Below are 54,293 nucleotides of genomic sequence, written 5' to 3' on the forward strand. Positions count from 1 at the left end.
CAGCGTATCTCCGGTGAAGACCCGGTCCGCGGCAAGGATGCACATCGAATCGCGCGTATGCCCCGGCGTGTGCAGGGCGCGCAGGCGCAACTCGCCGACGATCAGCATGTCCCCATCGTCCAGTCGCATCCCGGCATAAGGGGCAGGGCTCAGGCGGTTCATCACCACCGGCGCGCGCAGCAGCCTGCCCAGTTCGCGGCTGGCGGAGAAGTGATCGGCATGCGTGTGCGTGTCGAGCACGTAGCGGATATGGACGCCGAGCTGGCTCGCCAGGCCGACATAGCGATCGATCTGGGACTGTTCCGGGTCGATCAGGATCGCGGCGCGGCTGGCTTCGCAGCCGAGCAGGTATGACTGGCAGCCGCCCGTGGCGATTTGCTCGAAGATCATGCCGTTTCCTTGCGGTGTGACCGGGAAAGTCTGCCTGCCGCCACCGGCCGCCGCAAGCACCGCGATCCGTTTCGGGTACGTCTCTTTGGAGTAACCGCACCGTTCCGGCCCGGCGGCGCGGGATGGATCGAGCCCTGTCCGGGTTGGAACGAATCGGCCCGTCTTGCGCTTTACCCTGCCGGAATCCTACGCCTCGGCAGAGAATTCCAGATATCGCAATTCAAGGACATATCATGAAAATCCGTCTTGCCGCGCTTGCCGCCGTCGTCGCTCCGGCCGCGCTGTTCGCCGCTGCCACGCCTGCCGCCGCGAAAGTGACGGCCGAGGCCAACGTGGCCCGCGCGGAAGGGGACTGGGGCGGCGAACTGGCGATCGGCGTGCCGGTGATCCAGGACGGCGGCTTCAGCATCACGCCCGGCGCGGGCGTGTTCTTCCACCACCGCGACCATCCCGGCTACTTCACGGACGATTCGCAGTGCTTCAACCGCGGCAGCGGCGCGCAGGTTTCCGACGGCAAGTGCGACAATTCCGGCACCAGGTTCTTTGGAAAGGTAGAGGCGATGTACCGCCTGCCGATGTCGCTCGGCCTGGGTGTCGGCGCGCGGCTGATCGGTGACGACCTGCGGGCCTACGGCACGGTCTCCATGCCGATCCTTCCGCGCATCGACGTGAAGGGCAATATCGGCGACCACTATCTGGCGGCCGGCCTGCAGGCGCGGTTCTGAGTTTCTACCAGCCCTCGATCAGATCGACATAGGCCACCACGTCATTGTCGGTGGCGATGAACAGGCCGTCCTGCACCTCTTCGGGTTGCCGGGCGGCCATGTCCATGGCCTCGGTCAGGGTTCCGTAGAACAGCGTGCTGGCCGCGCCGCCGTCCGGGCCGGAATCGAGGTGATACAGGCGCACCGTGGCGTCGAGATAAGTCGTGCGCATCAGTCCTCGCCTTGTTCCGGGGTTCGCCTGGCACCGTCCACGATGCGGCCCAGACGCGTGATTTCCGCCTCGGTCGCCCGGCGTTCGTGCTTGCTGCGGCCATGCTGCGCGCGGGCGGTGTCCGCCTCGGTCCGGGCGGCGTCGCGCGCCTTGGCCTTGCGGGCCATGCGAAGGTTGATGATCTCGGCCATGACGGCCTTTTACCCCTCGACGGGCGCTGTTGTAACCCCGAGATCGGGCAGTCCGACCGAACGCTTGCCCGAAAAGTCCGTGCGCACGACGATGAGCCCGTCCTTTTCCAGATAGTCCAGCAGGCGCTGCACGCGGCGGGGGCTGCTGGTGCCGTAGACGCGGGCCAGGACCATGTCGTCGGGGCAGGGCTCGTCGTTCATGGCGGCGCGCGCGATCATGTAGAACGGCGCCAGCGCATCGTCGGGAACGTGCTTGGCAAGGTTGACCAGATCGAACCAGCGTTCGTCGTCGGGGTCCTCGATGCCGGCGATGGCGGCGGCGAAACCGCGGCGGAACATCGTCGCATCGAGCCCGCGCACCGAGATGCCCTTCATGCGGCAGCGAATGGTGAAGTCCTGGAACAGCGTGGTCGCGGACTGGAACGTGCAATCCGGGTCCTGCGCCATGGTGTTCAGGATTTCGAGCATGGCCGCCCGGTTTTCTTCCGGCTCCGGCTCGGGCCGTTCGGGGCGCGGCGGCGGTGCGGAAGACGGGCCGGCGGATGGCCCGTGCGCGATCGATTCGCTCAGTTCCTCGACGTCGATCGCGGGGCGCGGGGCGGGACGCGGAAAATCGGGGCGTTCCGGCTCGACGTGGAGATTGTCGTGCAGCAGTTCGCGCAGTTCCTCGGTGGTCGCCGTGGGCAACGGGGTGAGGCCGGGGGTGACCGACTTGGCACCGGTCAGGACCGTGCCGATGTTCACCGCCACCGGGCGGCGGCTGATCGCCGGGCCGAGGCCGAGGAACTGGCCGCGCGCCAGGTCGCGGATCTGTTCCGCCTGGCGGCGCTCCATGCCCAGCAGGTCGGCGGCGCGGATCATGTCGATGTCGAGGAAGGTGCGGCCCATCAGGAAGTTCGAGGCTTCGGCCGCCACGTTCTTGGCCAGCTTGGCGAGGCGCTGGGTGGCGATGACCCCGGCAAGGCCGCGCTTGCGGCCCCGGCACATCAGGTTCGTCATCGCCGCGAGGCTGACGCGGCGCGCCTCCTCGGACACTTCGCCGGCGGCGGCGGGGGCGAACATCTGCGCTTCGTCCACCACGACCAGCGCGGGATACCACTGTTCGCGCGGGGCATCGAACATGGCGTTGAGGAACTGCGCGGCGCATTTCATCTGCTGGTCGATCTCAAGCTCGTCGAGCGCAAGGACGACCGAGGCGCGGTGTTCGCGGATGCGCGCGCCCAGCCGGACGATCTCGCCTTCCGCATAGGCGGCGCCGTCGATCACGACATGGCCGAATTCCTCGGCCAGGCTGACGAAGTCTCCCTCGGGGTCGATCACCACCTGTTGCACGATGGAGGCGCTCTCCTCGAGCAGGCGGCGCAGCAGGTGCGACTTGCCGGACCCGGAATTGCCCTGCACCAGCAGGCGGGTCGCCAGAAGTTCCTTGATGTCGATTTCGATCGACTCGCCCTGCGGGGTCTGGCCGATCACGATATTCGCGCTCACGCCGCATGCCTTGCGCAAGCCGGGCGCGAGAGGCAAGGCAATGCTGCGGCTTTATCCATAGCTTGTGCGCATCGGCTTGCGGCGCGTCATGCGAAAATCGCGGATTTCCGCGCCGGTCACGGGGCTGTCACACGCGCGCGGCATAGCGACGCAGATTATGGCTTCACCGGTTTCTCCTGATAGCGACGGTATCGAGCGCCAGCCCCTGCGGCTGGTGGTGCTGGCGGGGCATGGCCTCGGCCCTGGCGGAATCGATCCACTGGCAGAGCGTTTCGGCGAAAGGCACCGCTGCCTCGTGCCGCTGGCGGGGCGGCCGCTCATCGCCCATGTGCTGCAGACGGCGGCGCAGCATCCCCGCGTCGCCAGCCTTGCGGTCTGCGTGGAGCGGGAGGCGTTCGACCCGGTGTGGGACGTGCTGACGCGGCTGCCGGGGCGCGGCAGCGTGGCGCTGGTGGAAGCGCGGCAGGATATCGCGGCAAGCGTGCGCGCGGCGGCGGAGGACTGGGATGGCCCGCTGCTCGTCACCACCGCCGATCACGCCCTGCTCAGCGCGGAATCGATCGACGCCATGGCCGATGCGCTGGAAAGCTGCGATGTCACTTTCGCACTGGCCCGGCGCGAGGCGGTGGAGGCCGCGCATCCCAATGCGCTGCGCAGCTATATAGCCTTGCGCGACGGCGAGTTCGCGGCGTGCGACCTCTATGGCATGGCGGGGACGCGTTTCGTCCATGCGGTTGACGTGTTTCGCGGCAGGGGCGCCTCCGACCGCGAGGGCGCCCGGATCTGGCGGGCACTGGGCCTTGCCGGGCTGCTTATGGTCAAGCTGCGGCTGGAGACGCTTTCGGGCGCGGTGGTGCGGGCTTCGCGCCGCCTGCGGCTGCGCGTGCGCGCCGTGGTCATGGCCGACGGCACCCAGGCGATCGACGTGGACAATGACCGGACATATGCGGTGGTGCGGGACCTGCTGGGCGAACTGCCGCCGGAAACGCCCGGCAAGACCGCCAGGCCGACAGCGCGCGCCGTAGCCTGAAAGGGTGCTCGGGTAGCCTGGATTTCAAGCGTCTGATCGAAATGCGGGATGGCAGTGGCCGATCGGCGGAGGCCGGGTCGTGCCGGACCGTATTTTCAAGGCCCCAAACGACTTTCGGGCCCCCTTGCGGGGGCCCGAAGGCTTTACCAGATCTCTTGCGAGAGTGATGGTGCGGTCAAGAAGACTCGAACTTCCACGGGCTTTCGCCCACAACGACCTCAACGTTGCGCGTCTACCAATTCCGCCATGACCGCTAAATCACCGGGGGGCTTCGAAGCCGCCCCGTGGCAGGAGCGCGCCACTAGCAAAGGGTTCCTGACCCGGCAAGTGGCTTCGGCCAATTATTTTCAAAAAGAGCGAATTTTTTTGCACCGCACGGAATTTATGGCGGATTTGCGTGGCTCGGCCGATTTGATGCGGGTGCATGGCCGGATCGGGCCGCGTCACGGCATGGTGAAGCGGGCCGCGCATGGCGGCGAACAGGTAAGCGAAATCCTGCAAAAAGTGCAGGGCCGGTGCGGCGCTGCAAAGGAGCCCGGGCTCACGCGGGGTGAGCCGGCCCGCCTCAGTCGGGCTTCCAGCCGATCTCTGCGGCCGATGCTGCCTTGGGAATGTCGGTCAGCGCTTCGTTGACGGTGATCGCCTCTCCCGGCGCGAGCTTGCGCTTCGAGGGGACGACTTCCTTTTCGTAGACGATGCGGTCGCGCTTGTCGCGCAGCACGACCAGTAGCGAGGGCACGTAGCGGGCCTCGCTGCCGATATTGCTGATGGTGCCGCTGACCGAGAAGAATTCGGTGCCGTCGGGCAGGGGCTTGCGGTCCTGCCGCTTGCGCGGGAAATCGAGCTGGAGGTCGGGCTGGGCGGGAGAGAAGGTCTGGCGCGGGATCGGCAGCCAGTCCGGCAGGCCGCCCCAGGCGACGGCGCCGGTAAGGCCTAGGGTCACGACCGCGAAGATCGCCGAGCCGAGCGTCGCGATCCGCGTCCAGTTGCGGCGCGGGCGGAACGGCGGCGAGAAATCGAAGTTCGACGCGTTTTCGTCCGCATAATGGACGCTTGTCGTATCGTCGTAGATCGGCGCGGGCTTGCGCGCGGGCTGCGGCGCCTGCGTGGGCGCGGAAAGCGGGCCGGCCTCATCGGTCGGCGTGCTTGCGGGGCGGGTGCCGGGAATGTCGGCAGCGCTCGCTTCGCGGCCGGGGGCGCGGCCGGGCACGCGAATGGCTTCGCGCGGCGGCGGGGCCTGCACCGGGGCGGCCTGCACGGGGGGTGCCTGAATGGGGGCGGCCTGCGCGGGAGCCGGCTGGACCGGCGGCGGCGCGGCAGGCCGTGGCGGCGCTACCGGCGCTTGCTGCGCGGGGGGAGGAGGAGGCGGTGCGGCAACTGTGCCTGCTGCCCCTTGCGCAACCGGGGCTTCTTCCGCTGCGGCTTCGGGGCCTTCCTGGAACCAGCTGTGGCGGCACTTGGCGCAGCGTACCGTGCGCCCGTCCACGCCCAGCGCGCTGTCCGGGACCGCATATCGCGTAGAGCAGGCGGGGCAGGCGATTATCATGATCGCAATCTATAAGCACGAGTGACTCTCATGCGACAAGACATGGACTTGTGGGCACACGCCGGAACGCCCTTTTTTCCACATTCAATGCTCGCTATAGCGTCTCGTCGCCCGTTCGGACCCGAACATGCCAGGCCGTAAACCGATTAGACGAGTATGACCGCGGACGGGGAAATCATCCATTTCGACAATGTCGGGCTGCGTTACGGCACGGATCGGGAGATCCTGTCCGACCTGACCTTCACGTTGTTTCCGGGGCGGTTTTACTTTCTCACCGGGGCCAGCGGCGCGGGCAAGACTTCGCTGCTGCGGCTGCTCTATCTTGCCCAGCGCCCCTCGCGCGGCGCTATCCGCATGTTCGGAACGGACGCCATCACCCTGCCGCGCAGCCGGTTGCCGATGTTGCGCCGCCGGATCGGCGTGGTGTTCCAGGACTTCCGGCTGATCCCGCACTTGTCCGCGTTCGACAACGTGGCCTTGCCGCTGCGGGTTGCGGGGCACCAGGAGAAGGATATCGCCGGCCCGGTCCGCGACATTCTCGAATGGGTCGGCCTGACCGAGCGGATGGATGCGCGTCCCGCCACGCTTTCGGGCGGTGAGCAGCAGCGCGTCGCCATCGCCCGCGCCGTGATCGCGCGTCCGGCGATGCTGGTGGCGGACGAGCCGACCGGCAACGTCGACCCCGAGATGGCGCTCAAGTTGATGCGCCTGTTCGAGATGCTCAACCGGCAGGGCACGACCGTGGTGGTCGCCACGCACGATCTGGACCTGCTGCGCAAGGTGCCCGAGAGCCTTATCATGCGGCTCGATCGCGGGCGTCTGGCCGATCCCACCGGGGCCCTGCGCTACCCGCCGCGGCAACTGACATGAGCGCAGAAGGAATGCCGCGCATGGCATGGCGCCGCCTTGGTGCGCGCGGGGCCGAACTGATCCCGCAGATCCGCATGTCCGGGCCGATGCCCTGGGTCATCGCGATCATGGTGGCGATGACGGCGATCGCGCTTGCCGCCGGGCTCGCGCTCGGCAACGCCATCTCTTCCGCGCGCGCGGAAATCGAGGGCGGCGTGACGGTGCAGGTGCTCGAACCGCGTGACGACGTTCGCGCCCGGGAAGCGGCGGCGGCGGTCGAAGCGATCAAGCGCGTGCCGCATGTCGCCGGGCTTCGCCAGGTTCCGCAGGCCGAACTCGATGCCCTGATCGAACCCTGGCTGGGCAGCGGGATCGCCGCTGCCACCGGCGCGGCGATCCCGGTTCCCGCGCTGATCGACGTGCGCCTCGACGGTGCGGCGAGCCCGGACCGGCTTGCGGCGATCGAGCGGGTTCTCGTCCGCGCCGCGCCTTCCGCCCGGGTGGATGCGCAGTCGACATGGCTGAAGCCGGTATTCGACGCGATGCTGTCGCTGCAGGTGCTCTCGATCTCGCTGGTCGTTCTGCTGGCAGGCGCGCTGGCCGCGGCGGTCCTGCTGGCCGCGCGCTCTGCACTGGGCGCCAATCGCGACACGATCGAGATAGTCCATCTCCTGGGCGGAACCGATACCCAGGTCGCGCAGGTATTCCAGCGTTCGATCGGCTATGACGCGGCGGGCGGCGGAACGGTCGGGCTGGCGCTTGCGCTGGTGGTGATCCTGTCGCTCGGCCGCCGTTTCGCGGGGCTCGGGGCAGGACTGGTGGACAGCGGCGCGCTGGTCTGGACCGACTGGCTGCTGCTGGCGCTGGTCCCGGTGCTCTCCACCCTGCTGGCGATGCTGACCGCGCGACTGACCGTGCTCCATGCACTTCGCAAGATGCTATAGTACGCACAAGACGCTATAGGCATCTCATGTTCCGTCGCACCGCCGCCTTCCTGCTGCTGATCTGGCTGTTCGGTTTCCTCTGGTTCGCCATCGCGCTTCCGGGGCCGCTGGACGATGCGGTGAAGACCGACGCGGTGATCGTGCTGACCGGCAGCCGGGGAAGGATCGAACGGGCCATGGCCGTGCTGGAGGCCGGACGTGCCCCGCGCGTGCTGATCTCCGGCGTTGACCGCGAAGTGAGGCCCGGCGAACTCGCTGCCGAATTCAAGATTCCCGACCGGCTGATGAAGTGCTGCATCACGCTCGGCTATGAAGCTTACGACACCCGCTCCAACGCGCTTGAGGCGGCGGACTGGGTGGGGCGCCGCAAGGCCCGCACGGTGCGGCTGGTGACGGCGGACTGGCATATGCGCCGCGCCGCCTACGAGCTTGCACGCGAATTACCGCAGGGCGTCACCGTTCTTGAGGATGCGGTGCCTTCGCATCCCAGCCTCGGCACGCTGTTCCTCGAATACCACAAGTTCGTGGGCCGCATGGCGCTGGACTTCTGGAACAGGCCGCCCTGGAAACGTCATACTGGAACCTCGAAATAATGCGCACGAATGCGATCGACGTCATCCGCAGCCTGCTGTTCTACCTGGTGTTCTATCCGGGCACGCTGGTGTTCGTCACGATGGTCTGGGTGGCTTCGCTGTTCGGGCAGGAGCCGATGCGCCGCTCGGTCCGGGGCTGGGCCAGGTTCCACCGCCTGTGCTGCCGCTGGCTGCTGGGCATCCGGCTGGTGATCGAGGGCGAGATGCCCGAGGAAGGCGTGCTGGTGGCGATGAAGCACGAAAGCTTCTTCGAGGCGATCGACCTGCCGGCGCAGATGCAGTTTCCCGCACCGTTTCCCAAGGCCGAACTGATCGACATTCCGGGCTGGGGCTGGGCCGCGCGCCAGTACGGCGCGGTCGTGGTGCAGCGGGACCAGGGCGCCCGGGCCTTGCGGGCGATGGTGGCCTCGGCGCGGGGCTTTGCGTCGCAGGGGCGGCCGCTGGCGATCTTCCCCGAAGGAACGCGGGTTCCCCATGGCCAGCGCGCGCCGCTGCAAGCGGGATTCGCCGGGCTCTACAAGCTGCTCGGCCTGCCCGTGGTCCCCGTCGCGGTGGACAGCGGCAGGCTCTATCACCGCCGCTGGAAGAAGCCGGGCACCATCACCCTGCGCGTGGGCGAGCGGATCGAGCCCGGCCTGGCGCGTGACGAGATCGAGGCCAGGGTCCAGACTGCGATCAATGCGCTGAACCCCTGAGGTCAGGCGATCTCGCGCACTTCCACGGACTGGCTCCGCAGTTCCACCGGCCCGTAGCTGGTAAGAAACGAAACCGCCGCCGCATCGACGCCGACCCCGATCTTCGCCATCGCCTCGGGGCGGCTCATGCCGGTGGCATCCACCAGATGCCAGGTATCGTCGAGGAAGACTTCGGCCACGGCATGAAAGTCCTGCGGCTTGACGCCCAGGCCGTAGACGCTGGCGAAGCGCGCCGGAATGGCCGAGGCGCGGCACAGGCTGATGACGAGGTGGGCATAGTCACGGCATACGCCCTCGCCCGAATTGAAGCTGTCGGCCGCGCTCGTCTGCGCATTGCTGGAGCCGGGGACGTAAGCCAGGTGGCCGGCCACCCAGTCGCGGATCGCGGCCACCTTGTTTCCGCCTTCGAACATGCCGAACTGCGTTAGAGCAAAGTCCTGGAAGGTGTCGGAAGGGCAGAAGCGCGAGGGCAGCAGGTAATCGACCGTCTCGGCAGGGAGCATGTGCGGCGGCACGGCGGGCAGCCCCTCGATCGGGGTCACGATCCGCTGCGGTTCCACGACGGCCTCGTAGCGCACGGTCAGCGCATTGGCGACATGGAGCCAGATCCGGTCGCCGATCTGGTCATGCCCGGGCAGGCGGGCGAAATGCTCGACCGGAGGCAGCGAAATATGGGCGCTGTGGACCAGCTGCTCGGGAAGGATCGCCGCCTCGAGCTGGAGCAGCACGTCGGTGGGCGCGGGCAGCGCGTAATCAAGTTGGGCCAGAATCGAGAGTTTCATGGGACGCGCGGCTTGTCCATGGGCAGTGTCCTTGGGAAGAGCTTCGGGAGGTCTTACCCGCTCAAAGCCCGAGAAGCGTGCCGGCTCCCGCGGGATCAGCGATTCTTTTGGCCGTTCTCGTGATCGCCGCGTCCGAAGTCGGGGCGGGAATCGTCCTGCCCTTCCTCGATGATGGAGCGGCGGATTGCGCGGGTGCGGGCGAAATGCTCGAACAGGGCATCGCCGTCACCCACCCGGATCGAGCGCTGCAGCGCGGTCAGGTCCTCGGTGAAGCGCTGCAGCATGGTCAGCACCGCGTCCTTGTTCGACAGGAACACGTCGCGCCACATCGTGGGGTCCGAGGCGGCGATGCGCGTGAAGTCGCGGAAGCCGCCGGCCGAATACTTGATGACCTCGCCCTGCGTCACGTCCTCGAGGTCGGAGGCGGTGCCGACGATGGTATAGGCGATGAGGTGCGGCAGGTGGCTGGTGACGGCGAGCACGAGGTCGTGATGGCCGGGGGTCATGATCTCGACATTGGCGCCGAGCCCTTCCCAGAAGCCGACCAGCTCGCTGAGCTTCACCATGTCCGTCCGTGCGGGCGGGGTGACGATGCACCAGCGATTGCGGAACAGGTGCGCAAAGCCCGCGTCGGGGCCGGAATTCTCGGTGCCGGCAACCGGGTGCGCGGGGATCACCAGGTGATCGGGCAGGGCATCGCCCAGCGCCCTGGAGATCGCTTCCTTGCTGGAGCCGACATCGCTGACGAGGCAATGCGCGGGCAGCGCCTCGCGCACTTGCTCGGCCGCCATGCCCATCACGCCGGGGGGCACGCAGAAGATCACGAGGTCGGCATTCGCGACGGCTTCGGCCGGCGTCTCGCAGACCGTGCCGACGAGGCCGCGCTCGGCCGCGCGGGCGCGGTGGGCGGGGCTGAGGTCGTAGCCGGTGGTGGCCACGCCGGGCAGGTATTCCTGCACGGCAAGGCCGATCGATCCGCCCTGAAGGCCGAGGCCGATGATCGCGACGCTGTTTATGCTCATTGCGCGGCTTCCGCCATTTCGCGCAGCGCGACGGCGATCGCGTCCATGTCCTCGGGCTTGCCGATGGTGAAGCGCAGGGCCTGCGGCAGGCCCTGTCCCGGCAGCCAGCGCACGATGTAGCCCCGGTCGGCGAGGCCGTCGAAAGCGGCTTCGGCGGTCAGCGCGCCTTCGAACAGGACCAGCACGAAGTTCGCCTGGGTGGGCAGGGCACGCAGACCGTGGTTGCCCAGCGCTTCGAGCTTGCCCACGAAGCGCGCGCGTTCGTCGCGGTTGTGGACGCGGCTGGCCTCCACGAAATCGGCATCGCCCAGCGCGGCCAGCGCCATGGCCTGGCCGGTGGCGGAGACGTTGAACGGTCCGCGAATACGGTTGAGCGTGGCGACGATCCCCGGCGCGCCGGTGGCCCAGCCGATCCGTTCCCCGGCAAGGCCGAAGATCTTCGAGAAAGTGCGCGTCACCAGCACATTGTCATGCGCCCGGGCCAATGCCAGCGATCCATCGTCGTCCTCGGGCGCGACATATTCGCCGTAAGCCTGGTCGAGCACCAGCAGCACGTCGGCGGGAAGCCCGGCGTGAAGCCGCGCGATCTCACCCTTTGGCAGGTAGGAGCCGGTCGGGTTGTTGGGGTTGGCGACGAAGACCACGCGGGTCCGGTCCGTCACCAGCGCGAGCAGGGCGTCGACGTCGGTGCCGTAGTCGGCGTCGGGCGCGATGACCGGGGTTGCGCCGCAGCGCCGCGCGGCGATGTCGTAGACCGAGAAGCCGTAGCGCACGTAGATCACTTCGTCGCCAAGGCCCGCATAGCCCTGCGCGGCAAGGTTGAGCAGTTCGTCCGAGCCGGTGCCCATGACGACGCGTGCCGCATCGAGGCCGTGCCTGGCGGCAATCGCCTCGCGCAGGGCGGTACTGTCGGGATCGGGATAGAGCGCCGGCGCCTGCGCGCGCGCTTCCAGCGCATGGCGGCTGGTGCCGAGCGGGTTCTCGTTGGCCGACAGCTTGATCAGCGGCTTGCCGTCCTTGCCCTTGGACTTGCCGGGCACATAGGCATGGATCGCGTCGATCCACGGCTTGGGCTGCGGGGCTTGGCGGGTGCTGATGGTCTGGCTGTCAGTCATGATGCGCGGCCTATTAGCTTAGCGGCGGCGTGAAGGACAGGGGGCGATTTGGGCGATCGGTGCCGCGCCGCAGGGGCGGCGGCCGGCTCAGCCCGAGCGGGATTCGCGCGGTGTAACGAAAATACCCAGCCGCGCACTTTTCAAACCGGCGCCGGCAACCGAGCGAGTAATTGACAGGGCGCGGGCGGTCCCCCACTTGGCACAGTTCATCATGTCCACCACGCCCATCATCGACTCCAGTCGGGTTCTCGAACTGGCCCAGCCGCTCCCGCTCGACGGCGGACAGAGCCTGCCGGGCGTCCGCATCGCCTATGAGACGCACGGCACGCTCAATGCCGCGCGCGACAACGCGATTCTCATCACCCATGCGCTGACCGGCGACCATCACGTGGTCTCGGATCATCCCAAGACCGGCAAGCCCGGATGGTGGGTGCGCATGGTCGGACCGGGCAAGCCGATCGACACGGACCGGTTCTTCGTGATCTGCGCCAATGTGATCGGCTCCTGCATGGGCTCCACCGGCCCGGCCAGCCTCGCGCCGGACGGCAAGCCGTGGGGTATGCGCTTCCCGGTCATCACCATCCGCGACATGGTGCGCGGCCACGTCGCCCTGCTCGATGCGCTGGAGATCGATTGCCTCTATGCCGTCGTCGGCGGGTCGATGGGCGGAATGCAGGCGCTCAGCCTCGCCTCGAACTTCCCCGACCGGATCCGCGCAGCGCTGGTGATCGCCTCCACCGCGCGCCATTCGGCGCAGAACATCGCTTTCCACGAAGTGGGCCGCCAGTCGATCATGGCGGACCCGGAGTGGCGCGAGGGCGACTATTACGATCACGGCAAGGGCCCGGAAAAGGGCCTCTCGGTGGCGCGCATGGCCGCGCACATCACCTATCTCTCGGAAGCGGGCCTGACCGAGAAGTTCGGCCGCCGCCTCCAGAACCGCGAGGAGAAGACCTTCGGGTTCGACGCCGATTTCCAGATCGAGTCCTACCTGCGCTATCAGGGCCTGGCCTTCACGGACCGCTTCGATGCGAACTCCTACCTCTACATCACCCGCGCCATGGACTATTTCGACCTGGCCGAGGAGCATGGCGGCTTGCTGGCCAATGCCTTCGCGCAGTCCAAGGCGCGCTACTGCCTCGTCAGCTTCGACACCGACTGGCTCTACCCCACCGCGGATTCGCGCGGCGTCGTCCACGCGCTGAATGCGGCGGGCCTGCCGGTGAGCTTCGTCGAACTGTCCGCGCCTTACGGTCATGACAGCTTCCTGCTCGACGTTCCCGCGCTCGATCGCGTGGTCGAGGGATTCCTGGGAGAAGGCCGGTGACGGCATCGCATATCGAACTGTCAGACGATCCCGCCCGGCTGGATGTGGCCCGCATCCACGGCTGGCTGGCCACCAGCTACTGGTGCCCCGGCATCGAGCGCGCGCAAGTCGAGAAGCAGATCGCGGGCTCGCACTGCCTTGGCGCCTATCGCGAGGACGGGGCCCAGATCGGCTTCGCCCGCGTCATTTCCGACCGCGCCAGTTTCGCCTGGCTGGCGGACGTGTGGGTGGATGAAAGCGTGCGCGGGCAGGGGATCGGCCGGCGCCTTGCCGGCTGGTTCGTGGAGCATCCCGACTATGCAGGCATTCGCCGTTTCGGCCTTACCACGGCCGATGCCCACGGGGTCTATGCGGCGCTCGGCTTCAAGCCGCTGGCGCGCCCGGACCGGCTGATGGAGCGGCTTTCCCCCGCCTTTGCGGCGATAATGGAGGCAGGCGAATGAACGGCCTGCGTCCCGATCTCGCGGTGATCGCCGCCAATGTCGATCCCGCCGCGCGGGTGCTCGACGTGGGCTGCGGCGACGGCACGCTGATGCAGGCCCTTCGCGAAGACAAGCGGTGCGACGCGCGCGGCATGGAGCTCGATTCCGCCAATGTCGGCCTTTGCGTCGCCAAGGGCCTGTCGGTGATCCAGGGCGATGCCGACAAGGACCTGGCCTTCTACCCGGACCAGTCGGTGGACTACGCGATCCTGTCGCAGACCCTGCAGACGACGATGCGCCCGGACATGGTGCTGGAGCAGCTTCTCCGCATCGGCCGCCGCGCCTTCGTGAGTTTCCCCAACTTCGCGCACTGGCGCGTGCGGCTGTCGCTGCTGTGGGGCGGGCGGATGCCGGTTACGCGCCTGCTGCCGGTCGCCTGGTACGAGACGCCCAACATCCACCACCTTACCGTGGACGATTTCCGCGAACTGCTGCGCGAACGCGGCATCAAGGTGGAAGGCGCCTGGTTCCTCTCCGGCGACCAGCAGTGCAGCGCCGCCGCCGCGAATTTCCGCGCCGAACATGCGGTGTTCCTGCTGTCGCGCGGATAGGCGCGGCGTTTCAGCCGCCCATGGTGAGCCCGCTGTAGATGCCCAGCTTGTGGCCGTCCGGGTCGCGCATATAGGCACCGAAGGCGCCGCGCGCCTGCGGCTTGGCCTCGGGCTGGCCCTCGCAAGTGCCGCCGTTGGCGAGACCGGCGGCATGCCAGGCGCACACGGTGGCCTCGTCGTTCGCGCCGAAGATGATCGTTCCGCCGTTGGCATGGGTGGCGGGCTCGCCGTCACGCGCCGGGCCGAGCAGGAACTTCAAGCCGTCGAGATCCCACATCACCATCGGATATTCGTTCGAGATCGCGCAGGGTTCCACGCCGAGCGCGGCGAAAGTGGCGTCATAGAAGGCGCGGGCCTTCTCAAGGTCGTTGGTGCCGAGGCGCAGGCTTTTCAGGATCATCGTTCTCTCTCCAGTTTTTTGTCGTCAGGGTCGAAGATGTTCTGAGGGCGCCTCGCCATGCTGCCACCGGCAGCACGGTGAGGCGCGGTGGGATCAGGCCTGGACGTGATGCATCGCGCAGAGCTTGTTGTTCTGCGGATCGCGCAGATAGGCGAGATAAAGCTTGCCGAACGGGAATTCGCGCAGGCCCGGCGCATCCTCGCAGCTCTGTCCGCCGGCCGCGCACCCGGCTGCATGCCAGGCATCCACCGCGGCGGTGCTGTCCATCGAGAAGCCAACCGTGCCGCCATTGGCGAAAGTGGCCTCGTTGCCGTCGATCGGGGTGACGATCATGAAGTTCGAGCCGTTGTGGGTATAGGCGAGGCGGCCTGCCGCAGGGTCGGCCATCAGCGGGGTGGCGCCCATCGCGGCGAAGATCGCGTCGTAGAAGGTCTTCGCGGCGACGAGGTCGTTGCTGCCGACGCAGATGTGGCTGAACATGCTTGGGCTCCGTGGGTGGTGAATGCACGGGGTTTGGCGGGCTGCCGCAGGCCGGTCAATCGCAGGCGGTCCGCTGCGACGATGATTGCCGGCGATGCGGCGAAAACGGGACTTATCCACGCGTTTCGCCCCCCGTGGCGGCATGGCCATTTGGCTCCGGGTGGACGCTGGAAGGCAGGTTTGGCATTCGAAATTGCCATGTGGCACATCTTCCAGTTTCCGCTCTGCCCCTTCAGCCGCAAGGTTCGGCTTCTCATGGCCGAAAAGGGCATCGCCTACGAACTCCAGACCGCGCGCCCGTGGGAGGGTGAGGACCGGCTGTTCGAGATGAACCCGGCAGGGCGCACCCCCGTGGTCAAGGAAACGGAACGCGGCACCGTCATCGTCGATAGCCGCGCCATCTGCGAATATTTCGAGGAAACCGTCGATCGCAACCCGCAGATCAGCGGCACTGCCGTGCAGCGCGCGGAAATCCGCCGCCTGATCGCCATGTTCGACGAGAACTTCTATCACGACGTATCCGGTCCGCTCCTGCATGAACGGATGAAGAAGCGCCTCGTCCTGCGCCAGTCACCCGATGCAAAGGTGCTGCGCGAATCGATGAAGCTCGCTCACGACTATCTCGACTATATCGATTACCTGATCGACAACCGTCCCTGGCTGGCGGGCGCGACGATGACACTGGCGGATCTTGCCGCGGCGGCGCAGATCTCGGTGGCCGATTACCTCGGCGGTCTCGACTGGTCGAGCCACGAGCAGGCGCGGGGCTGGTATCTGGTGATGAAGTCGCGGCCTTCGTTCCGGCCGCTGCTCAGCGAGCGCATGGAAGTGATCCAGCCGCCCAGCCATTACGCCGAAGTGGACGCCTGAACGGATAGAGGCGGCGCAGGAAGCGGGAAGCTCCCTGCGCCGGTCGATCAGGCTGCGGCGGTCTTGGTGCCGAAGCGGCCGTGGTTGCGGAACGGCACCATCCAGCGGTCGAGGAACAGCTCCAGCGGGCGCGGCGTGATGCCGAGCTGGGCAAGGCCGGGCAACGTGCCGCTTGCGGTATTGCCGGCCTGGAGCAGCTTGAGCTGGTCGGTGCTGATCGGGGTGCCGGGCAGGGCGGCGATCAGTCCGGAAATGCCGTCGGGCAGTTCGATGAAGGTGCGATCACGCTCGGCAGCCCTGGCGATGCGCTGGTTGAGGTCGAGCATCGAGACCACTTCCGGGCCGGCGAGTTCGAAGGTCTTGCCGCCGTGTGTTTCCGGGGCGGAGAGGGTTTCGGCGATCGCCTCGGCCACGTCGTCCACGAAGACCGGCTGGAGCTTCGCCTGCGGTGCGAAGACCGGCAGCACCGGCAGGCGCGAAACGAGATTGCCGAACATCATGACGAAGTTGTCGTCCGGGCCGAACATGACCGAGGGGCGCAGGATCGTGGCGGTCGGGAAGGCGGCAAGCACGGCCCGTTCGCCCTCTGCCTTGGTCCGCGCATAGGCGACGCTCGACGAGGCTTCGGCGCCGATGGCCGAGACGTGGACGAACGCAGCGGCGCCGGCGGCGCTGGCGGCAGCGGCGATGCGGCCCGCGCCTTCACCCTGCACGGCGTCGAGATTGCCGTTGAACGCGCCCACCAGGTTCACCACGGCGTCCGATCCGGCCAGCACGGCGGCCAGCGAATCGGGCTTGGTCACGTCCACGCCCGCAAACTGGACCTGCCCAAGGTTGCCGAGCAGCTTGAGGGCGTAGGATTTCTTGGGGCTGCGGCTGGCGATGCGCAGACGCGCGCCGCGTGCGAGCAGGGCCTGGGCCACATGCTTTCCGAGAAAGCCGCTGCCGCCCAGCAGCGTGACGATCTTGCCGTAGAGGGGGTCGGTGGCTTGGCTCATGGTCAGGTCCTTCAGCGGGCGCAGGCGCATGAAGGAAAGGCCGCCTGCGCTCAGGTTTCGCGCATGACCTGCGCCATTGCACAAGGCCGGTTCCGGAGCAACCGGCGGCAGCTCTCCGACGGAGATTTCGCCTTTTTTCGCGCGATTTGAAAAAAGTTCGATGAGGAGCGTTGACAACATTCCGGCAGCCCCTTAGAGGCGCCCTCCTACCCGGCGAGGACGGCACCAAAGGCCCCCTCGCTTCCGTGCCCAGATGGCGGAATTGGTAGACGCACCAGCTTCAGGTGCTGGCGCTCGCAAGGGCGTGGAGGTTCGAGTCCTCTTCTGGGCACCATTTCTCAAGCGATTGAGAATGCAAAGGGACCGTCGCAAGGCGGTCCCTTTGGCGTTTCTGCACTATCAGTCTTCAGCCAATCGAAGATACGCCGGCTATGCTTCGAATGGGCGGTCAGGGGCGAGTGCCGGTCAGCGGGAAGCTGCCGAAGGGGCCGTTTGCATTCTCGCCGCTCATCTTGCCGTCGCGAACGGTGATGTCGTAGCTAATGGTGATGGGCATCGGCATCGAGGCCTTGCCCTGGAATTTCGCACGGCCATTCTTCACGCCGCCCGCGACGTCCACCGTGCCTTGTTCTGCGGTCACCTTTCCGGTCACCACGTTGCCTGCGACCTGGAGGTTCATCACGGCCTTCTGGGGACCGACCGGGGTCTGGATCACGATGTTCCATTTACCCACGAAGTCCTGCGGTTTGGCGTTGCTGGCCTGTGCGGCCCTGGCTTTGTCCAGGAGCGCCTTCTGCTCGGCCGGGGCGGCTTGTGCCCGGGCGCGGAGGTAGAAGCGCAGGGTTTCCAGTTCCTCGTCAGTAAAGTCGGGGAAGGGCGGCATGCCGTTCATCTTCAGTGCGCCGCCCTTCACCACCTGCCGGAACGTGGCGGCGTCGGTGATCATCGGCGAATAGCGCAGGTCTGGTGCGGCGCCGCCGCCGATCGCGTTCCAGCCGTGGCAGACGAGGCAGGCGCGGGTTCCAAAGAGCATCGCGCCGGCCTGGGCCCGGGCGAGATCGGGCTTGAAGTCCGGGTCGGCCGGGGCGGCGAGTTCGGGAAGCTGGAACGGGGGAATGGTGTCTTTTCCGTCCAACGCGAAAGTCAGTACCCGGCGCGGCAGGCGGTAGTCGGTGCGGAAGGCGGCGTTGCCGGGCGAGTTGATTCCGGCACCGTTACCACCGCTTCCGGTGATGACGGTGACATATTGGCGCCCGTTCATCCGGTAGGTTATCGGAGCGCCGACGATCGGGCTTTCGGTCTTGAACGACCAGAGAGCCTTGCCGGTCTGCGCATCGCGAGCCACGAACTTGCCGTCGATCTGGCCCTGGAACACCAGGCCGCCAGCGCTGGCCATGACGCCGCCGGGCCAGTTGCCGGGCAGTTCGACTTCCCAGGCGACCGACTGCGTGACCGGGTTCCAGGCCTTGAGGAAGCTCCTGTGGCTGCCGGGCAGTTCGACCTCGGGGATCAGCGTGACGCCCATTCCGGCCGTGATCTCGCCGCCGCCCTTCTGGCCGTCGCCGATGAGGGCGCCTTGTTCGATGACCGGGATGTAGACGAGGCCGGTCAGCGGGCTGTAGGCCTGCGGCATCCACGAGTGGGCGCCGGTCGGCCCCGGCCAGACTTCGAACAAGCCGGGTTTCCCGGCATAGCGAATTCCGGGATTCTCGACCGGACGACCGGTCTTGCCGTCGATATGATCGGCCCAGGTGACCTTGGCGATCTTTTCCGCGGAGATGAAGGCGCCGGTCGCCCGGTCGATCACGTAGAAGAACCCGTTCTTGGGCGCCTGCATCAGGACCTTGCGGTCCTTGCCGTCGATCTTGAGCGTGGCGAGCGTCATGTCGGTGGTGGCGGTACAGTCCCACTGCTCGGCCGGGCACATCTGATAGTGCCACTTGTAGGCACCGGTGTTCACGTCCACCGCGACGATCGAGGAGAGGAACAGGTTGTCGCCCCCGCCGGGGCTGCGCCTGGCCTGATTGTAGGGGAATCCGTTGCCGATGCCGAGATAGACGAGATTGAGTTCCGGATCGTAGCTGAACGCGTTCCATGCCGTGCCGCCGCCGCCCCGGCGCGTGCCGTCGGGGTTGGTCCAGCCGCTGGGCCATGTCTTGCGCATGATGGCCTCGGCTTTCTCGTTGCCGGGTGAGGCCGGATCGCCGGGGGTGGTATAGAAGCGCCAGGCGAGCTTGCCGGTCTTTTCGTCATAGGCGGTGACGAAGCCGCGCGCCGGGCTGATGTCCGCCCCGCCGAAACCGACGATCACCTTGCCGCCGAAGACACGGGGCGCGCCATTCGAATTGCGCGGGGCTGCGTCCGGATAGTCGTAGGTCTTCCAGGCTTCCCTGCCGGTCTTCGCATCGAGCGATATCACGTAGCCGTCGGTAGTGACGAGGAAGACGTGTCCGGCATCGTAGGCGATGCCCTTGTTGCCCCACGACATCTGGAGCGCCGAGGTCGCGCGTTCGCGGGTGCCGCCGTCATATTCCCAGATCTGCCGTCCGGTGACGGCATCCAGCGCGCGGATGTGCGAGTGGCCGGTGGTGAGGAAGACCTTGCCCTCCGCCATGAGCGGGGTGCTGGCGGTGTAGCCGGGCTCAAGGTCGAAATGCCAGGCGAGCTTGAGTTTGCCGACGTTGCCGGTGTCTATCTCGTCGAGCGGGGAATAGTGCGTTTCGGTGCCGGTGCGGCCCCAACTGGGCCATTCGTCGGGATCGGCGACCATGGCCTGTTCGATCGGCTGGGCGGGCTTGTCGCAAGCGGTGACCACGAGCGGCGAGAATGCCGCGAGGAATAGCCGCAAGGCGGCTGAGCATGGGCGTGCGATCACGGCTTCCTTCCCCGTACTGTCTTCTCGTTGTGAAACAGCGCTATCAGCCCGGCAGGGGCTTGGGAAGATTTACTAGCCTTGGTGTATCATATCTCGCCAGCCCATCGCCTGAGCGAATGGCGACCCGCCAGATGCGAGAACCCCGGCCTCCCGCAAAGGAGCCGGGGTTCTGCATTGGGGCGATCCCTGTGCGAATCGCCCACTGTTGGGGCCGGTTCCTGACGGGTCATCGCTTGCGGGCGATGGCCCTGCAGGGGGTGTCAGTTGGCGCCGGCGCCCATGGGAATCGGGGTGCCTTGCTTCAGGTATACGCGATTGTCTTCGATGCGATCGACATTGTCAAAAGCAATGAAATGGTGCGCGCCATCGGAACTGTCCGAACGCGTAAGCTTGATCTGGTCGTCCTTCACCGAATCGATAGTACCGACATGGGTGCCATTGTAATCAGTGACTTCCATGTGTTCACGGACGCGAAGTTTCTCGAACATAGGGATTCCTCCAGTGTCGTTCAGGACTTGATGATGACTAAACGGAGGTGCGTGATCTTCGTTCCGGCATTGGTCCCATGGCCGCCACGCTTCATGGAAAGAGGCGATCCGCGCTTGCTCAGGGCTGGGCGCCGAGGCCGAAAGTTTCGTCTCCGCGTGGGGAGAGCAGTATCCTCTCGCCGTCTACGCCGTCGATCTGGGTCGTCGCGACGAAGGACGAACCCTCGCCTTCGAGAATGACTTCCTCGCCGTCCACATGGTCGACCGTGCCGAGCACTGTGCCGTCGGCGTCGATCACCGTCATGCCTTTGCGCACGATGCCCGATTCGGTGGACCAGGCGGTCTGGACAGGGTCGAAAGGGGATGGGGAAGGGGGCATCGCAAGTCCTCCGTCAGGGGCCTGAACTGGCCTTGGTAGAGGAAGAATACCCGGCAAACCGGCCCGGTTCCACGATTCGCCGCGAAAGGGGTGGCCTACAAGCCCTAGCGTTCCCATAATGACGAAGGCGCTAGATATGCCTGTTTAAGCTGTGGGAAGTTTTACCAAACCCGCTCCAAAAACGATCAAATTTGAGTATCGTGGCTGGTGTCGGCACCGGGGCTTGCCCCGCGCCCCAGAGATCATGCGTCGGGAAAGGCGCGGAGAGCCGCGCTTCGGCTCTGCGAATCGCCCGGCGCGCCATTTGAATCGAACACCCGGAGTTGTCCGCCCATGTCCCTTCTCGAAGCCCGCAAGACCTACAAGCCCTTCGAATATCCTTGGGCCTACGACTTCTGGAAGACGCAGCAGCAGATCCACTGGCTGCCCGAGGAAGTGCCGCTGGGCGAGGACTGCCGTGACTGGGCGCAGAACATCTCCGAGCATGAGCGCAACCTGCTCACGCAGATCTTCCGCTTCTTCACCCAGGCCGACGTGGAAGTGCAGGACTGCTACCACGAGAAGTATGCGCGGGTCTTCAAGCCGACCGAGATCAAGATGATGCTCACCGCCTTCTCCAACATGGAGACGGTGCACATCGCCGCCTATTCGCACCTGCTCGACACCATCGGCATGCCAGAGAGCGAATACGGCATGTTCCTTGAATACGAGGAGCTGAAGGCCAAGCACGACTACCTCCAGAAGTTCGGCGTCGACAATGACGAGGACATCGCGCGCACGCTGGCCATGTTCGGCGGCTTCACCGAGGGCGTTCAGCTTTTCGCGAGCTTCGCGATGCTGATGAACTTCCCGCGCTTCAACAAGATGAAGGGCATGGGGCAGATCGTCTCGTGGTCCGTGCGTGACGAATCGCTGCACTGCGAGGGCATCACCCGCCTGTTCCACGCCTTCGTGAAGGAGCGCGATTGCCTCAGCAAGGCCGTGAAGGACGACATTGCCGACCAGTGCCAGACCACGGTCCGCCTGGAAGACGCCTTCATCGACCTCGCCTTCGAGATGGGCCCTGTTCCCGGCATGACCGCCAAGGACATCAAGAAGTACATCCGCTACATCGCTGACTGGCGCATGGGCCAGCTCGGCCTCAACCCGATCTACCTGATCGAGGATCACCCCCTGCCGTGGCTGCAGCCGCTGCTCAACGGCGTGGAACACGCGAACTTCTTCGAGACCCGTTCGACCGAGTATTCGAAGGGTGCGACGCGCGGGAACTGGAACGATGTGTGGTCGAACTTCGATTCGCGCCGCAACGTGAAGGCCAACGACGAAGTCCTGGTCGAGGACGGTTCCGAGCCCGACATGTTCGGCGCGACCGAGGCTGCCGAGTAATCGCGCGGCGACTTTTGCCAGGGTAACGGAAAAAAGGGCTCCCGGACGCTGTGTCCGGGAGCCCTTTTTCATGCGGGATCGGTTTGTGGAACCCGCGTCAGCACCAGTCCCGGCGATAGCCCTGCCACTGTTCCGCCAGCCCCTCTTCCACCAGCGCGGCGCCCAGGCTGCGGCCCTGCCGCGTCACCACGCGCAGGGCCCGGCCGTAGCGATCCTTGTCGCGACCGTCGCCGCCAGGCTGGAGCGAGAACGGCCCTTCGTTGAGCAGTGCGGTGAGGCGTTTGGTCGCCATGGCGCCAAGCCGGGCTTCCTCTGCGCACTCCGGCTTGCTGGTCTCCGGCGTATTGATGTCGGCGATGCGGATCTTCTCGCCTTCGTACCAGAAGGTGTCCCCGTCGACCACGCAGGTCCGGCGAACGGGCCCCGAGCAGCGCGCGAACTGCGCCGTTTCGGTATCGGCAGCGGTGGAGAAGGGTGTCTCGCCAAGGCCGGGGGCTGCCGAACGATGGCCGTGCCAGTAGTAGAGACCCGCGAGAGCCGCGAGCGGGAGCACGAAGCCGATCGGCGTCAGGCTCCAGCGGCCCCGCCGACGATATGATCTTGGCATTATGGAGAGCTGTCCTCAGGTTCCGTAGTCGCGTGCCTCTGGCGTGTCGAATTCGCCCCGGCAAGTGCGGATCAGCAAGTCCAGCTCGTGGTGGTGGAGTGCTTGCAGGAGCCGGAAGCCGAGCGTGCCGTTGCCGGTCCAGCGCACGCAGGCGTCGAGCGGCTCGGCCCCATCCGCTGCCACGACCAGCAGGTCGCCATTGGCGATGTCGGCAGGAACGAGATCGACGGGCATGACGCAGCCTAGCCGGCAACCCTGCTGCGACACTTCCACCAGCAGCCCCGTGCCGACAAGATTTCCGTCGCGCAGGATCGATGCCCTCCGGCGCACGGCATAGCGCTGATGGGCGCGTATTCTGAGCGTATTCACAGGCAAGGCCCCCCGGCCATCCGATTCCCTGGAACTGTGGTCTGACGCCATGTTCTTATGATCCGGTTACCGGGCGCTTCCGCTCCCGATCCCGAATTCCCGTGCCTTCAGACCAGCCAGCTGCCGGGATTGGGCATCGGCGCATGCTTCTGGGCATTGAGCAGGCTCATCACGCAGCGCACGATCACCAATATGCCAACGGCCGCCAGCACGAACACGCCGATCAGCACGATCATCAGCAATATGCCCAGGATGCTTCCCGCAAGGCCCAGCCAGAAGGTGTTGATGAGGTACTGGTAGTGGGACTGTTCCCAGTCCGCCTTGGGCTCTCCCCGCCAGACGTAGGCGAGCACCACGCCGACGATGGCGGTAATCCCGGTAACGCAGGACGCGAGATAAAGCAGGCTGATTATCGTCGGTTGATTGAACTCGAATCCCGAATTCGTAGTCGAGCGGTTCAGGTCGTCCATGGCTTTCTCTCCATGATGTACCCCAGGTCCTTGATGCTGCCCGCTTTGCGACTTTGGCGCAAGCATTGGATTCTCGGGCGTTTCCGGAGGGATTTCAGCGGCGCGGGAAAGGTTCGCGGGCCCACACCCGGGCGATGATTGCCGGATGGCTGCAATTGCGCTGGCGCTGCTCCGCCGGGAAGCTAGGCTGCGGCAAAACGGGGGAGAGGACGCAAGCGATGACGGAAACGATCGTCCAGACGCGCGCGGGGCGGGTTTCCGGCCTCGAAGGGGCGGGATTCACGCGATTTCTCGGCATACCTTACGCCCGCGCGGAGCGTTTCGGCGTGCCGGAGGCGGTCGCGCCCTGGTCCGGCGCGCATCCGGCCAACCGCTTCGGGCGGCAATGCCCGCAGCAGTACGGCGGCAAGGTGCGCCGCGATGTGCTGGAAGGCCCGGACTACGGCGAGGATTGCCTCCACCTCAACGTCTACCGTCCCGATGGCGGCGCGGCCGGGCCGAAGCCCGTCATGGTGTGGATCCACGGCGGAGCGTTCATGGCGGGGGGCTCGAATGCCTACGATGCCTCCCGGCTCGCGCAGGAGGGTGACATCGTCGTCGTCACCATCAATTACCGCGTAGGGGTGCTCGGTTTCGTCAACTTCGGCGATGCCCTCGGGCTTCCGGCCATTCCGTCGAACCTCGGCCTGCGTGACCAGATCGCGGCGCTCGAATGGGTGCGGGACAATATTGCGGCGTTCGGGGGCGATCCGGGGCGGGTTACGATCTGCGGACAATCGGCGGGGTCGATGTCGGTCTCGCTGCTGATGGTCTCACCGCGGGCGAGGGGGCTGTTCCACGGCGCGGTGATGCAATCCGGTGCGGTGAGCCTCATTCACGATCGCGCGCGTTCGATCCGCGACGCGCAGCGTTTCGCGGCAGTTCTCGGGCTGGACCAGTCGAGCCTCGAACGTTTGCGGACGATGGACCTTGCGGAACTGATCGGCGCGCAGGCTGCCGTGAGCGGGCAACTCAGCAATGCCATTCCGGCGGCGCCCTGGTACGACGGCGACGTGCTGCCGGCCTCCTTCGAGGAGACCCTGTCGGCCCCCACCGCGCCGGTGCCGCTGCTTGCGGGCGCCGCGCGGGACGAGATTCGCCTGTTCGACCTCATGCCCGGCAATATCCTGCCGTCGAAGTGGCCCGATCTCGAAGCCCTGCTGCGCGAGCAGCTGGGCGAGGCCCATGCCGCCCGCGTGCTTGCGGCCTATCCGCGCAACCGCAAGGGGCGGATCGCGCTGGGATCGGACCTGACTTTCATCATGCCGACGCGGCATTTCGCCGAGCGCCATTCCGCCGCCCAGCCGACCTGGTTCTATCGTTTCGACTATGCGCACCCGATTGCCGGGGCCACGCACGGATTGGACCTGACGGTGTTCTGGCCGTTCAAGGGCTTCAAGATGGCGCTTGCCCGCGGCGGGCCGGATGCCGGGCGCCGGGCGGAACTGGGCCGCCGGATGCGCGCGCATGTCGCCCATTTCGTGCGCCATGGCGATCCGGGCGACATCTGGCCGCGCTATGACCGCGCGAGCCGGAAACTGCGGGTCTACGATCTGGCCGACCGGATCGAAGCCGACCCCCTGGCCGCGCGCTACGCCGCCTGGGAAGGACGGGACGTGCAGCCGGGGCTCGGGAAGTAGATCAGCCCAGCCCGAGGAACAGGCCGGCCAGCGCGGCGCTCATCAGGTTTGACAGGCTGCCCGCGCAGAGCGCGCGCACGCCGAGGCGGGCGATGATCGGGCGCTGGTTGGGGGCGAGTCCGCCGGTCACCGCCATCTGGATGGCGATCGAGGAGAAGTTGGCGAAGCCGCAGAGCGCGAAAGTGACGACGGCCACGGTGCGCGGGCTGAGCGCCGACATCTGTCCGAGGTCGATGAAGGCGACGAATTCGTTGAGGACGATCTTGCTGCCGAACAGGCTGCCGGCCTGCATCGCCTCATGCCAGTCGGGCGTGGCGAGCAGGTAGAAGATCGGCGCGAAGAGGTAGCCTAGCAGGCCCTGGAAGGTCACGCCGGAGAAACCGAACAGCGCGCCGATCCAGCCGACGATGCCGTTGGCGAGCGCGATCAGGGCGACGAAGGCCAGCACCATGGCGCCGACGGCCACGGCCAGCTTCACGCCGGTCTGCGCGCCCTGCGAGGCGGCCATGATGATGTTGGCGGGCTTTTCCTCGTCATGCTCGACCGCTTCGGGTTCGTCGACGTGGACGCCCGGCAGGTGAGTCACGTCGGCGCGGTTGAGCGCGGCGGCGGCGGCGCCGGCGGGCGGCAGCGTGCCCTCGTGGACTTCAACTTCGCCGGACGCGGGGTCGACCGGGGCGGGGCGCGGGTCGGGCATGATCATCTTGGCCATGAAGATGCCCCCCGGCGCCGACATGAAGGCAGCGGCGACGAGATAGTCGATGCGGATGCCCATCGAGGCATAGGCGGCCAGGATCGTGCCTGCCACGCCGGCAAGGCCCACGCTCATCACGCAGAACAGCTGCGAGGGGTTGAGCGAGGCGAGGTAGGGGCGGATCACCAGCGGTGCCTCGCTCTGGCCGACGAAGATGTTCGAGGCGGCGCAAAGGCTTTCGACCTTGCTGATCCCCGTGAGCTTTTCCAGCCCGCCGCCGATCCAGCGGACCACCAGCGGCATGATCTTCAGGTAATAGAGGATCGAGATCAGCGAGGCGAAGAAGATGATGACCGGCAGGGCCGAGATCGCGAAGCTGTGTCCGCCGATTTCCGGGCTGGCGAGGGGGCCGAACAGGAAATCGACACCGGCATGGGCATAACCGAGCAGGCTTTCGACGCCCGAAGCGGCCCCGCCGAGCAGGTCTTTTCCGAAAGGCACATAGAGCACGAGCGCAGCCAGACCGGCCTGCAGCGCGAATGCCGCTCCCACCACGCGCAGGCGGATCGCGCGGCGATTGGTGGACAGAAGAAAGGCGGCAGCCATGATGAGGACGATGCCGAGCAGGCTGTAGGCGACGTGCATCGTCCCCATTTCTCCGAAAAACGTGCTGAATCTGTGCGCAAACCTAGAGGCGCGCATTCGTGACGGCTAGTGCAATTGTTTCGCGCCCGTTAGAGCATCGTCATGGAACCGCAAGCCCCTGCAAGCGCGCAATCCCGCGCCGTCGCCATTCCCCGCTCGATGTTCGTGTTCTCGACGCTCTATGGCGGGCTGGTCGTGCTGGCGGGCGTGCTGGGCATCAAGATCGCCTCGCTGGGCGAGTGGCCCGTCGTCGGCAATCTTGCCGTCGAGTCGGGAATCTTCGCTTTCCTGCTGCTCGTCGTCCTGTCGAGCGCGGTGGCCGAACTGCACGGAACCGCCGTGGCCAACCGGCTGGTGCGCTTCGGCTTCATCCCGCTCATCGTTTCGATGAGCCTGCTGACACTGGTGATCCACGCCGTGCCGCCGGCGCCGTTCTGGCAGGATCAGGAGGCCTTCGCCCGCCTCCTCGGTCAGGGCGCGCGGATGCAGTTCGCCGGTCTTGTCTCCTATGGCGTGTCGCAGACGCTCAACGTCACCGTGTTCTCGCGGCTTGCCGCCGGGCGCGAGGGCGGAATGCTGCTGCTGCGCGCATGGATCGCCAGCCTGCTTTCGCAAGTGGTGGACACGCTGATCTTCATCACGATCTCGTTTGCCGGTGTGCTGCCGCTCTGGGGCATCATGGAGGGCCAGATCATCTCTAAGCTGCTGCTTTCCACGATCATGGTGCCGCCGTTCATCTGGCTTTTCGTGAAGCTCGGTCGCAAACTGGACGGCGAATGAAATATTCGGCCGTCAGGGGCCGAAAACTGGGTTTTAATTCTGCGCAAGGGGTCTAAAGCGCGCCCATGCCGATTCCGCACGATCCCGCCATGCTCTCGAAGGCCGAGACGCTCGTCGATGCGCTGCCCTACCTGCAGCGTTATGCCGGTCGCACGTTCGTCGTAAAATACGGCGGCCACGCGATGGGCGATCCCGAACTGGCGCGAGATTTCGCGGAAGACGTGGTCCTGCTCAAGGCCGTGGGCATCAATCCGGTGGTCGTCCATGGCGGCGGTCCGCAGATCGGCGCCATGCTCAAGACCATGGGCGTCGAATCGCGCTTCATCGACGGGCTGCGCGTAACCGACAAGCAGACCGCGCAAGTCGCCGAGATGGTGCTGTCGGGCGTCATCAACAAGGAAATCGTCGGCTGGATCGCGCAGGCGGGCGGCAAGGCCATGGGGATTTCCGGCAAGGACGGCGGTCTCGTCACCGCCGCCAAGGTGCAGCGCACCGCCAAGGACCCGGACAGCAATATCGAGCGCGTCGTCGACCTCGGCTTCGTGGGCGAGCCTGCGACGATCGATATCGGCGTGATCGAGACGATCTCGTCTGCGGGCATGATCCCGGTGATCGCGCCGATCGCACCGGGAGAGGACGGGCAGACCTACAATATCAACGCAGACACCATGGCCGGCGCCGTTGCCGCCGCGCTGGGTGCCTCGCGCCTGTTCCTGCTGACCGACGTGCGCGGCGTGCTGGACAAGCAGGGCGAACTGCTGACGGACCTCACCCCTTCCGACATCGTGAAGCTCCAGCAGGATGGCACGATTTCGGGCGGCATGATCCCCAAGCTCGAAACCTGCATTCACGCGGTAGAAGCAGGCTGCGAAGCCGCAGTGGTGCTTGACGGGCGGGTTTCCCATGCCATGTTGCTGGAAATATTCACGCAGGAAGGTGCCGGCACGCTGATCCGCGCCGGCTAAGCCGAACTGCCCGGGGGAACTTTCCTGCTGAAAGGCAATTCGACCCACATGCGTAATACCCTCGTTCTCGCCAGTGCCGTTTCGGCCATCACGCTCCTGCTTGCCGCGTGCAACAAGGAGCCTGCAGCCGAGCCCGGCAATGGCGCGACGATGGAAGCGAGCGAGGCAGCCGTCACGACTGACGGACCTTCGGCGGAAGCCACGGGCGCTGCCAGTGCAGGTGCCGGTGTCGCCAGCCCGCTCGATCAGGGCGCGCTCACCGAACGGCGCGATCCGGAACGCCTGCTGCGTTACTACACCAACGCGCTGCGCATGGGTGCATGGGACGAGGCTGTGAAGGCCTGGACCCTGGACGCGCAGATGACCTCGGAGCGACTGGCGAGGGAATTCGGCGGCGATGCCGGTCCAAAGATCGCGGTCGGCAAGGGCGACTTGGCCAATGCGGCCGGTTCGCTCTATTACGAGGCCCCGCTGGTGATCGACTTTGCCGATGGCCGTCCGTCACGCCGGGGCACCATTGTCCTGCGGCGCGTCAACGATGTGCCGGGCGCCAGCCAGCAGCAGCTCAACTGGCGGATCGAGCGGACCTCCACGCTGCCTCAATAAGGCAGCTCACGACCTGAGAGCGCACGGTGTGTAACCGCGCGTTGCTCGAAAGCGGGCCGCGCTTGCCCCGCCTGCCCTGCCTCGGCTATCAGGCGGGCGCTTCATTCCTCAGAAAGGCCCCACGCCCATGCTCGGCGGTGTGATCAACGCCCTTATCTATCTCGTACAGATCCTTACCACGCTGGTGCTTGTCCAGTTCGTGCTGGGTCTGCTGATCTCCTTCAACGTGGTGAACCTGCATAACCGGTTCGTCGAGGCGATCTGGCGGGCGCTCAATGCGTTGCTCGATCCGATCCTCAGCCCGATCCGGCGGATCATGCCCAATACGGGCGGGATCGACTTCTCGCCGATGGTGCTGATCATCGGCCTGAACGTGCTCATCATGATCCTCCAGCCGATGGCCTACTGACATGACCACCGAGAACCAGATCATCGACGGCAAGGCGTTTGCCGAGGGCCTGCGCAGCCGCATCGCGGTTGCCGCCGCGGCATTCGAACGGCAGGCCGCCCGCAAGGCAGGCCTCGCGGTCGTGCTGGTGGGCGAAGACCCGGCAAGCCAGGTCTATGTCCGCAACAAGGGCAAGCAGACCGTGGCCTGCGGCATGGAGAGCTTCGAGCACAAGCTGCCCGCCGACACGTCCGAGGAAGATCTGCTGGCGGTTGTCGAGCAGCTCAATGCCGATCCCGCCGTGGACGGCATTCTCGTCCAGCTTCCCCTGCCTTCGCATATGAACGAGCAGAAGGTCATCGCCACGATCAACCCCGACAAGGACGTTGACGGCTTCCATGTCGTCAACGTCGGGCGCCTCGCCACCGGGCTGCCGGGCTTCGTGCCGTGCACGCCGCTGGGCTGCGTGATGTTGCTCAAGGACCGGCTGGGCTCGCTTTCCGGGCTGAACGCGGTGGTGATCGGCCGTTCGAACATCGTCGGCAAGCCGATGGCGCAGCTCCTCATCGCGGAAAGCTGCACCGTCACCGTGGCGCACAGCCGCACCAGGGACCTGCCCGAAGTCGTGCGCGGCGCCGATATCGTGATTGCGGCCGTCGGCCGCCCCGAGATGGTGAAGGGCGACTGGCTCAAGCCCGGCGCAACCGTGATCGACGTGGGCATCAATCGCGTGCCGGCGGCCGAAGAGGGCAAGAGCAAGCTGGTGGGCGACGTGGACTTCGCCTCGGCCGCGCAAGTTGCGGGCGCTATCACCCCGGTTCCGGGCGGGGTCGGCCCCATGACCATCGCCGTCCTGCTGCGCAACACGATCGTCGCCGCGCATCGCAATGCGGGTCTGTCGCTGGACGAGAGCGTGCTTTGAACCGCGCGCTGCTCGGCGCCCTTGGCGGGGTCGCGACGCTTCTGCTGATCGCCGCTCCCGCCGTGGCCGAGCGGCGCCCGCCGCGCGCACCCGGCGTAGGCACCGCCAATCCCAGCGCACTGATCGCGTCCGAGATCGCCTTCGCGCGCATGGCGCGCGAGAAAGGCCAGTGGAAGGCCTTCGACGAATTCGCGGATGACGCGGCAGTGATGTTCGTGCCGCAGCCGGTTCGCGCCAAAGAATGGCTGAGCGGCCGAAAGGAACCGGCCGCCGCCGTGCAGTGGCAGGCTCACCAGGTCTGGATGAGCTGCGATGGTACGATGGGCGTGACCAGGGGTGCCTGGCAGCAGGCAGACGGTTCGGTCGGCTATTTCACCACGATCTGGCAGCAGCGCAAGAAGGGCGATTTTCGCTGGGTGCTCGACCAGGGCGATACGCTCGCCCAGCCGATGCAGGAGCCGGAGATGCTGTCTGCCTCCGTGGCGGACTGCGCGCGGGGCGGGAACGGCGCCTCGCCCGGCGATGAGCTGCTGGTCGAGCGGGATTCGGCCAAGGCGGCGCCGGGCATGGATGGCAAGGGGCGTTCGAAGGACGGCACTTTGACCTGGAGCTATCACGTGAACGCCGACCATTCGCGCTCGCTGGTCGTCTCGCTGATGAAGAATGGGGGCATGGCCGAAGTTCTGCGCAGCGATGTAGCGGCCCCGAAGGGACAATAACCGGCATGTACGAGCTTTTCCTGAGTGCTTTCGTCACGCTCTTCGTGGTGATCGATCCGCCGGGCTGCGCACCGATCTATGCCGGGCTCTCGGCCGATGCCAGCCGGTCTCAGGCGATCTCCATGGCCGCGCGTGCCTGCGTGATCGCGACCGCCATTCTGGTGGTCTTCGCGCTTTTCGGCGCGCGGCTTCTGGGGGCGCTGCATATCGAACTGAATGCCTTCCGCATCGCGGGCGGCATCATGCTGTTCATGATCGCCATCGACATGGTGTTCGAGAAGCGCACCCAGCGCCGCGAGGAGCGGGCGGAGAAGATCATCGCCCATAATGCCGAAACGCCCGAGGTGGACGATGTTTCGGTGTTCCCCATGGCCATGCCGATGCTGGCGGGGCCGGGCTCGATCGCGACGATCATGCTGCTCACCTCGCGCGCGCACGGCGCGGAGCAGACCATGGCGATCCTCGCGGCGATGGTCGCGGTCATGGTGCTGAGCTTTGCCGCGCTGGCGGCTGCCGGCCCGCTGATGCGCATTCTGGGCGACAAGGTGGAGGCGGTTATCACGCGGCTTCTCGGCGTGTTGCTGGCGGCGCTCGCGGCGCAATACGTGATCGACGGCGTCAAGGCCGTGCTGCTGAACTGACCTTCCCGCAGCAAGCCATGAGCAGGCAATGAAAAGGCCCGCCGGATCGCTCCGGCGGGCCTTTTTTGTCGAAGCCCCTAAGCCTCAGCGCAGGCGCAGCGGCACGAAGGCGGCGGGCTGACCACGCGGCTGCACGCGCAGCAGGATCGCCGAGCGGCCATCGGCCTTGGCGGCCTTGATGGCGTTTTCGAGGTCGGCCTGCGTCGAAACCGGCGCATTGTTGGCCGAGAGGATGATGAACCCGCGGGCAAAGCCCTTCTGGCCGGCATCCGAGCTCGGATCGACGGCGACGATGACGAGGCCCTTGGTGCCTTCCGAGGCCCCGAGCTGCCGCGCGATCTGCGAAGTCAGCGGCGTTACCGAGAGACCCAGCGACTTTTCGACAACGCTCTGGCCCTGTTCCTTGGGCGGATTGTTGAACGGATCGCTGTCCTGATCGGTGCTGGGATCGAAGGTCTGCTGGAGTTCGTCCTCGCTCGGGCGTTTGTCGACCGTGGCGGTCAGCGTCATGCGGCGGCCGTTGCGGATCAGCTCGATCGGGATGCGCGTTCCCGGCGCGGTGTTGGCGACGAGGAACGAGAGGTTCTGGTCGCGCGTCACTTCCTTGCCGTCAACCTTCACCACGACGTCGCCCGCCTGGATTCCGGCCTTGGCCGCGGCACCGTCCGGCACGACGGCCTGGATGAATTCGCCCTTGTTGTGTTCGAGGCCCATCGAATCGGCAAGATCCTCGTTGAGGGCCTGGATGGTCACGCCAAGGTAGCCGCGCTCGATCGCCTGGCCCTTCATCAGCTTCTGCACGATGGGAGCGGCGGTTTCGGCGGGAATCGCGAAGCCGATGCCGACGCTGCCGCCAGTGGGCGAGAAGATCGCGTTGTTGATGCCGATGACCTGGCCGTTCATGTCGAACATCGGCCCGCCCGAGTTGCCGCGGTTGATCGCCGCGTCGGTCTGGAGGTAGCGATCATAGGCGCCCGAGCCCGAGCCGGTGTTGCGGTAGACGGCCGAGATGATGCCCGCCGTCACCGTTCCGCCAAGGCCGAACGGATTGCCGATGGCGATGATCCAGTCACCCACGCGGGCCTTCGAGCTGTCGCCGAACTTCACGTAGGGCAGCGGCTTGCTGGAAGTGATCTTGAGCACCGCGAGATCGGATGCGGCGTCCTTGCCGATCAGCTTGGCGGGATACTCGGTGCCGTCCGGCATGGTCACGGTGATCGATTCGACCTGACCCTTGCCTTCCGCGGTGATGACGTGGTTGTTCGTCACCACATAGCCGTCGGCCGAGACGATGAAGCCCGAGCCGAGCGACTGGGCTTCGCGGGTTTGCGGGCTGGCGCCGCCACCGCCGCCGCCGCCGAACAGACCCTCGAACGGGGTTCCGGCGAAGGGATTGCCGCCGCCCTGCACCTGGACGCGCTGGCGCGTCGAGATGTTGACTACCGCAGGCTGAAGCTGCTCGGTCAGGTCCGCAAAGCCGCTGGGCGCGCCGGCGCGGGGCACCACGTTGGCCATCTGGCTGGCTTCGTTCTGGGCAACCTGGGCCCCTGCGGGATAGCCGGTCACCAGCGTGGCGGTGGCGCCTCCCAGCAGGAGCGCTGTGGTCAGTCCATAAGCGTATCGCACGGGCTTCACGTCCTTTGATTCCTCCGTCTTGGCGGTGCAGCGTCACCATCCGCCGACTGATGCCGATTGAAGCTCTGGGAGCTTAACCGGATTTGAATAGGCGGCCTTTCAAGCGCTTCGCGCCGGTCACGGTTCCCTGAAGTGGTTGAGATAGGCATTGTCGGGAGAAAGCAGGATGGTCTTCCCGGCCTCTCCCTTGGCGAACGAAATTCCATAGCTCTGCATGGAGCGGTAGAAATCGTAGAATTGCGGGTCCTTGCCGAAGGCGGCCGCATAGATCTTCGAGGCCTGCGCTTCCGCGTCGGCCTGAATGATCTGCGCGTCCTTCTGGCCCTGCGCGGTGATCGTCTTGGCTTCCTCGTCGCGCGAGGCCTGCATGCGGGTGAAGGCGCTTTCGAGCGCGCCTTCGGGAAGATCCGCGCGCTTGATCCGCACGTCGACGACTTGCGCACCATATTCGCGCGCCTCGCGGTCGAGCCCGTCGCGGATGTTCTCCATCGCCTTGCCGCGTTCGGCGGTCAGCAGCGACTGGAACGTGCGCTTGCCCAGTTCCTGGCGAAGCACCGAGGAAAGGATCGGTTCGAGCTGTTCGGTCACGCGTTCGCTGGTGCCCGCGGTTTCGACCATCTTGACCGGATCGATGATGCGATAGCGCGCATAGGCATCGACGTTCAGGCGAAGCTGGTCGGTCGAGAGGACCTGCTGCTGCTGCATGTCCACGGACAGCAGGCGCTTGTCGATGCGGATCACGCGGTCCACCATCGGAATGCGGAAGTGAACGCCCGCGCCGGTCTGGCCGTAGTCGGCCTTGGGCACATAGGGGTTGTACACCGCAATGGGCCTGCCGGTGCGAACGATGACCGCCTGCTCCGTTTCCGGCACCACGATCATGCTGAGCATCAGCCCGACAACGGCGGCCCCGCCCAGGAACCAGGCGGCCTTGTAGTCCTGCCAGAGGCGATTCATCACTGGCCTCCCTTGGATGCGTCGACGGTGGCGGCCGGCGCGGGCGCGGCAACCACGGTTTCCTCGGCGGCCGGGGCCCGGCGCTTCATCTCGGAAAGGGGGAGGTACGTGTTCATGTTCTTGGCTTCGGCGACGACGGTGTCGTTGTCGCGCAGCACCCGCTCCATCGTTTCGTAGTACATGCGGCGCTTGGTCACTTCGGGCGCGAGCTTGTACTGTTCATAGACCTTGTCGAACGAGGCGGCCTCGCCCTGGGCGCGGGCAAGCGTCTGCTGCGCCCAGGCACGAGCCTTGGAGCGATCGCGGTCCGCTTCCTGCTGGGAGACGTTGACCTGGTCGAACGCTTCCTTGGTCTTGGCCGGGGGATCGGCCTTCTTGATTTCCACGCCCTGGATCGAGACGCCCGAGCGATAGTAATCGAGAATGCGCTGGGTCCGGTCGCGCACGTCCTGCTCGACCACGGCGCGGCCGGCGCCGGACAGCGTCTCGTTCAGCGTGATCTGGCCGATAGACGCGCGCATTGCCGCTTCCGCCACTTCGCGCACCGTTTCGTCAGGATCGGCGAGACGGTAGGTGTAGTCTTTCAGGTTCTTGATGTTCCAGCGCACCAGATAGCTGAGATCGACGAGGTTCTTGTCGCCCGTCAGCATCAGCTTTTCGCCCTCGCCCTCTGGGATCGTGTAGACGGTGAACGAACGCACGTCCTTCACGTCGACCTGTTCGATCGGCCAGGGGAGGGTGAGCGAAAGGCCGGAATCGATCGTGCGGGAATACTGGCCCAGCCGCGAAACGATGCCCTGCTCCTTGGGGCCGAGCATGTGGACCATGGAGATGCCGAGCATCGCGGCAACCGCGATGCCGATGCCGAGCGGCAGCCACGACTTGCCGTCGGGGCGGCGCGGCAAGTTGGGGAATCCGCCGCCGGGTCCGAAGCCGCCGCCTCCGCCGCCGGGGCGGCGCGGATCGCGCGGGCGGAAGATGTCCTCGATGCCGGCGGAGCGGCGCGGCGGGGTTTCACTGCCGCTGGGAAGCCACGGGTTGCGAGGGCCCTTGCGATCATCGGGACGGCTTTCCGGCGGCTTGCCCTGTTCGCCCCTGCTGCCGGGGGCTTCGCCTGAAGGCTCGTCGTTACGGCCTTCGTCCTGACCCTCGGGCACGCCTTCGTTGCCGCCTTCGCCGGGTTCTCCCGCAGGACCATTGCCGTCATTTCCGCCGCCGCCCCAAGGGCTTTGACGTCCGGTCATGGCGAGGCCTGCGCGCGTGATTGCACCACCAATAGCTTTCATAGGCTTATCTATAGGTGCGCTATTCGCACAAAAACAGTGCCTCTCTTGCCCTTTTTCCTCGACTGCTCCACCTGAGCGGCAAATTCACCATCATGTGAAAGGACGAAATGACAAGCCCGGATGCCGATCGACTGAAAGCGCTCCTGCCGCCGGAGGTGGCTCGCAGAGTGCAGTCGTTGCGGCTCGCCGACGGCAGGGCGAGCGTCGTGATCGATGCCACCGGCCTTTCCGTGCAGGACCGCGCCGGGCTTGAGCAGATCGTATCCGGTGCGCTGGAAGGCAAGCCGGGCGTCGCCGACGTGCGCGTGGCGATCACGGCCGAAAAGCCGGTGCAGCGCATTCTCGCGGTGGGCTCGGGCAAGGGCGGGGTCGGCAAGTCGACGCTGGCCGCAAACCTGGCGGTCGCGCTTTCGCGCATGGGGCGCAAGGTGGGGCTGGTCGATGCGGACATCTACGGGCCGTCGCAGGCGCGGTTGCTCGGCATCGAGGGGCAGCGTCCGGTGGCGCACGAAAGCCGGCTGGTCCCGATCGCCAGCGCCTTTGGGGTGCCGGTGCTGTCGATGGCCAATCTGCTGGAGCCGGGGCAGGCGATCGCCTGGCGCGGGCCGATGGTTGCAGGTGCGCTGACCCAACTGCTCGAAGGGCACTGGGACAACGCCGAAATCATCGTCGTCGACCTGCCCCCCGGTACCGGCGACGTCCAGTTGACCATGCTCCAGAAGTTCAAGCCGGCGGGCGCGGTCATCGTGTCCACGCCGCAGGACCTTGCCCTCATGGACGCGACCCGCGCCATCGAACTGTTCGAGAAGAGCGGGGTGCCGATCGTCGGCGTGGTGGAGAACATGGCCGGATATGCCTGCCCCCATTGCGGCGAAGTGAGCGACCCCTTCGGCGCTGGCGGGGCCGAGGCTGCTGCCGCGGAGATGGGCAAGGCCTTCCTCGGCCGTATCCCGCTCGATATCGCGATCCGGCGTGAAAGCGACGCAGGCACGCCTCCGGCCGCCGGACAGGGGCCGCAAGCAGAGGCTTTCGCGGGGCTTGCGCTCAAGGTCGCCGATTGGCTGGACCGCCCCTGATGGCGGTCACGCGCCGGGGTGTCCTGATCGGCGCGCTGGCAGGCGGCGGGCTCGCAGTCGGATATCTCCTGCGCCCGCGCCGCTTTCCGATGCCCTTGGAACCGGGCCGGGACGAATATGCGTTCGGGGCCTGGATCAAGATCGCCGCTGACGGGGTGGTGAGCGTGGCCGTGCCCCAGGTGGAAATGGGGCAGGGAATAACCACGCTGTTGCCGCAAGTGGTGGCCTACGAACTGGGCGCCGACTGGCGGCAGGTGGCCGTCGAGCCCGCGCCTGTAAGCGCGATCTACGCCAATGCCGTGCTCGCCGCGAAATGGGCGCCGCTCTGGCTCCCGTTGTTGCCGGAGATCGCCGAGAATCCCGATGGCTTCGCCGCGCGCCGCTTTGCGCAGGACCATCGTTTCAACGTCACAGCCGACGGCACCTCGCTGGCCGCATACGAGGGTCCGGCCCGCGCCGCCGCCGCTTCGGCCCGCGCGCTGCTCGTGCAGGCGGCGGCTGCCCGCTGGGGCGTTGCCCCGGAACAATGCGAAGCGGCGAACGGCCTTGTCCTGCATGAGGGCAAGCGCTTGCCCTTCGGGCCGCTCGCCGCCGAGGCAGCAGGGTTCTCCCCGCCCGATCCGCCGCCCCTGCGCGCGGATGCCATGGCGGAGAAGCCCGGAGAGTTTCCGCCCGGTGCTCCTTTGCGCTGGCCCCGCCTCGACCTGCCGTCCAAGGTCGATGGATCGTGGACTTTTGCCGGAGACGTGCGCCTGCCGGACATGTTGCGCGCGGCGATCCGCCACGCGCCCATCGGCAAGGCGGAACTCTCGGGCTTTGACGAAAGCGCGGGGAAGGGCCTCAAGGGTTTCAGCCGTTTCGTGCGCGGGCCTGACTGGATCGCCGCGCTGGCGGGCGACTGGTGGACTGCCGAAACCGCGCTTGACCGCGCCAGGCCGCGCTTTCGCGTCGCCCGCGGAAGTGACAGCAGCGAGGCCGACAATGCGCTGGACGAGGCCATGCGCATGGGCACGCCCACCCGCCTTCACGCAGAGGGCGACATGGCGGCGATCGAGGGGGGCTTGCCGGTGCAGATCCGCTACGAGGTCGCCCCGGCCGTCCATGCTGCGATCGAGACCGGGAGCGCCACGGCGCGCTTCGAGAATGGCCGCCTCGAACTCTGGATCGGCACCCAGGCGCCCGAGGCGGCGCGCGAAGCCGCCGCTACCGCGCTGGGACTGCGTGCGGCGGATGTCGTCCTTTATCCGATGCCGATCGGTGGCAGCTTCGACCGGCGGCTGGAATGCGCCCACGCCGCACAAGTCGCGCTGCTGGCGAAGGAGGCCGGCCGCCCGGTGCAACTCACACTCTCGCGGCGGCAGGACCATTTCGCGGCTTATCCGCGCACGCCGGCCGTGGCGGTCATGGCGGCGCGAACCGACGCGGAAGGGGGCGTGGCAGGCTGGCGCGCCCGCATCGCCGTGCCCGCTACCGCGCGGGAGTTCGGGCGTCGGTTCTTCTCCGGCGAAGCCTCGTTCGGTGCACTCGACGCGGTGGCCGATGTCGCCGATCCGATGGCGCTGGAAGGTGCGGTCCCGGCCTATGCAGTGCCCAGCCTGGCTGTCGACCATGTGCCCGCCAATATCGGTCTTCCGTCCGGGCGGATGCGCGGTAATGCCCATGGCTATACCGCCTTCTTCAACGAGAGCTTCGTGGATGAACTGGCGCACCGCGCCGGACGCGAGCCCCTGGCCTATCGCATGGCCATGCTGGGGCACGATCCGCGCCTTGCCGAATGCCTTCAGCGCGCGGCGGGGCTTGCGCAATGGGGCGGCGGCGGGGACAACAGCGGGCAAGGCATCGCGTGCCACCTGATCGGGGAGGGGCGCATCGCCGTGGTCGCCTCGGCCCGGCGTGACGAGAACGGGGTGCGGGTGGACAAGCTCAGCGCCGTTGCCGACATCGGCCGCATCGTGAACCTCGATATTGCCCGGCAACAGATCGAGGGCGGGCTGGTCTTCGGTCTCGGCCTCGCGCTGGGATGCAGTCCCAACTATACGGGAGGCAGGCCTGACAGCGAACGGCTGGCCGACCTTTCCCTGCCGACGCTGGCTGACTGCCCTGCCATAGAGGTGGACTTCATCGAAAGCACCGACGATCCTGCCGATCCGGGGGAACTGGGCGTAGCCGTGGTCGCCCCGGCTGTCGCCAACGCACTCTATTCGGCTACGGGATTGCGATTCCGCCGCCTTCCGCTTTTTGCCGAGGACATGTGATGCCCCCCCAAGACAGAAATTCCGCCGCCGCGGGCGAGATCGGCGTGCTGCTGGTCAACCTCGGCACGCCCGACGCTGCCACCCCTGCCGCAGTCCGTCGCTATCTCGCGGAGTTCCTCTCCGATCCGCGCGTCGTGGAGATTCCGGCCATCGCCTGGAAGCCGATCCTGCACGGGGCGATCCTGCGGACCCGGCCTGCCAAGTCCGCTCAGGCCTATCGCCAGGTCTGGACCGACAAGGGCTCGCCGCTCGCTGCGATCACCGCCGCGCAGGCGGCCGGGCTTCAGGCCTTGCTGGGGACTCGCGCGAAGGTCGACTGGGCGATGCGCTACGGCAATCCTGCCATTCCCGCGCGTCTGCAGGCGATGAAGGATGCAGGCTGCGACCGGATACTCGTCGCGCCGCTCTATCCCCAATACTCGGGGGCGACGACGGCCTCGGTGATGGACAGGCTGGGCGAGGCGCTGCGCGCGATGCGTTGGCAGCCCGCGATCCGCACCCTGCCGCCCTATTTCGGCGATGCCGCCTATATCGGCGCGCTGGAGGATGATCTGGTCCGTCAGATCGGGGGGCTGGACTTCGTGCCGGAAGTGCTTCTGCTGTCCTACCACGGAATGCCCCAGCGAACCGCGGATCTCGGCGATCCCTACCACTGGCACTGCCGCGAGACCTCGCGCCTGTTGACCGAACGCCTGAATCTGCGCGTTCCGGGATTACGGATTGAAACGAGCTTCCAGTCGCGCTTCGGCAGGGCAAAGTGGCTGGAGCCGTCCACCGAAGACGTGCTGGCGGCAGAGGCGAAAGCGGGCACGACCCGCATCGCCGTAGCGGCGCCGGGCTTCTCGGCAGACTGCGTGGAAACGCTGGAGGAACTGGCGATTCGGGGCAGGGAGGTCTTCGAGGAGGCCGGAGGCCGCGAGATGGCCGTACTGTCCTGCCTGAATGATGGTGCGTCGGGCATGGAGATGCTGCAAGCGCTTGTTAATCGGGAACTTTCCGGTTGGTGACAAGGATTTAATAGCCGCGTTTCTTGACTATCGATGGCTTCGTTCTACTCCTGTTCCTGATTGTTGGAATGGGGCGAACGGTCATGTGGAACACCGATGCCACCGATTTTTCCTATGGAACGTCGCAAGACGTGTCCGGAGGAAGATCGGTTTCACTATCAATCTTTGCGGATCGGGCACACTTGCGCTCGACCATGCAGGAAGATGCCGCGGGTGCCGGCCTCCACGTCGCTTTCGCTGGATCACTCGGCGATCTACCGGCCGCGGAGGGGCGCTCGCTCGGCGATGTCGTCATGCTCGATTGCCCCGTCATCGATGCTGCAACCCTGGCGGCGCTCGCACGGTTGGACCTGCGTGCAGCGGGCGGTGACACGCGGTTGATCGTATCCACCAGCGTCGAGATGCTGGATGAGGTATTCGCCTGCATGGACATGTCGATGCCGGTGCTGCTGGTCGATCCCAACCGCGCGGAGCGGGTGATCGCATTGGGGCAGGTCATGGCCGGTTTCCCCGCTGCCCGGCTGCGTGAATTGTCTGAAGACGATCGCTTGATGCTGCTTCGTCTGAGCGAGCAGGTCGGGCAGATCGCCGGCCATATGGACAGGCTGGCGCCTGCAGGACCGGCGCGGGCAGGGCGATCGGGCGCTTCTGCCGAGGCCCCGGATTTCGCGGGCAATGGCCCTCCTTACGCGGCGAAGGACCCTTCCTTCTTGTCCGACGCGCGCATGCTGCGCAGGATCATCCGGCAGCGCCAGTTGCGCGCTCGCTTCATCGAGGGAGACCTGTTCGCAGACCCTGCCTGGGATATGCTGCTGGATCTTGCCGCCGCGCGGGCCGAAGGCAAACAGGTGTCGGTCACCTCGCTCTGTATCGCTTCGGCCGTCCCGCCCACTACAGCGCTGCGCTGGATCGGCCAACTGGTGGAGGCGGGCCTGTTCCAGCGTGTTTGTGACGAGAACGATCGCAGACGAGCGTTCATCGAACTGACGGACCAGGCGGTTGACCGGCTTGCCCGCTACTTCGGAGAAATCGCGCTGACCCAGCCGGTCCCGGTCTGAACCGGCGCTTCAAACGGCCATCTTGCGCGGGGCATGCGTGGCCGGCGGAAGGTGCTCGCAGTCATCGACGAGGCGTGTGGCGAGCACGATCTGCAAGGGCAGCGGTTCAAAGAACGCGATGCCGCAATGGTTTGAGCGACACCAGATCACTTCCCCGAATCCTTCATGGCCCGGCGCGTCATGGCCGAGGATATGACGCTTTGCCCATTCGACGACCACTTCGCATCCGGTCCTGAGTTGAGCCTGGACGTGCAGTCTGGCGCCTGAGGCCGACAGGTCGAGCAGCACCGCCTGATGTGTACTCCCGAGCGTGACGAGCCTTGCGGGGAGTCGTACATGAAGGCGGCTCTGCCGGCGCCGCCCATAAGCGGTCAGATTGCATGGCGGCGGTTCATCCTGCGGGAGTTCGTGGCTTTCCATGGGCACGATCTTCCGCAACCGATGCTAGCGCAGGGTTTCGAACGCCTAGCGACTTCAACCTAGGCCCGTCTGAAGGAAGTGGCTGCCTGTTCTCCTCCTTCCGGGCAAGCTTCGCCACCAGACCCGTCAGACCACCACACTGCCGCCGGGATCGATCCCGTTCAGGCGGGTTCAGGCCCGGCTTCTCCAGGTTCCGCGCTTGATCCGCCGAATGCCGGTGCCGCAGTGAAGGCACTCGCTTTCATACTCGATTCCCGTCCATCGGGTCTTGTTGCCTCGGCTGTGCCGGTCGAAAATGCAGAAAATTCGCTTAATGCGAGAAATCATGAAAGCCCCCCTCCACCCCCCAATGGATGGCGGCCGGACTATATGTTCACTTTTCACACTTCCCAGCCCCGATTTTCTATATGTTATATAATCGGACATACTGAAAAACGATATCGCTGTGGCGGTGCAGAGCGCGGAGCCGAATTACCAGGCGGGACACTGGTTGTCCGCTTCGAAAGCCGCGGCCAGAGGGCCCTTCACGGAAAAGATCAATTCGGCTCTTATTTTGGTCAAACTTCGCAGAAAACCTTCGATCCGGCGCAAATTGTAGTTAAATTGTTGCAATGGGTTGGTAGCTTGGCGATACCGCGGGAAAGGGGAGCGACTGGCGATATCTGCCTGACCCCTTTTTTTCTCGCAGGGGTGCCTGAGCAGAATGCGCAAGTATTACAACGCCATAGATTTGATCCGGTTCGTTGCGGCCTGCCTGGTTCTGATCCACCACATGGCGACGAAGGCCTGGTTTCGGCCCGAGGAGTTTCCGGCCAAAATTGCGCATATGTCCGGCCCCGTTTCCTTTTTCACTCAATATGGCGGGCCGGGCTGGGTCGGCGTGGAAATCTTCTTCGTCATATCCGGCATCGTGATCGCCAATTCTGCATTCGGACGTGGGCCTGCGAAGTTCGTGATCGGGCGCGCCTCGCGCCTTTATCCTGCGGCTATCCTGTGTGCGCCGCTTGCCGCGGTCCTTCTCTATCTGACCGGGGCATTACCGGCGGGTTGGCCATTGATGGTCATCAAATCGATGGTGCTGCTGCCGAAAGGTCAGTGGATCGACCCGGTCTTCTGGACCCTGGGCGTAGAGATCGTGTTTTATGGCCTGGTCGCGCTCTGGACGATGCAGAAGCGCGTTTCCCTTGAGCAAGTGGCGGTGGGGCTGACGCTGTGGTCCACGATCTGGACCATACTGGCGCTTGGCGGCGTGGAATTCTACGTTCCCGTGGAACGGGCGCTGCTTCTGCGCTTCGGTTCGTTCTTCGCCCTTGGCATTTTCATGTGGTTGCGCTCGGAACAGCGCGCGACGCTGGCAACTCGGATTTTCATGCCGCTCGCGGTATCGCTGGGCGCCATCGAGATCGTCCTCAACAGCAAGACCTTGACCGTTGTGAGCTACAACAGCGTTGCTCCGCTGTGCCTTTGGGGCGCTGCGGTTTGGGTCATGGCAGATTCGCTGGCAAACGCATCCACCGCGCGTTCCGGATGGATGACCGGGCTCGGTAAGCTGACCTATCCGCTCTATCTCAGCCATACTACGGTCGTGGGTGCGGCCATGTACGGCCTCGGGTTGATCGGCTTCAACGCGACGTGGGCGTTCCTGATTGGCTCCGGCGTCGCGATCTTCGTGGCCTGGGTCATTGCGAACTACTGGGAGCCGCCGGTTTGCGCCGCAATCAAGGCCGCGCTGACAAACTGGCGCGGCCGGCTTTCGCGGTCGATAGCGTAGGCTGCGCAAGGCATGCGAGCCGGAAGATGTCCGGTGCGCATGTGCCTGGCAAGTTCGGCGGATATTTCAGCGACGGAAGAAGCCTGCAGCGCCGGCAGTGATGCGCTCTGCAGAGGGCATGGGAAAAAGCCATTGCCGCGCCCGAAATCGTCGGCTGCGGTTGGATATTCCGAGAGCGCTTTCGACCTAGTATCGGGCAGATCGACGCCGCGCTCGGGGATTTGCCCATTCATAACATCCGCAAGAAACGGTGGTGTCCGCTTTGGACATGAGGCCGGCGATATCTGAATTCTACGATATTTGAGATGGTCGCGCGCGATTGGCCATCCTTGCGGCAAAGTAGAGCTGCATTACCGATGCGCGGACAACCCCGCTGATATCTCAGGGATAACCCCGATCCCTCGCCCCCAGGTGATGCCTTAGCACATGGGGCCTGATGTTCGGCATTTCACGAGACCGATTCTATTCTCATGGGAAGCCCGTTTTTCACACCACGCGTGGAGTTGGAAATTATGGCAAAGCGTCCCAATATCCTTGTCATCTGGGGTGACGACATTGGCTGGCAAAATGTCAGCGCTTACGGCCTGGGAACAATGGGATACACCACGCCCAACATCGACAGCATCGGCTATGGCGGTATCCGTTTTACCGACCACTATGCCCAGCAGTCCTGCACGGCGGGCCGTGCGGCCTTCATCACCGGCCAGTACCCGATCCGCTCGGGCATGGTGACGGTGGGGCAACCGGGAGACCCGCTCGGCCTGCAGAAAACCTCGCCGTGCCTTGCCGAAGTGCTCAAGGCCGCGGGTTACCGCACCGGCCACTTCGGCAAATCCCATCTCGGCGATCGCAACGAGCATCTGCCGACCAATCACGGCTTCGAGGAATTCTTCGGCAACCTCTACCACCTCAACGTGTCGGAAGAAGACGAGCAGCGCGACTATCAGGCCTTCGCCAAGGCTTACGCGGGTAGCCTCGAGGAATACGAGAAGAAGTTCGGCGCGCGCGGCGTAATCCACTCGTGGGCGACCGAGGAAGACGATCCCACCGAAGACCCCCGCTTCGGCAAGGTGGGCAAACAGAAGATCGTCGACACCGGGCCGCTTCACCAGGAGCGCATGCACGAGATCGACGAGAAGGAGTTCATTCCTCCCGCGCTCGAATTCATGAAGAAGGCGAAGGACAGCGATGAGCCGTTCTTCGTCTGGCTCAACACCAGCCGCATGCACCTCTACACGCGCCTCAACGACAAGTGGCGCTATGCGGCCGAGAAATACACCTCGGAAGCCGACCTCCATGGCTCGGGCATGCTGCAGCACGACCATGACGTGGGCATCGTGCTTGATTGGCTGAAGGAAAACGGGCTCGATGAAGATACCATCGTTTGGTACTCGACAGACAACGGCCCCGAGCATTCCTCATGGCCGCACGGCGCGACGACGCCCTGGCGCGGCGAGAAGATGACCACTTACGAAGGCGGCGTGCGCGTCATCTCGATGCTCAAGTGGCCCGGCGTGATCGAGCCGCTGCAGCTCAAGAACGGCATCCAGTGCCACCAGGACATGTTCACCACACTCGCCGCCGCAGCCGGGGTAGAGGACGTGGCCGAGAAGGTCATGGAAGAGAAGCAACAGTACATCGACGGCGTGAACAACCTACCCTACTGGAAGGGCGAGGCTGAGGACTCGGCGCGCAACCACGTGTTCCACTACAATGAATCCAAGCTCACCTCGATGCGCATGGGCCCGTGGAAGTGGCACTTCTCGACCAACGAGGACTACTACGGGAACATGGTCGGCCGCTCGAAGCCGCTGGTCTTCAACATCCGCATGGACCCCTTCGAGAGCTACGACAACTCGGACAGCTACGGGCACCTCATCCAGAAGGTCTCCTGGCAGACCGGGCCTATGGGCGAAATGATGAAGGACCACCTCATGACGCTCGCCAAGTACCCGCCGGTACAGGGCGGCAAGAGCTTCGACATGTCCAACGTGGTCGAACAGTTCATGAGCAAGGGCCACGACTGACGACTCCACCACGGGCGACATCATCCGCGCCTGCATCTTTCCATTTGATCCGGATTCAGGGTTTCCCGCAGTGGGACAAACCCTGGATCCGGAAATTCTGGCAGTGTGAATGGAGCGGTGGGCAGCCGCGCCTGTGCATCCATTGAGGCAAGGGGATATTCATGAATCACGAAGACTAGGATGGATTGAACAGGGTCGATAATGGGATGGAGGCTGGTGCCGACAGCCGCCTCTCACGCCGCAAGCTGCTGCTGGGATCGAGCATGCTGGCCGCGACTCCGGCACTATCCTCGTTGATCGGTTCGAACCCGGCCCAGGCACAGACGGTTTCCGGCAGGCGCCCGAACATCCTCGTTATATGGGGCGATGACATCGGGTGGCAGAACGTTTCGGCCTACGGCATGGGCATCATGGGTTACCGCACCCCCAATATCGATCGGATCGGCAAGGAAGGGATCAAGTTTACTGACCACTACGCGCAACCTTCCTGCACTGCAGGACGCGCGGCCTTCATTACCGGTCAGTATCCGATCCGCTCAGGCATGACGACAGTGGGCCAGCCGGGTGCCGCGCTCGGCCTCCAGGCGGCTTCGCCCTGCCTTGCCGAGGTCATGAAGTCGGCGGGATACCGCACTGGCCAGTTTGGCAAGAACCATCTCGGCGACCGTAACGAGCACCTGCCTACCGTTCACGGCTTCGACGAGTTCTTTGGCAACCTCTACCATCTTAACACCCAGGAGGAGTCCGAGCAGCGCGATTATGAGCGTTTCGGCAAGGATTTCTCGGGCGATCTGGAAACATATGAAAAGCGCTTCGGCACACGAGGCGTCCTCCACTGCCGTGCCACAGCCAAGGACGATGCCGCAGTCGATCCGCGCTTCGGAAAGGTGGGCAAGCAGACCATTGAAGACACCGGCCCGCTCACGCAGGAACGCATGAAGAACTTCGATGCGGGAGAGGTAATCCCCAAGGCGTTGGCATTCATGGGCGCTGCAAAGGCGGATAACGAGCCGTTCTTTGTCTGGCTCAATACCAGCCGCATGCACCTGTACACGCGCCTCAACGACGAATGGCGCTACGCCGCCGAAGAGGACACCAGCGAAGCCGACTTTCACGGCTCGGGCATGAAGCAGCACGACCACGACATCGGCCTCGTACTGCAATGGCTTGAACAGCAGGGTATGCTCGACAACACGCTGGTCTGGTATTCGACCGACAACGGCCCGGAACATTCCTCTTGGCCCTATGGCGGTACCACGCCCTTCCGTGGCGAGAAAATGACCACCTATGAAGGAGGTGTGCGTGTAATCTCGATGGTGCGCTGGCCGCAAGGCCTCCCGCAGGGTGTCGAACTCAACGGCATCCAGGGGCACCAGGACATGTTCACCACCCTTTCAGCGGTCGCCGGGGTGCCCGATGTCGCAAGCAGAATGCTGAGCCAGAAGAAGCAGTACATCGACGGAGTCAACAACCTCCCGTACTGGACCGGACAAACCAAGAAATCGGCGCGCAGCCACATCTTCCATTACTACGAAAGCAAGCTCACAGCGGTGCGTATGGGGGTGTGGAAAATGCATTTCTCTACGAAAGAGGACTACTACGCCAACGTCATTCCGCGCACCGTGCCGCTCTTCTTCAACATCCGCATGGACCCCTTCGAGAGTTATGACAACTCGGACAGCTACGGACATCTCCTGCAGAAAGTCAGTTGGCTGATCCAGCCGATGAGCGCGCTCATGCAAGAGCACCTGAAAACACTTTCCGCCTATCCGCCCGTCCAGGGCGGTGCCTCGTTCGACATGTCGAACATCGTCAAGGAATATCTCGAAGCCGGCAACCAGTAGCTGTTCGGTGCGGCAAGTGCCTGCATGACCAATGCGGTGCTTATCAAGCTGAAGGTCAGCCTAGGCGGCGTGGACAAGTTCGACAGACCAACCCCTTCGGGGCCGTAGCCAAAGCCATCCCTTCGGCGGCGGCTCGGTTGGAAATATCGACATATTCCGTCGCCTCGCCTTCTTGAATTGACGGCTCTTGGCTGCGGCCGTGGCTACACCGAACTTGTCCACGCCGCCTAACCCCGGAAGCGATTGACCGCTCGCTTCCACACTGGCTCATCCGGCATGAGAAGGCTGATCGTCGGCGTAGCGCGCCACATCAACACGCGCCCTGGCGCTTCGCCAGCACGGTCGCGCAGGCGATGGCGCCGGTCATCTAGGGGCCACTTGGGGCAAGGTTGGGAATAGTGAGTGGTGCCGGCTACAGGATTCGAACCCGTGGCCCCCTGATTACAAATCAGGTGCTCTACCAACTGAGCTAAGCCGGCCCGGCGCGTCGGCGATGTGCGATGCGCGAAACAAGTCCGGCGCCCTTACCGCGAGGGAGGGGCGCCGGTCCAGTGCTTTTGTATCTATCTGCGTTCAGGCTCAGAATACCGCGTGCGGCGCGGCTTCCTTCATCATTGCCTGACGGACGAGCGGGACCGGTGGGCCGCCGTAGCTCAGGAATTCGTCATGGAACGGCTTCCACGCAGTGCGGCCGCCACGCGTGGCTGTCCAGTCTTCGCGCAACTTGCGAATCATCAGCTTGCCGAGCGTGTAGTTGAGGTAGGCCGGGTCGTAAGTGCCGCGCGCGGCCTGCTGTTCGGCCGTGCCTTCGTCCTGATAGCATTCGTCCATGAACATGCGCTTGGATTGTTCCTGTGTCATGCCCCGCGCATGCAGGCCGATGGCCGACAGATAGCGGCAGTTGCGCAGCAGGGCATTGGAAAGCTGGCCGACGTGGACTCCCGCGTCTCCGTTTCCGAGCCCGGCGTCCCACATCATTTCCTCGGCATAGTGCGCCCAGCCCTCCGCGAAGGCGTAGCCGACCCACAGGCGCCCTACCCAGGAAGGCGAGCGGTTCGAATGCAGGAATTGCAGGAAATGGCCGGGCATCACCTCGTGGACCGAGGTGAACAGCAGGTCGTCCTTACCGGGGATATAGTCCTGCTGCATCTGCTGGGGCCACGATGGGTCGGGCGGAGAGATGTAATAGACGGAGGGGATGCCCTTCTCGAGCGGACCGGCCGGATCGATATAGGCGGAGTTCTGGCGGTTGTAGGGCGGGCTTTCCTCGACCAGCGCCTGTTCGGTGCCGGGTATAGTGGCGATGTCGTGCTGCCGCACGAAGGCGGTCAGTTCAGGAATCTGCAGGCGCGCTGCGGCAACGGGGCCACCTTCCGGCTTGTCGGCGCGCATCTTGTCGAAGCAGCCCTGGATGTCCTTGCCCGGCGCATATTCCGCGCAGGCGGCCTTGAGGAGATCCTGGTTGCGTTTGAGATCTGCGCGTCCCACCGCCTCCAGTTCATCCAGTGATGCGTCCACCGCCTCGGTGGCGGCCACCATCCGGGAAAAGCGGGCCGCGCCCAATGCGAAGTCCTGCGTCGGCTTTGCCTTGCCGAGCCAATCTGCCAGATCCTGCATGGATTTCGCGGCGGCTTCGGAACTGGTCCTGAATTCCGCCTGCAACCTTGCGTCCTTCACGTCGGCGAAGGCGGTTCGGGCATCGCCGCGATAATACTCCGCAAAACCGCCGAAGCCTGCGACCCCGAGCTTGATGAAGCTGGCGGGCATCTGCGTCTTCAGGTTGCCGCGAATCTGGGCAGCAGCCTTGGGTACGGCCTTGAAGAACGCGATCATGGCTTTCATGCGGGTAGGCTTGTCGGCATAGCCGCGGCTCACGTAGACGTTCGGGTCGAGGCCGTTCTCGATGTAGTAACCGGGATTGGTATGGGGCTTGTCGGCGTCTTCCAGCCAGAACAACTGCCCCTTGGCCACCTGCACCAGATAATCGCGCTCGAACCGGTCTTCAGCGGAAAGGGCGTTGAAAGCGCCGGCCTGCGCGATCACCTTGCGAAGGAAATCCCCTCTAGCCTTGAGGCCCGCGGGGCTCCAGTCAGGAAGCCTGCCGTCGAACTGGTGAGCCCCCTGATAGACCGCGAAAGAAGGGTCCTGGGCCATCCAGGCCTCGATGGTGCGGTTGACGAAGGCCTTCCAAGGCGTTGCCGGCTTACCGAGTTCGGCGGCCACCGATGTGGCTGCGGGTGCGGCGAAGGCGGAAGGCATTTGCGCGCCGAGGCCGAGGCCGAGGGCAAGGCAGGCAATGCCTGCCAGCAGCGTGTTCTTCATAGCGGGGCAGTCCCTGTCAGTCATGTTGGGGGCCATGGCGCTCGAAATCTCGCCGGGCCCCGATGGCGCAGGTTGTGAGCTAAGGCGCGCCGAAGGTCCAGCCCTCGGTACGGGCCAGTTCCTCCGTAAGATCAGTGGGTTTCCACAAGTCCGCGCGCGGGGCGGCGATGCGTAGCCAGGCGGCGGTGAGGAGTGCATCGGCGCTGTGATCGTCTATCGGGCCATCGCCCTCGACCGGCGGAGAGCCAAGTCCCGCAAGGGCGCCGTTCAGCGCATCATGGTCGGTCATCTTGGCCCGGCCCGCTGGGCGTCCTGCGGCGACGGCAGCGAGGGTCGTGTAGATCTCGGTGACCACCGATCCCGCCTTCGGGAGCGGATCGACCGGCCATACCGGCAGGGATCTGCCAAGGCGGTGCAGCAGCCGCATGCCGGTGAGGCTGGACTTGCCGACTTGCGCGGCTCCGACCAGGTTGAAGTTGGAGTAGGGCCGGCAGCCGGCGCGTGCCTGCGCCCGTTCGGTCACGCGCATGCGCCCTCTTCGATCCGGCGCATCCGGCAGATGGAAGTGCACGCCTTCCCGGCCGCCGTGACGGCGGAAGAATGCGCTGAGTTCCGGGTGATCGACGAAACTGGTCGCCGCGAAATGGCCGTCAGTCGCGCAGATGGCATCGACCAGCGCCCATAGCGCGCGGGCATCGGGAGGGCTTGCCGGCCAGCCGGGAAAGAATGCGCCAGCATCGGCGAAGGGAAGTGAGATGCCAAGGTCCATACCGACGAGCGTGTCCTCCGGCAGGTCCCGTTGCAGGAGGTGAAGCGCATCCTCGCGGGACCAGTGGACATGACCTTGCGGACGCAGCAGGACCGGCGGGCCTTCCAGTCCGCAGAGGGCCACCGCGATGCCCTTTTGCCGCGGTCCCAGTGCACCGGACCAGTCGATTGCCATGAAATGCCGGAAGCGCGGCATGAGTTTGCCCTATTCCGCGCGGCGTTCGGCGCGCTTTCGGTCCCACCATTCCAGGCGCTTGAGGATTTCCCGTTCGAACCCGCGTTCCACCGGCTGGTAATAGGTCTGCGGTGCCATGTCTTCGGGCCAGTAGTCGTCGCCCGAAAAACCGTCAGGCGCGTCATGGTCGTAGGCATAGTCCTTGCCGTAGCCGATGTCCTTCATCAGCTTGGTCGGCGCGTTGAGGATATTGGCGGGCGGGGCGAGGGAGCCGGTTTCGCGGGCGCTCTTGAACGAGGATTTGAACGCGGTGTAGGCCGCGTTCGATTTCGGCGCCGTGGCGAGGTAGAGGCAGGCCTGCACGATCGCCAGTTCGCCTTCGGGAGAGCCGAGGAATTCGTAGGCATCCTTGGCCGCAAGGCATTGGACCAGCGCCTGCGGATCGGCCAGTCCCACGTCCTCGCTGGCGAAGCGCACGAGGCGGCGCAGCACGTAAAGAGGCTCTTCGCCCGCCGTCAGCATTCGCGCCATGTAGTAGAGCGCGGCTTGCGGATCGGAGCCGCGCAGCGACTTGTGAAGCGCGGAGATGAGGTTGTAGTGCCCGTCCCGGTCCTTGTCGTAAACCGCCACGCGGCGTTGCAGGAACTGGCCCAGTCCGGCCGGATCGAGCGGCTCGGGGATTTTCGCGGAATAGAGCGTCTCGGCCTGGTTGAGCAGGAAGCGTCCGTCCCCGTCGGCCGATGCCACCAGCGCGGCACGCGCATCGCCATCGAGCGGAAGCGCGCCTTCGAGCGCTTCGCCTTTGTCGAGCAATGCACCGAGCGCCTCGGGGCCGAGCCGGTGCAGGATCAGCACTTGCGCGCGGCTGAGCAGCGCGGCGTTGAGTGCGAAGCTGGGGTTCTCCGTCGTGGCGCCGACAAGAGTGACGGTCCCGCGCTCGACGAACGGAAGAAAGCCGTCCTGCTGGGCGCGGTTGAAGCGGTGGATCTCGTCCACGAACAGCAGCGTGCGCTGGCCGGCCCGCGCGGCGAGATCCGCTTCGGCGAATGCCTTCTTGAGGTCTGCCACGCCCGAAAATACCGCGGAGACGGCGGTGAAGCGCATGCCCACCGCATCGGCGAGCAGGCGTGCGATGCTGGTCTTCCCGGTGCCGGGCGGACCCCAGAGGATCATCGAGGACAGGCGGCCCGCCGCGACCATGCGGCCGATCGGTCCTTCCGGCCCGGTCAGGTGTTCCTGTCCCACGACGTCGGCAAGCGTGCGCGGCCGCAGGCGGTCGGCGAGCGGGGCATCCTCGCGCGGGGCGTCAGGCGCGGGGGAGGGCGGAAGATCGTCGGCGAAAAGGTCGGCCATGGGAGCTATCTAGCGATTATGGCGCGCAATTGCATCGGTTCGGCGGCAGGAGTAGCCTGCCTGTCCATAAAACGGGACGAAAGGGACGGGAGATGATCGGATCCACGCGCGTCAGGGCGCCTTGGCAGTTGTGGGTGGTAGGCCTCGTCTCGCTGCTGTGGAATGCCTTCGGCTGTACCGATTTCGCCATGACCGTGACGCGCAACCCGCAGTGGATGGCGCCTCTATCGCCGGAGATGATCGACTGGCTGGACGCCGCGCCGACCTGGACCGTGGTGACCTGGGCGCTCGGTGTCTGGGGTGGGCTGGCGGGATCGCTGCTCCTGCTGCTGCGTTCGCGCTGGGCCGTCGCGGCCTTCACGATCTCGCTGCTCGGGCTTGCGGTGAACCAGCTCTATCCCTTCCTATCCGACGTGCCCGACATGATGAAGGGCGCCGGCAGCATTGCGCTGACGGCGACCATCTGGGCCGTGGCGGTGTTCCTGCTCTGGTATGCCGTCAGGATGCGGACGCGCCGGGTACTGGCCTGACGGGCGCGCGGGGGCCGGTCAGCGCTTCGTACGCTGCCGGATCAGGCGGACATACGTATCGGCGACGGCCTGGTTGATGCGGTCCCAGCTGAATTCGAGAGCGCGGGCTTCGCCGGCCAGGCCGTGGCTTTCGCGCAGGGCAGGGCTTTCGATATAGGCCTTGAGCGCTTCGGCGAACTGGTGGATCGCGCCGGGCGGGATCAACCTGCCGGAAGCGTGATCGCTGACCAGGCTCTGGCTGCCGGTTGCGGCGGCGGCCACGACCGGCAGGCGGCAGGCCATGGCTTCCAGCGTGACATTGCCGAAGGTTTCGGTGACCGAGGGGTTGAACAGCATGTCCATGCCGGCGACCGCGCGGGCGAGGTCCGTGCCTTGCTGGAAACCGACGAAGGCAGCCTGCGGAAGGCGTGCCTCGAACCATTCGCGGGCAGGGCCTTCGCCGACCACGAGAACCCGGTGCGCGACGTTGCGGCGGCGCAGGTCGTCAAGCGTGTCGGAAAACACGTCGAGACCCTTTTCCATGACAAGCCGGCCGAGGAAGCCGACCACGACCTCATGATCGGCAATGCCGTGGCTGCGACGCCACGCCATGTCCCGCCGGTCGGGGTTGAAGATCTCGCGATCGACCCCGCGTGACCAGATCGACACGTCGTAGTTCATGCGCTGCTCGCGCAGGAGCTGCGCCATCGATTCCGAAGGCGCCACCAGGGCGTCGCAGCGGCGGTAGAAGCGGCGCAGGATCGCCTCGATCAGCGGCTCGCCCCAGGCCATGTTGTAATAGCGAAGATAGGTCTCGAAACGCGTGTGCACCGATGCGAGTACGGGCAGCTTGCGGTTGCGGGCCCAGGTCACGGCCTGATGGCCAACCGGATCGGGCGACGAGACATGGACTATGTTCGGCGCGAATTCCTTGAGATCGCGCCGCGCCTTGCCGGCTATCGACAAGGGCATCCGGTATTCCGAACGCGTTGGGATAGGCATCGCGCGGATGCCGACGAGATCTCCGGTCGGTTCGAATGCGGGATTGTCGACGACGGGCGCGTAGACGCGAACTTGCGCGCCCTGGCGCAGAAGGTAGCCGACGAGGCGATTCAGCGCCTGGTTCGCTCCGTCACGGACATAGTTGTAGTTGCCCGAAAAAAGGGCAATTCGCAGGTCGGCGGTTTCCATGGTGGGCAGCCCCATAGCCTCCCTCGCTGCAATTGGCGAGTGGACTTCACGGATGCGTGTGGGAACCTGCGGAAAACCGCCGACTGCGTTCATTGCCTTGGGGACGGTCGCCTAGCGGCGCCAATCCCTGCGGCGATCGTCCCGGCGCCGGTCATCCCTGCGCCAGTCCCGCCGGCGATCGTCCCGCCAGCCATCCCGGCCGCGATCCCAGCGGCGATCGTGGCCCCAGCCACGACGATCGTCCCGCCAGCCGCGACGGTCGTCCCGCCAGCGGTCCCGGCCGGCCCAACGGTCGCGGTAGTAGGGGGCATAGTACCGGTCGTAGTAGCGATCGCGGTAGTAGCGGTTGGGCGCGCCCTCATAATAATAGTAATAGCCCGGCCGATCGCGCACGGTAACGTAGCGACGGGAATCGTAATAGCCGCGATCGTAATAGCGACCATCATCCCGGTCGGCGAGCGCCGCCCCGAGAGCCAGGCCGATGATTCCGGCGCCGATGGCCACGGCAGCATCGTTGCCGCCCCGATCGTAGTAATCGCGCGCCATCGCGGGCGCCGATGCGGTCAGGGCCGATGCCGCAAGGGCGGTGGCCAGACCCAGGGTCTTCCAAGTCAGTTTCATGATATCGCACTCCTTTCCGGGCCAACCAAGTTACGGCGGAATCAGCGGGCACGTTGGATTGTCAGGATCGCCTGGGGGCACTGAACTAGGGGTGAACTTTCCGTTCAGTACAGGGCGAGGCGAGACGAGACGCGCTTTCGCCGGGATGCAAACGAAAGACGCCCGGCCAGGAGGAATGGCCGGGCGTCTCTGGCAGGCGGCGAGGGGTATTGTCCGCCTGCCTCGGTGGCTCGTGGGATCAGTAGCCGCGGCGGTAGTCGCCACGGTCATGGTCGTAGCCCCGGCGATAATCGCCGCGCTGGTTGCGATAGTAATCGTCACGGCTGTGGCGCCCGCCATCGCGGTCCCAGTACCAGCCGTCGCGATATTCCCAGCCGCTGCCGTAGCCGGGGGTATAGGCATAGCTGCTGTCGTAATAGCGATTGCGATCGCGGTCATGATCGTTGCTGTTCGAGGCGATGATCGCGCCGAGAGCCAGACCGATCACGCCCGCGCCGATGGCGACGGCTGCGGTATTGTCGTTGCCGCGATGATAGTCGCGGGCCATCGCCGGAGTGGCGCCGGCAAGCGCGGTGGCGGCAAGAGCGGCGGTAATGGTCGCGTTACGGAAGAAGGTCATTGGTCGAAACTCCTTGCGGGGAAGGTGCTCCGGAGGGGCCGGGGTCTCATCCCTTGTTGAGTTTCTTCTACGTCCCCGCTTCTGAACCGGATCGAAG

Annotated in this window: 55 protein-coding genes and 3 tRNA genes (1 of these 58 running past the window's edge); 28 read left to right on the top strand and 30 right to left on the bottom strand. The window is 65.5% G+C overall.

Annotated features, from left to right (window positions below):
• Positions 1-390 carry the beginning of an MBL fold metallo-hydrolase gene (locus ACXJ16_RS15045; RefSeq protein ID WP_054439493.1) on the bottom strand. Its footprint begins 645 nt before the window's first position, so only the first 390 of its 1,035 coding nucleotides appear in the window; the start codon lies at positions 388-390; the stop codon falls past the left edge of the window.
• 233 nt (positions 391-623) lie between these two features.
• Between ACXJ16_RS15045 and ACXJ16_RS15050 the strand changes: the two genes are divergently transcribed.
• Complete coding sequence (locus ACXJ16_RS15050) at positions 624-1,115, top strand: hypothetical protein (RefSeq protein ID WP_463920891.1); 492 nt, start codon at positions 624-626, stop codon at positions 1,113-1,115.
• Positions 1,116-1,119: 4 nt separating this feature from the next.
• Here ACXJ16_RS15050 and ACXJ16_RS15055 read toward each other — a convergent pair whose 3' ends face one another.
• From ACXJ16_RS15055 to ACXJ16_RS15065, 3 genes are read right to left on the bottom strand one after another with little or no spacing between them, the layout of a single operon-like run.
• Entirely contained in the window at positions 1,120-1,326 is a 207-nt protein-coding gene (locus ACXJ16_RS15055) for a hypothetical protein (protein WP_132469161.1), read from the bottom strand.
• Complete coding sequence (locus ACXJ16_RS15060; protein WP_463920892.1) at positions 1,326-1,517, bottom strand: DUF4169 family protein; 192 nt, start codon at positions 1,515-1,517, stop codon at positions 1,326-1,328. The genes ACXJ16_RS15055 and ACXJ16_RS15060 overlap by 1 nt, the downstream gene beginning before the upstream one ends.
• A gap of 9 nt (positions 1,518-1,526) precedes the next feature.
• Positions 1,527-3,005 (bottom strand): helicase HerA domain-containing protein, encoded by a 1,479-nt coding sequence (locus ACXJ16_RS15065; protein WP_054439586.1) that lies wholly within the window; start codon positions 3,003-3,005, stop codon positions 1,527-1,529.
• 157 nt (positions 3,006-3,162) lie between these two features.
• Here ACXJ16_RS15065 and ACXJ16_RS15070 point away from each other — a divergent pair, with 157 nt between their 5' ends.
• Positions 3,163-4,035, top strand: a complete 873-nt coding sequence (locus ACXJ16_RS15070; protein WP_463920893.1) for an NTP transferase domain-containing protein — start codon at positions 3,163-3,165, stop codon at positions 4,033-4,035.
• 167 nt (positions 4,036-4,202) lie between these two features.
• Here ACXJ16_RS15070 and ACXJ16_RS15075 read toward each other — a convergent pair.
• Together ACXJ16_RS15075 and ACXJ16_RS15080 are read right to left on the bottom strand one after the other, a co-directional pair.
• Positions 4,203-4,289, bottom strand: a tRNA-Leu gene (locus ACXJ16_RS15075).
• A gap of 311 nt (positions 4,290-4,600) precedes the next feature.
• Complete coding sequence (locus tag ACXJ16_RS15080; RefSeq protein WP_324696954.1) at positions 4,601-5,581, bottom strand: zinc-ribbon domain-containing protein; 981 nt, start codon at positions 5,579-5,581, stop codon at positions 4,601-4,603.
• 156 nt (positions 5,582-5,737) lie between these two features.
• Here ACXJ16_RS15080 and ftsE point away from each other — a divergent pair, with 156 nt between their 5' ends.
• Genes ftsE through ACXJ16_RS15100 form a run of 4 tightly spaced genes read left to right on the top strand, consistent with a single transcriptional unit; the run spans position 5,738 to position 8,662 of the window.
• Positions 5,738-6,451 carry a cell division ATP-binding protein FtsE gene (ftsE, locus tag ACXJ16_RS15085; RefSeq protein ID WP_054439499.1) on the top strand — a complete coding sequence of 238 codons (714 nt, stop codon included), beginning with the start codon at positions 5,738-5,740 and terminating at the stop codon, positions 6,449-6,451.
• Positions 6,448-7,374, top strand: coding sequence for a cell division protein FtsX (locus tag ACXJ16_RS15090; RefSeq protein ID WP_292635652.1), 927 nt, complete (start codon positions 6,448-6,450; stop codon positions 7,372-7,374). Before ftsE ends, ACXJ16_RS15090 begins: the two co-directional genes overlap by 4 nt.
• A 26-nt stretch (positions 7,375-7,400) precedes the next feature.
• Entirely contained in the window at positions 7,401-7,967 is a 567-nt protein-coding gene (locus ACXJ16_RS15095; protein WP_054439500.1) for a YdcF family protein, read from the top strand.
• Positions 7,967-8,662 (top strand): lysophospholipid acyltransferase family protein, encoded by a 696-nt coding sequence (locus ACXJ16_RS15100; RefSeq protein WP_054439502.1) that lies wholly within the window; start codon positions 7,967-7,969, stop codon positions 8,660-8,662. Before ACXJ16_RS15095 ends, ACXJ16_RS15100 begins: the two co-directional genes overlap by 1 nt.
• 2 nt (positions 8,663-8,664) lie before the next feature.
• On the opposite strand, the gene ACXJ16_RS15105 is transcribed toward ACXJ16_RS15100, so the two are convergent.
• The 3 genes from ACXJ16_RS15105 to ACXJ16_RS15115 form a co-directional block, all read right to left on the bottom strand.
• Positions 8,665-9,444 carry a transglutaminase-like domain-containing protein gene (locus ACXJ16_RS15105; protein WP_463920894.1) on the bottom strand — a complete coding sequence of 260 codons (780 nt, stop codon included), beginning with the start codon at positions 9,442-9,444 and terminating at the stop codon, positions 8,665-8,667.
• 95 nt (positions 9,445-9,539) lie between these two features.
• Positions 9,540-10,466, bottom strand: coding sequence for a prephenate/arogenate dehydrogenase family protein (locus ACXJ16_RS15110; protein ID WP_132469159.1), 927 nt, complete (start codon positions 10,464-10,466; stop codon positions 9,540-9,542).
• Positions 10,463-11,581 carry a pyridoxal phosphate-dependent aminotransferase gene (locus ACXJ16_RS15115; protein ID WP_324696947.1) on the bottom strand — a complete coding sequence of 373 codons (1,119 nt, stop codon included), beginning with the start codon at positions 11,579-11,581 and terminating at the stop codon, positions 10,463-10,465. Before ACXJ16_RS15115 ends, ACXJ16_RS15110 begins: the two co-directional genes overlap by 4 nt.
• Positions 11,582-11,792: 211 nt before the next feature.
• Between ACXJ16_RS15115 and metX the strand changes: the two genes are divergently transcribed.
• Genes metX through metW form a run of 3 tightly spaced genes read left to right on the top strand, consistent with a single transcriptional unit; the run spans position 11,793 to position 13,941 of the window.
• The gene (gene metX, locus ACXJ16_RS15120; RefSeq protein ID WP_132469179.1) at positions 11,793-12,908 is read left to right on the top strand and encodes a homoserine O-acetyltransferase MetX; all 1,116 of its coding nucleotides are present in this window, start codon (positions 11,793-11,795) and stop codon (positions 12,906-12,908) included.
• The gene (locus ACXJ16_RS15125) at positions 12,905-13,351 is read left to right on the top strand and encodes a GNAT family N-acetyltransferase (protein ID WP_324696945.1); all 447 of its coding nucleotides are present in this window, start codon (positions 12,905-12,907) and stop codon (positions 13,349-13,351) included. Before metX ends, ACXJ16_RS15125 begins: the two co-directional genes overlap by 4 nt.
• Positions 13,348-13,941, top strand: a complete 594-nt coding sequence (gene metW / locus ACXJ16_RS15130) for a methionine biosynthesis protein MetW (protein ID WP_185998570.1) — start codon at positions 13,348-13,350, stop codon at positions 13,939-13,941. The genes ACXJ16_RS15125 and metW overlap by 4 nt, the downstream gene beginning before the upstream one ends.
• 10 nt (positions 13,942-13,951) lie before the next feature.
• On the opposite strand, the gene ACXJ16_RS15135 is transcribed toward metW, so the two are convergent.
• Entirely contained in the window at positions 13,952-14,341 is a 390-nt protein-coding gene (locus ACXJ16_RS15135) for a VOC family protein (RefSeq protein ID WP_463920895.1), read from the bottom strand.
• 93 nt (positions 14,342-14,434) lie between these two features.
• Positions 14,435-14,821 carry a VOC family protein gene (locus tag ACXJ16_RS15140; RefSeq protein ID WP_054439509.1) on the bottom strand — a complete coding sequence of 129 codons (387 nt, stop codon included), beginning with the start codon at positions 14,819-14,821 and terminating at the stop codon, positions 14,435-14,437.
• 198 nt (positions 14,822-15,019) lie between these two features.
• On the opposite strand from ACXJ16_RS15140, the gene ACXJ16_RS15145 reads away from it, so the two are divergent.
• Positions 15,020-15,691, top strand: coding sequence for a glutathione S-transferase family protein (locus ACXJ16_RS15145; RefSeq protein ID WP_054439511.1), 672 nt, complete (start codon positions 15,020-15,022; stop codon positions 15,689-15,691).
• Positions 15,692-15,738: 47 nt separating this feature from the next.
• On the opposite strand, the gene ACXJ16_RS15150 is transcribed toward ACXJ16_RS15145, so the two are convergent.
• A complete protein-coding gene (locus ACXJ16_RS15150) occupies positions 15,739-16,719 on the bottom strand; it encodes a complex I NDUFA9 subunit family protein (protein ID WP_292635662.1) in 981 nt (326 codons plus the stop codon).
• Between the two features lie 217 nt (positions 16,720-16,936).
• Between ACXJ16_RS15150 and ACXJ16_RS15155 the strand changes: the two genes are divergently transcribed.
• Positions 16,937-17,023, top strand: a tRNA-Leu gene (locus tag ACXJ16_RS15155).
• Between the two features lie 114 nt (positions 17,024-17,137).
• Here the strand turns inward: ACXJ16_RS15155 and ACXJ16_RS15160 are convergent.
• The 3 genes from ACXJ16_RS15160 to ACXJ16_RS15170 form a co-directional block, all read right to left on the bottom strand.
• On the bottom strand, positions 17,138-19,564 hold the full coding sequence (locus tag ACXJ16_RS15160) for a PQQ-dependent dehydrogenase, methanol/ethanol family (RefSeq protein ID WP_463920896.1): 2,427 nt from the start codon (positions 19,562-19,564) through the stop codon (positions 17,138-17,140).
• 260 nt (positions 19,565-19,824) lie between these two features.
• The gene (locus ACXJ16_RS15165) at positions 19,825-20,052 is read right to left on the bottom strand and encodes a DUF2171 domain-containing protein (protein ID WP_054439513.1); all 228 of its coding nucleotides are present in this window, start codon (positions 20,050-20,052) and stop codon (positions 19,825-19,827) included.
• A 118-nt stretch (positions 20,053-20,170) separates the two neighbouring features.
• Positions 20,171-20,431, bottom strand: a complete 261-nt coding sequence (locus tag ACXJ16_RS15170; RefSeq protein ID WP_185998630.1) for a DUF2171 domain-containing protein — start codon at positions 20,429-20,431, stop codon at positions 20,171-20,173.
• A 333-nt stretch (positions 20,432-20,764) separates the two neighbouring features.
• Between ACXJ16_RS15170 and ACXJ16_RS15175 the strand changes: the two genes are divergently transcribed.
• Entirely contained in the window at positions 20,765-21,817 is a 1,053-nt protein-coding gene (locus tag ACXJ16_RS15175; RefSeq protein ID WP_054439516.1) for a ribonucleotide-diphosphate reductase subunit beta, read from the top strand.
• A 97-nt stretch (positions 21,818-21,914) separates the two neighbouring features.
• Here ACXJ16_RS15175 and ACXJ16_RS15180 read toward each other — a convergent pair whose 3' ends face one another.
• From ACXJ16_RS15180 to ACXJ16_RS15190, 3 genes are all read right to left on the bottom strand, one after another.
• The gene (locus ACXJ16_RS15180; protein ID WP_463920897.1) at positions 21,915-22,424 is read right to left on the bottom strand and encodes a thermonuclease family protein; all 510 of its coding nucleotides are present in this window, start codon (positions 22,422-22,424) and stop codon (positions 21,915-21,917) included.
• Between the two features lie 15 nt (positions 22,425-22,439).
• Positions 22,440-22,793 (bottom strand): PilZ domain-containing protein, encoded by a 354-nt coding sequence (locus tag ACXJ16_RS15185; protein ID WP_054439521.1) that lies wholly within the window; start codon positions 22,791-22,793, stop codon positions 22,440-22,442.
• A gap of 107 nt (positions 22,794-22,900) precedes the next feature.
• On the bottom strand, positions 22,901-23,263 hold the full coding sequence (locus ACXJ16_RS15190; protein WP_054439523.1) for a DUF4870 family protein: 363 nt from the start codon (positions 23,261-23,263) through the stop codon (positions 22,901-22,903).
• A gap of 218 nt (positions 23,264-23,481) precedes the next feature.
• Here ACXJ16_RS15190 and ACXJ16_RS15195 point away from each other — a divergent pair, with 218 nt between their 5' ends.
• Positions 23,482-24,942 (top strand): carboxylesterase/lipase family protein, encoded by a 1,461-nt coding sequence (locus tag ACXJ16_RS15195; RefSeq protein ID WP_185998632.1) that lies wholly within the window; start codon positions 23,482-23,484, stop codon positions 24,940-24,942.
• A 1-nt stretch (position 24,943) separates the two neighbouring features.
• On the opposite strand, the gene ACXJ16_RS15200 is transcribed toward ACXJ16_RS15195, so the two are convergent.
• Positions 24,944-26,281 carry a NupC/NupG family nucleoside CNT transporter gene (locus ACXJ16_RS15200; protein WP_054439526.1) on the bottom strand — a complete coding sequence of 446 codons (1,338 nt, stop codon included), beginning with the start codon at positions 26,279-26,281 and terminating at the stop codon, positions 24,944-24,946.
• A gap of 102 nt (positions 26,282-26,383) precedes the next feature.
• On the opposite strand from ACXJ16_RS15200, the gene ACXJ16_RS15205 reads away from it, so the two are divergent.
• The 7 genes from ACXJ16_RS15205 to ACXJ16_RS15235 all read left to right on the top strand — a co-directional run bounded on the left by ACXJ16_RS15205 (position 26,384) and on the right by ACXJ16_RS15235 (position 31,302).
• Positions 26,384-27,061 (top strand): queuosine precursor transporter, encoded by a 678-nt coding sequence (locus ACXJ16_RS15205; protein ID WP_054439528.1) that lies wholly within the window; start codon positions 26,384-26,386, stop codon positions 27,059-27,061.
• Positions 27,062-27,126: 65 nt separating this feature from the next.
• On the top strand, positions 27,127-28,026 hold the full coding sequence (gene argB / locus ACXJ16_RS15210; RefSeq protein ID WP_054439530.1) for an acetylglutamate kinase: 900 nt from the start codon (positions 27,127-27,129) through the stop codon (positions 28,024-28,026).
• Between the two features lie 48 nt (positions 28,027-28,074).
• Positions 28,075-28,632 (top strand): hypothetical protein, encoded by a 558-nt coding sequence (locus tag ACXJ16_RS15215; protein WP_185998633.1) that lies wholly within the window; start codon positions 28,075-28,077, stop codon positions 28,630-28,632.
• Positions 28,633-28,759: 127 nt separating this feature from the next.
• On the top strand, positions 28,760-29,041 hold the full coding sequence (locus ACXJ16_RS15220) for a YggT family protein (protein WP_054439534.1): 282 nt from the start codon (positions 28,760-28,762) through the stop codon (positions 29,039-29,041).
• A gap of 1 nt (position 29,042) precedes the next feature.
• Positions 29,043-29,942, top strand: a complete 900-nt coding sequence (gene folD, locus ACXJ16_RS15225) for a bifunctional methylenetetrahydrofolate dehydrogenase/methenyltetrahydrofolate cyclohydrolase FolD (protein ID WP_324696927.1) — start codon at positions 29,043-29,045, stop codon at positions 29,940-29,942.
• A complete protein-coding gene (locus tag ACXJ16_RS15230; protein WP_324696926.1) occupies positions 29,939-30,661 on the top strand; it encodes a hypothetical protein in 723 nt (240 codons plus the stop codon). Before folD ends, ACXJ16_RS15230 begins: the two co-directional genes overlap by 4 nt.
• A 5-nt stretch (positions 30,662-30,666) precedes the next feature.
• Positions 30,667-31,302, top strand: coding sequence for a MarC family protein (locus tag ACXJ16_RS15235; protein ID WP_054439535.1), 636 nt, complete (start codon positions 30,667-30,669; stop codon positions 31,300-31,302).
• A gap of 84 nt (positions 31,303-31,386) precedes the next feature.
• Here ACXJ16_RS15235 and ACXJ16_RS15240 read toward each other — a convergent pair whose 3' ends face one another.
• The 3 genes from ACXJ16_RS15240 to hflK all read right to left on the bottom strand — a co-directional run bounded on the left by ACXJ16_RS15240 (position 31,387) and on the right by hflK (position 35,138).
• Complete coding sequence (locus tag ACXJ16_RS15240) at positions 31,387-32,928, bottom strand: Do family serine endopeptidase (RefSeq protein ID WP_197283087.1); 1,542 nt, start codon at positions 32,926-32,928, stop codon at positions 31,387-31,389.
• 126 nt (positions 32,929-33,054) lie between these two features.
• Entirely contained in the window at positions 33,055-33,894 is an 840-nt protein-coding gene (gene hflC / locus ACXJ16_RS15245) for a protease modulator HflC (RefSeq protein WP_054439538.1), read from the bottom strand.
• Positions 33,894-35,138, bottom strand: coding sequence for a protease modulator HflK (gene hflK, locus ACXJ16_RS15250; RefSeq protein ID WP_463920898.1), 1,245 nt, complete (start codon positions 35,136-35,138; stop codon positions 33,894-33,896). The genes hflC and hflK overlap by 1 nt, the downstream gene beginning before the upstream one ends.
• A gap of 149 nt (positions 35,139-35,287) precedes the next feature.
• Here hflK and ACXJ16_RS15255 point away from each other — a divergent pair, with 149 nt between their 5' ends.
• The 4 genes from ACXJ16_RS15255 (at position 35,288) to ACXJ16_RS15270 (ending at position 40,576) form a co-directional block, all read left to right on the top strand.
• Positions 35,288-36,256: an Mrp/NBP35 family ATP-binding protein gene (locus ACXJ16_RS15255; RefSeq protein WP_324696922.1), complete on the top strand. Its 969-nt coding sequence runs from the start codon at positions 35,288-35,290 to the stop codon at positions 36,254-36,256.
• Positions 36,256-38,511 (top strand): molybdopterin cofactor-binding domain-containing protein, encoded by a 2,256-nt coding sequence (locus ACXJ16_RS15260; protein ID WP_324696920.1) that lies wholly within the window; start codon positions 36,256-36,258, stop codon positions 38,509-38,511. The genes ACXJ16_RS15255 and ACXJ16_RS15260 overlap by 1 nt, the downstream gene beginning before the upstream one ends.
• Complete coding sequence (hemH, locus tag ACXJ16_RS15265; RefSeq protein WP_463920899.1) at positions 38,511-39,518, top strand: ferrochelatase; 1,008 nt, start codon at positions 38,511-38,513, stop codon at positions 39,516-39,518. Before ACXJ16_RS15260 ends, hemH begins: the two co-directional genes overlap by 1 nt.
• 194 nt (positions 39,519-39,712) lie before the next feature.
• Positions 39,713-40,576, top strand: coding sequence for a winged helix DNA-binding protein (locus tag ACXJ16_RS15270; RefSeq protein WP_324696916.1), 864 nt, complete (start codon positions 39,713-39,715; stop codon positions 40,574-40,576).
• Positions 40,577-40,585: 9 nt separating this feature from the next.
• Here the strand turns inward: ACXJ16_RS15270 and ACXJ16_RS15275 are convergent, their stop codons facing one another.
• A complete protein-coding gene (locus ACXJ16_RS15275) occupies positions 40,586-40,996 on the bottom strand; it encodes a PilZ domain-containing protein (RefSeq protein ID WP_185998639.1) in 411 nt (136 codons plus the stop codon).
• A 703-nt stretch (positions 40,997-41,699) separates the two neighbouring features.
• On the opposite strand from ACXJ16_RS15275, the gene ACXJ16_RS15280 reads away from it, so the two are divergent.
• From ACXJ16_RS15280 to ACXJ16_RS15290, 3 genes are all read left to right on the top strand, one after another.
• Complete coding sequence (locus tag ACXJ16_RS15280; RefSeq protein WP_185998640.1) at positions 41,700-42,767, top strand: acyltransferase family protein; 1,068 nt, start codon at positions 41,700-41,702, stop codon at positions 42,765-42,767.
• Between the two features lie 512 nt (positions 42,768-43,279).
• Positions 43,280-44,794, top strand: a complete 1,515-nt coding sequence (locus ACXJ16_RS15285) for an arylsulfatase (RefSeq protein ID WP_324696912.1) — start codon at positions 43,280-43,282, stop codon at positions 44,792-44,794.
• A 206-nt stretch (positions 44,795-45,000) separates the two neighbouring features.
• Entirely contained in the window at positions 45,001-46,638 is a 1,638-nt protein-coding gene (locus tag ACXJ16_RS15290) for an arylsulfatase (protein ID WP_324696910.1), read from the top strand.
• A gap of 403 nt (positions 46,639-47,041) precedes the next feature.
• Here the strand turns inward: ACXJ16_RS15290 and ACXJ16_RS15295 are convergent.
• The 4 genes from ACXJ16_RS15295 to ACXJ16_RS15310 all read right to left on the bottom strand — a co-directional run bounded on the left by ACXJ16_RS15295 (position 47,042) and on the right by ACXJ16_RS15310 (position 51,256).
• Positions 47,042-47,117: transfer RNA gene (locus tag ACXJ16_RS15295), tRNA-Thr, on the bottom strand.
• Between the two features lie 100 nt (positions 47,118-47,217).
• The gene (locus tag ACXJ16_RS15300) at positions 47,218-48,960 is read right to left on the bottom strand and encodes a DUF885 domain-containing protein (protein ID WP_463921803.1); all 1,743 of its coding nucleotides are present in this window, start codon (positions 48,958-48,960) and stop codon (positions 47,218-47,220) included.
• Positions 48,961-49,039: 79 nt separating this feature from the next.
• The gene (locus tag ACXJ16_RS15305) at positions 49,040-49,903 is read right to left on the bottom strand and encodes a hypothetical protein (RefSeq protein WP_463920900.1); all 864 of its coding nucleotides are present in this window, start codon (positions 49,901-49,903) and stop codon (positions 49,040-49,042) included.
• Between the two features lie 30 nt (positions 49,904-49,933).
• On the bottom strand, positions 49,934-51,256 hold the full coding sequence (locus tag ACXJ16_RS15310; RefSeq protein WP_054439556.1) for a replication-associated recombination protein A: 1,323 nt from the start codon (positions 51,254-51,256) through the stop codon (positions 49,934-49,936).
• 92 nt (positions 51,257-51,348) lie between these two features.
• Between ACXJ16_RS15310 and ACXJ16_RS15315 the strand changes: the two genes are divergently transcribed.
• Positions 51,349-51,786 (top strand): hypothetical protein, encoded by a 438-nt coding sequence (locus tag ACXJ16_RS15315; protein ID WP_054439557.1) that lies wholly within the window; start codon positions 51,349-51,351, stop codon positions 51,784-51,786.
• Positions 51,787-51,804: 18 nt separating this feature from the next.
• On the opposite strand, the gene ACXJ16_RS15320 is transcribed toward ACXJ16_RS15315, so the two are convergent.
• From ACXJ16_RS15320 to ACXJ16_RS15330, 3 genes are all read right to left on the bottom strand, one after another.
• Entirely contained in the window at positions 51,805-52,956 is a 1,152-nt protein-coding gene (locus ACXJ16_RS15320; protein ID WP_185998940.1) for a glycosyltransferase family 4 protein, read from the bottom strand.
• Positions 52,957-53,067: 111 nt separating this feature from the next.
• The gene (locus ACXJ16_RS15325; protein ID WP_054439558.1) at positions 53,068-53,577 is read right to left on the bottom strand and encodes a hypothetical protein; all 510 of its coding nucleotides are present in this window, start codon (positions 53,575-53,577) and stop codon (positions 53,068-53,070) included.
• A gap of 238 nt (positions 53,578-53,815) precedes the next feature.
• Positions 53,816-54,196, bottom strand: a complete 381-nt coding sequence (locus tag ACXJ16_RS15330) for a hypothetical protein (RefSeq protein WP_463920901.1) — start codon at positions 54,194-54,196, stop codon at positions 53,816-53,818.
• Positions 54,197-54,293 lie beyond the last annotated feature (97 nt).

The sequence above is a fragment of the Novosphingobium sp. TK71 genome (assembly GCF_055361505.1).

What these genes read in the sequence shown, in the direction of transcription:
- ACXJ16_RS15165 (WP_054439513.1), bottom strand. Translation starts at nt 20,052, where the DNA reads ATGTTCGAGAAACTTCGCGTCCGTGAACACATGGAAGTCACTGATTAC.
- ACXJ16_RS15135 (WP_463920895.1), bottom strand. Translation starts at nt 14,341, where the DNA reads ATGATCCTGAAAAGCCTGCGCCTCGGCACCAACGACCTTGAGAAGGCC.
- argB (WP_054439530.1), top strand. Translation starts at nt 27,127, where the DNA reads ATGCCGATTCCGCACGATCCCGCCATGCTCTCGAAGGCCGAGACGCTC.
- ACXJ16_RS15195 (WP_185998632.1), top strand. Translation starts at nt 23,482, where the DNA reads ATGACGGAAACGATCGTCCAGACGCGCGCGGGGCGGGTTTCCGGCCTC.
- ACXJ16_RS15290 (WP_324696910.1), top strand. Translation starts at nt 45,001, where the DNA reads ATGGAGGCTGGTGCCGACAGCCGCCTCTCACGCCGCAAGCTGCTGCTG.
- ACXJ16_RS15060 (WP_463920892.1), bottom strand. Translation starts at nt 1,517, where the DNA reads ATGGCCGAGATCATCAACCTTCGCATGGCCCGCAAGGCCAAGGCGCGC.
- ACXJ16_RS15205 (WP_054439528.1), top strand. Translation starts at nt 26,384, where the DNA reads ATGGAACCGCAAGCCCCTGCAAGCGCGCAATCCCGCGCCGTCGCCATT.
- ACXJ16_RS15280 (WP_185998640.1), top strand. Translation starts at nt 41,700, where the DNA reads ATGCGCAAGTATTACAACGCCATAGATTTGATCCGGTTCGTTGCGGCC.
- ACXJ16_RS15050 (WP_463920891.1), top strand. Translation starts at nt 624, where the DNA reads ATGAAAATCCGTCTTGCCGCGCTTGCCGCCGTCGTCGCTCCGGCCGCG.
- ACXJ16_RS15285 (WP_324696912.1), top strand. Translation starts at nt 43,280, where the DNA reads ATGGCAAAGCGTCCCAATATCCTTGTCATCTGGGGTGACGACATTGGC.
- ACXJ16_RS15330 (WP_463920901.1), bottom strand. Translation starts at nt 54,196, where the DNA reads ATGACCTTCTTCCGTAACGCGACCATTACCGCCGCTCTTGCCGCCACC.
- ACXJ16_RS15105 (WP_463920894.1), bottom strand. Translation starts at nt 9,444, where the DNA reads ATGAAACTCTCGATTCTGGCCCAACTTGATTACGCGCTGCCCGCGCCC.
- ACXJ16_RS15305 (WP_463920900.1), bottom strand. Translation starts at nt 49,903, where the DNA reads ATGGCAATCGACTGGTCCGGTGCACTGGGACCGCGGCAAAAGGGCATC.
- ACXJ16_RS15115 (WP_324696947.1), bottom strand. Translation starts at nt 11,581, where the DNA reads ATGACTGACAGCCAGACCATCAGCACCCGCCAAGCCCCGCAGCCCAAG.
- folD (WP_324696927.1), top strand. Translation starts at nt 29,043, where the DNA reads ATGACCACCGAGAACCAGATCATCGACGGCAAGGCGTTTGCCGAGGGC.
- ACXJ16_RS15100 (WP_054439502.1), top strand. Translation starts at nt 7,967, where the DNA reads ATGCGCACGAATGCGATCGACGTCATCCGCAGCCTGCTGTTCTACCTG.
- ACXJ16_RS15275 (WP_185998639.1), bottom strand. Translation starts at nt 40,996, where the DNA reads ATGGAAAGCCACGAACTCCCGCAGGATGAACCGCCGCCATGCAATCTG.
- ACXJ16_RS15095 (WP_054439500.1), top strand. Translation starts at nt 7,401, where the DNA reads ATGTTCCGTCGCACCGCCGCCTTCCTGCTGCTGATCTGGCTGTTCGGT.
- metW (WP_185998570.1), top strand. Translation starts at nt 13,348, where the DNA reads ATGAACGGCCTGCGTCCCGATCTCGCGGTGATCGCCGCCAATGTCGAT.
- ACXJ16_RS15315 (WP_054439557.1), top strand. Translation starts at nt 51,349, where the DNA reads ATGATCGGATCCACGCGCGTCAGGGCGCCTTGGCAGTTGTGGGTGGTA.
- hflK (WP_463920898.1), bottom strand. Translation starts at nt 35,138, where the DNA reads ATGACCGGACGTCAAAGCCCTTGGGGCGGCGGCGGAAATGACGGCAAT.
- ACXJ16_RS15310 (WP_054439556.1), bottom strand. Translation starts at nt 51,256, where the DNA reads ATGGCCGACCTTTTCGCCGACGATCTTCCGCCCTCCCCCGCGCCTGAC.
- ACXJ16_RS15145 (WP_054439511.1), top strand. Translation starts at nt 15,020, where the DNA reads ATGTGGCACATCTTCCAGTTTCCGCTCTGCCCCTTCAGCCGCAAGGTT.
- ACXJ16_RS15070 (WP_463920893.1), top strand. Translation starts at nt 3,163, where the DNA reads ATGGCTTCACCGGTTTCTCCTGATAGCGACGGTATCGAGCGCCAGCCC.
- ACXJ16_RS15140 (WP_054439509.1), bottom strand. Translation starts at nt 14,821, where the DNA reads ATGTTCAGCCACATCTGCGTCGGCAGCAACGACCTCGTCGCCGCGAAG.
- ACXJ16_RS15080 (WP_324696954.1), bottom strand. Translation starts at nt 5,581, where the DNA reads ATGATAATCGCCTGCCCCGCCTGCTCTACGCGATATGCGGTCCCGGAC.
- ACXJ16_RS15270 (WP_324696916.1), top strand. Translation starts at nt 39,713, where the DNA reads ATGCAGGAAGATGCCGCGGGTGCCGGCCTCCACGTCGCTTTCGCTGGA.
- ACXJ16_RS15090 (WP_292635652.1), top strand. Translation starts at nt 6,448, where the DNA reads ATGAGCGCAGAAGGAATGCCGCGCATGGCATGGCGCCGCCTTGGTGCG.
- ACXJ16_RS15055 (WP_132469161.1), bottom strand. Translation starts at nt 1,326, where the DNA reads ATGCGCACGACTTATCTCGACGCCACGGTGCGCCTGTATCACCTCGAT.
- ACXJ16_RS15170 (WP_185998630.1), bottom strand. Translation starts at nt 20,431, where the DNA reads ATGCCCCCTTCCCCATCCCCTTTCGACCCTGTCCAGACCGCCTGGTCC.
- ACXJ16_RS15260 (WP_324696920.1), top strand. Translation starts at nt 36,256, where the DNA reads ATGGCGGTCACGCGCCGGGGTGTCCTGATCGGCGCGCTGGCAGGCGGC.
- ACXJ16_RS15320 (WP_185998940.1), bottom strand. Translation starts at nt 52,956, where the DNA reads ATGGAAACCGCCGACCTGCGAATTGCCCTTTTTTCGGGCAACTACAAC.
- ACXJ16_RS15220 (WP_054439534.1), top strand. Translation starts at nt 28,760, where the DNA reads ATGCTCGGCGGTGTGATCAACGCCCTTATCTATCTCGTACAGATCCTT.
- ACXJ16_RS15190 (WP_054439523.1), bottom strand. Translation starts at nt 23,263, where the DNA reads ATGGACGACCTGAACCGCTCGACTACGAATTCGGGATTCGAGTTCAAT.
- ACXJ16_RS15300 (WP_463921803.1), bottom strand. Translation starts at nt 48,960, where the DNA reads ATGAAGAACACGCTGCTGGCAGGCATTGCCTGCCTTGCCCTCGGCCTC.
- ACXJ16_RS15180 (WP_463920897.1), bottom strand. Translation starts at nt 22,424, where the DNA reads ATGCCAAGATCATATCGTCGGCGGGGCCGCTGGAGCCTGACGCCGATC.
- ACXJ16_RS15110 (WP_132469159.1), bottom strand. Translation starts at nt 10,466, where the DNA reads ATGAGCATAAACAGCGTCGCGATCATCGGCCTCGGCCTTCAGGGCGGA.
- ACXJ16_RS15325 (WP_054439558.1), bottom strand. Translation starts at nt 53,577, where the DNA reads ATGAAACTGACTTGGAAGACCCTGGGTCTGGCCACCGCCCTTGCGGCA.
- ACXJ16_RS15200 (WP_054439526.1), bottom strand. Translation starts at nt 26,281, where the DNA reads ATGCACGTCGCCTACAGCCTGCTCGGCATCGTCCTCATCATGGCTGCC.
- ACXJ16_RS15215 (WP_185998633.1), top strand. Translation starts at nt 28,075, where the DNA reads ATGCGTAATACCCTCGTTCTCGCCAGTGCCGTTTCGGCCATCACGCTC.
- metX (WP_132469179.1), top strand. Translation starts at nt 11,793, where the DNA reads ATGTCCACCACGCCCATCATCGACTCCAGTCGGGTTCTCGAACTGGCC.
- ACXJ16_RS15150 (WP_292635662.1), bottom strand. Translation starts at nt 16,719, where the DNA reads ATGCGCCTGCGCCCGCTGAAGGACCTGACCATGAGCCAAGCCACCGAC.
- ftsE (WP_054439499.1), top strand. Translation starts at nt 5,738, where the DNA reads ATGACCGCGGACGGGGAAATCATCCATTTCGACAATGTCGGGCTGCGT.
- ACXJ16_RS15235 (WP_054439535.1), top strand. Translation starts at nt 30,667, where the DNA reads ATGTACGAGCTTTTCCTGAGTGCTTTCGTCACGCTCTTCGTGGTGATC.
- hflC (WP_054439538.1), bottom strand. Translation starts at nt 33,894, where the DNA reads ATGAATCGCCTCTGGCAGGACTACAAGGCCGCCTGGTTCCTGGGCGGG.
- ACXJ16_RS15175 (WP_054439516.1), top strand. Translation starts at nt 20,765, where the DNA reads ATGTCCCTTCTCGAAGCCCGCAAGACCTACAAGCCCTTCGAATATCCT.
- ACXJ16_RS15255 (WP_324696922.1), top strand. Translation starts at nt 35,288, where the DNA reads ATGACAAGCCCGGATGCCGATCGACTGAAAGCGCTCCTGCCGCCGGAG.
- hemH (WP_463920899.1), top strand. Translation starts at nt 38,511, where the DNA reads ATGCCCCCCCAAGACAGAAATTCCGCCGCCGCGGGCGAGATCGGCGTG.